This is a genomic window from Mycobacterium sp. 852002-50816_SCH5313054-b (assembly GCF_001667185.1).
GTDB lineage: Bacteria > Actinomycetota > Actinomycetes > Mycobacteriales > Mycobacteriaceae > Mycobacterium.
Window position 1 is genome coordinate 56,421 of sequence record NZ_LZIC01000044.1, and the last position, 54,476, is coordinate 110,896.

The window sequence follows — 54,476 nt, forward strand, 5'->3', positions numbered from 1 at the left end:
GGAGTCCGGGCCCTTTGGCGGCGAGGTGCCGATCACCGGCGTCCTCGGCGACCAGCACGCGGCGATGGTCGGCCAGGTGTGCCTGGCCGAGGGGGAGGCCAAAAACACCTACGGCACCGGCAATTTCCTGCTGCTCAACACCGGCGAGACGATCGTGCGGTCCGACAACGGGCTGTTGACCACCCTCTGCTATCAGTTCGGCGACGCCAAACCCGTTTACGCGCTTGAGGGTTCGATAGCGGTCACGGGCTCGGCGGTGCAGTGGTTGCGCGATCAGCTGGGCATCATCAGCGGTGCGGCACAGAGCGAGTCGCTGGCCCGTCAGGTCCCCGACAACGGTGGCGTGTATTTCGTCCCGGCATTTTCCGGTTTGTTCGCCCCGTATTGGCGATCCGACGCACGCGGCGCGATCGTGGGGCTGTCGCGGTTCAACACCAACGCGCACCTGGCCCGCGCGACGCTGGAGGCGATCTGCTATCAGAGCCGCGATGTGGTGGACGCGATGCAGGCGGATTCCGGTGTGCGCCTTGAGGTGCTGAAGGTCGACGGTGGCATCACGGGCAACGACTTGTGCATGCAGATCCAGGCCGATGTGCTGGGTGTGGACGTGGTGCGGCCGGTGGTCGCCGAGACCACCGCGCTCGGTGCCGCCTACGCGGCGGGGCTGGCCGTCGGGTTCTGGGCGGACCCGTCCGATCTGCGGGCCAACTGGCAAGAGGACAAGCGCTGGACGCCGACGTGGGACGACGACCAGCGCGCCGCGGGGTATGCGGGCTGGCGGAAGGCGGTGCAGCGGACCCTGGATTGGGTCGACGTGTCCTAGCGTCGCTACCGCGAGCGCGCGTGTTTGTACGACGACACGCCGTGTCGGCTGTACATCTGCGCGCGCTCGCGGAGGGACCGGGTTAGTCCTCGCCGAGGATGCCGTACACCTCGCGGCGGGCATTGTTGAGGATTTCAACGATGCGCTGCTGCTGCTCGGCGGTGGCGGTATGCGCGGATTGCGCGACCGCGCCGAACAACTGGCCGATCGCGGCCCGCAGGTTGACCTGGCCGGGATCGGCGCCTTCGGCGATCTCGTCCCACGGTGGGGTCTCGATCTTTTCGGCCGCCGCGCGTCCCTCGTCGGTCAGCGTGAAAAGCTTTTTGCTGCCGCCGGTTTCGGTGGCGCTGACGAGGCCTTCGTCGTCCAGCAGCTGCAGCGTCGGGTACACCGACCCGGGGCTGGGCCGCCAGATTCCGTTGCTGCGCTCGGCGATCTGCTGAATCATTTCGTAGCCATGCATCGGCCGCTCGGCCAGCAGGGCCAAGATGGCCGCTCGCACGTCACCGCGGCGTCCACGGCCGCGGCCGCCACGACGCGACCCGCGCCGGCCACCCGCGCCGAAGCCGAATCCCGGGCCGAAGCCCGGCCCGAATCCGGGGCCGAAGCCCGGCCCGAAACCGGGGCCGAAGCGGTCGCCGCTGTGGTCGCGGAGGTGTTCGCGGAATTCCCGCCGGGCCTGGCGCCTGGCGTCGTGCAGGGCGCGCCGGTCCACCGGGCCGGGGCCGAATCCGAAACCGGGCCGCCCGGCGAACGGTCCCTCGGGGGGAGTGAATGGGTTACTCATGTTGGTAGTCCTTACGTTTTGGGGAAGGCACAGGTCGTGCGCTTCGGAGTATCACGATATATCGTAAACTAACGCGATGCAACAAGATATTCCGAGGAGAGCGTGGAAGACGCCGCACCGGCCACCTGAACTGCGGAAACACATAGCGACGACGCCGCGACGGCGCGGTTTGCCTCCCGCGGACTGCGGGTAGGAACTGAGGGATGGACGCTAACAACAACCTGACCGTCGGCAGCGGAACCCGGGGCGTCGCCGAGCCCACGCCGGGCGACGGCGGCCGCGGCCGCAACGCGCGGCCTTGGGTCAACTGGGGGTTGGCGCTGGCGATGGTGCCCGCCGCGGCCATCGTGATGCTCTTCGCGCTCGGCGCGGTGATGAGCACCGACGGGTGTAGTGAGCGCACGTGCCCGAACCTGGGCCGCGGCGGCATCGATTTCGGCGTCGCGTTCTACGGCGCGCCCGTCGTGGCCTTCGTCGTCATCGTGATCTCGTTCTTCACCGCCAAGCGCCGCGGGGGGATCGCGGTTCCGCTCGCCGGCTGGGCGCTTCTGGTCCTCGACGTCGCCCTGATGGCGGCGGCCGTCTCCGGCTAGGGCTAGACCGGCGGGGCGAAGTCACCCGGCTGCGGCTCCGGCGCGGCCGGGCCAGGCTGCGACCAGGGCGCGCCCGTTGGTGGTGCCGCCGGCCAGCCGGGCGGAGCCTGCTGCGGCCAGGGCGCCGCGGCGGGCATCGCGGGGCGAAGCCGCGCCAGCTCGCGGCGGTGTCGCTCGGCGAGCACCGCGGCCAGCACTAGCTCCGGCGGGGCGCCGGGCGGCGGCGGCGGGGCGATGCGCGACACGACGTCACCGGCGATTCGGTACGCCATCTGCTGGCGTAGGTGGCGGTCGAGTTGCGGTGCGCGGGAGAGGAATTGGCGCGCGACCTCGGCCTGACCGGGATCCAGGCCGGACAGCTGCAGCGAGGACGCCCACCATGCCAGTGACGGTGGCATCACGGGCGGCGGGTCGGAGCGCGGCCCGCGTTCGCTGATCACGACGGTGCCGGCAAAGACGTCGCCGATGCGTTTGGCCTTCGGCGACAACAGGCTGCAGATGACGGCGGGACTTCCCGCGAGCATCCAAATTTCGACCACGGAAGCGAGCGCGCGAAACAGCGCCTGTCGGAAGCGTTCTGGGCCGCCGTCGTCGGACACCACGCGCAGCCCCATCACGATCTTGCCGACCGATCGCCCCCGCGTGGCGGTTTCGAACAGCAGCGGATACCCGACGATCACCAGGACCGTGAAGATGAGCAGGATGGCGGCGCTCAGCGCGCTGTCGAACTGGGTGAGGGTGGCCGCCCACAACATCAGGCCCAACACGTAGCCGACGAAGATCACCGAGATATCGATCAGCGCGCCCACCGCCCGCACCGGCAGCTGGGCGATCTGCACATCGAGCACCACGGCGTCCCCGGTGACCACCTCCGACATAACACCGAACGGTACAGGGCGATTAGGCTGCGCAGGGTGGACGTCGACGCATTCGTGCTGACCCATCGCGGAACGTGGGACCGGCTGGACCAATTGGTCAAAAGACGCCGATCCCTGACCGGCGCCGAGGTCGACGAAATCGTCGAGCTCTACCAGCGGGTCTCCACGCATCTGTCGATGCTGCGGTCGGCGTCCTCCGACTCGCTGCTGATCGGTCGGCTCTCCAGCCTCATCGCGCGGGCCCGGTCGGTGGTGACCGGCGCCCACGCGCCGCTGAGCAGTACGTTCGTCCGCTTCTGGACGGTGTCGTTTCCGGTCGTCGCGTACCGCACCTGGCGGTGGTGGGTGGGCACCGCGGTGGCGTTTTTCGCCGTCGTGGCGGTCATCGCGATCTGGGTGGCCGTCAATCCGGAGGTGCAGGCCGCGCTCGGAACGCCAAGTGACATAGACGAATTGGTCAACCACGATGTGGCGTCGTATTACAGCGATCACCCCGCCGCGGCGTTCGCCCTGCAGGTCTGGATCAACAACTCCTGGGTCTCCGCCCAGTGCATCGCCATGTCGGTCGTGTTGGGGCTGCCGATCCCGATCATCCTGTTCAACAACGCCGCCAACCTGGGCCTGATCGCGGGGCTGATGTTCCAGGCCGGCAAGGGCGGCATCCTGCTGGGGCTGCTTGCCCCGCACGGGCTGCTGGAGCTCACGGCGGTATTCCTGGCCGGGGCGACGGGGATGCGACTGGGGTGGTCGGTGATTTCGCCCGGGGACCGGCCGCGTGGGCAGGTGCTCGCCGAGCAGGGCCGCGGAGTCGTCTCGGTCGCCGTCGGGCTGGTGGCCGTGCTGTTGGTCTCGGGATTGATCGAAGCTCTGGTGACGCCGTCCCCGCTGCCGACGTTCGTCCGGGTGGGCATCGGAGTCATCGCCGAGGTGGCGTTCCTGTCCTACATCGTGTACTTCGGCCGCCGCGCGATGAAGGCCGGCGAGACCGGCGATGTCGAAGATGCGCCCGACGTCGTCCCGACCGGCTAGGCAGCTCGGCTCGAAAGCTAAAGCCGGCCAGTGGCTTTCATCGCCAGGTAGTGGTCGGCGAGGGCGGGCGCGATCTCGGCGGGAGGCGCGTCGACGACTTCCACCCCGCTGTGGCGCAGCCGGGTGGCGATCGCGCGCCGGTCGTTGCGGGAGCGTTCAGCGGCCGCCGCGTCGTAGACCGCCGCCGCGTCCGAGCGCCCCGCCGCCAGCTGGTCGACGCGGGGGTCGCCGACGGCGGCGATCATCACGTGGTGTTTGGCCGACAGCTGGGGCAGCACCGGCACCAGCCCCTCGTCCAGCGCGGTTGCGTTGAGGTCCGTCAGCAGCACCACGAGCGAACGGCGCCTGGTGCGCCGCAGCACGGCGGCAACCATTGCACGCCAATCGGGTTCGATCAGCGCCGGTTGCAGCGGGGCCATCGCCTCGACCAGCTGGGCGAGCAGCTCGGTGCGCGACGCGCCGAACACGGCGGCGCGGCTCACCCGGTCGTGGGCGAGGAAGTCGACGTGGTCGCCGGCCCGCGACGCGAGCGCGGCCAGCAGCAGCGCGGCGTCCATCGACCAGTCCAGCCGGGGCCAGCCCGCCGGATCGGCGGCCGTCGGGTCGACGCCGACGCGCCCCGCCGCCGTGCGCCCGGTGTCGAGCACGATCACCACGCGCCGGTCGCGTTCGGGCCGCCACGTGCGGACGACGACGTCGGCGCGGCGCGCGGTCGCGCGCCAGTCGATCGAGCGCACGTCGTCGCCGACGACATACTCACGCAGCGAATCGAATTCGGTGCCCTGCCCGCGTATCAGCGTCGGCAGGAGGCCGTCGATCTCGCGCAGCTTGGCCAGCCGCGACGGCAGGTGCTTGCGCGACAGGAACGGCGGCAGCACCCGGACCTGGCCGGGCGCCGACTGCGAACCCTGCCGGCCGGCCAGCCCCAGCGGTCCGACGGACCGGGCGGTGACGAGCGCCGCCCGCTGATCGCCGCGACGAACCGGTCGCAGCCGCGTCTGCACGCGCTGGTGTTCCCCGGCGGGGATGCTGACGGCATGACTGCGCGGTTCGGCGCGCGCGCTGGGCGGCCAGGCGTCGCGGACCTGACCGCGGAACCGGCGGCGGCCGTCGTTGTGAATCACCAGGTCCATGTCCACCTGCTGCGCGAGCCGCGCCGAACAGTCCGGCGACCGGGCATAGCGCAGCCCGCGGGGGCTGGCCGCCAGCGCCGCGTCGGTGATCACCACGGCACAAAGGACGAGCAGCAGGACGACGAAAGCCCTTGCGGGCCAGGGTGCCGCCGCGATGGGCAGGACGCAGATCAGCGCCACCAGCCCGGTGCGTCCGGTCAGGACCACTAGCGGGGCACCGGAACCGACGCCAGGATTCCATCGAGCACGCCGTCGGGCGTGGCCCCTTCGAGCTCGGCCTCCGGGCGCAACATCACCCGGTGCCGCAGCGTCGGGCGGGCCATGGCCTTCACGTCGTCGGGGGTGACGTAGTTGCGGCCGGACAGCCACGCCCAGGAGCGGGCGGTGGCCAACACCGCGGTCGCTCCGCGAGGCGACACCCCCAGCTGCAGCGCGGGGGAGGAGCGGGTGGCGCCGACGATGTCGACGATGTAGCCCAGCACCTCGTCAGCGACCAGAACCTGTTGCACCGCTTGGCGTCCGGCGGCGAGCTCGGCGGCCCCAGCCACCGGCTTGATCGCCGACAGGTCGCGGGGGTCGAAGCCGTGCGCGTGCCGGGCCAGGATGGCGATCTCCGCGTCGCGCGCCGGCAGCGTCACGTTCAGCTTGAGCAGAAAGCGGTCCAGTTGGGCTTCGGGCAGCTGATAGGTGCCCTCGTATTCGATCGGGTTCTGCGTCGCGGCGACGATGAACGGGTCGGGCAGCGGCCTGGCTTCACCTTCCACGCTGACCTGACGCTCCTCCATGGCCTCGAGCAGCGCGGCCTGCGTTTTGGGCGGGGTGCGGTTGATCTCGTCGGCCAGCAGCAGGTTGGTGAACACCGGGCCCCGCCGGAATTCGAACTCGGCGGTGCGGGTGTCGTACACCAGCGAACCCGTCACATCGCCCGGCATCAGGTCGGGGGTGAACTGCACCCGCTTGAACTCGAGCTGCAGTGCGGCCGCCAGCGACCGCACCAGCAGCGTCTTCGCCACTCCCGGAACGCCTTCCAGCAGCACGTGGCCGCGACACAGCAGCGCGATCACCAGCCCGCTGACCACTCCCTCCTGCCCGACGACGGCCTTGGCGAGCTCGGCTCGCAACGCGAGCAGCGCCTCGCGCGCCGAATCGGTAGCGGGCGTCTGGGTGGTAGATGGTTGCGTCACGTGTGTGTGACCTGCCTTTCGATGTCGTCGAGCGCGCGGGCAAGGTGTAACAGGTCCTGGTCGGTGGCCGGGGGTGGCCCGAACAAGTGGTAGGAGACGAATCCCGGGTCGGTGCCGCCGCGTTGGGCCACGGTCGCCACCACCGCCGGTGCCGGCGCGCCCGGGCCGAGGCCCAGGCGGGGAAGCAGCCGCTGCACGGTCGCGGTGCGTAAGGCGGCGGCGGCGCGATCGCGGGCCCGCCGCGACCGGTAGAGCCGGCCGCGACCCTCGACGGTCTCCGAAGCCCGAACCACGACGGGCAACTGCTCGGCCACCAGCGGCCCTGGCCGGCGGCCCTTCCACAGGGCGACCAGCAGCACGACCAGGCACAGCTGCCACACGATCCAGGTGACATTCTCCGGGATCAGATCGAAAACCGATGACGGCGCGGATGTTTCGCCCTCGATGCGGTGGGGCGCGTACCAGACGAGGCGGGGCCGGTCGCCCGCGAGGTTCATCGCCAGCGCGGCGTTGCCCGCCTGCAACAGGCCCCCATTGGTCATGAAGTCGGTGTTGCCGACGGCCGTGACGGTACGCCCGTCGTCCCGATAGCGGATCAGCACCCCGTCGTAACAACTGGTCACGGCGCGGGCGTCGGCGGCCTGGTAGGTGTCGCTCGGCCCGAAGCGAGCGGTCCCGGCGCGAATAGCCTCGCGCAGAGTGCAATTCGGGTTGCTGTCAAAGGAGATGCTCCCGACCGATTTCCGCACGCCCGGCATCAGCGCTTCGCGGGTGCGCGCCGTCGGTTCCACCAGCAGCAGATCGCCGGGAACCCCCGCCAACCGGTCCAGCATCGTGGCGTCGGTGAGGAACTGGCTCTGCGCCACCAGGATCTGTGTGCCGGGCCGCGCCGCGCGTTCGACGTCGCCGATGGTGTCGGCGACCACGACCTCGACGCCGCCGTCGCGCAGCAGCGTCACCAGCCCGCGCGCCCCGTCGGGCAAGGTCGATTCCGGGTCCATCCGGTCGCCGGGCCGCGGTGCGGTCAGGTAGGCGCCGAGGCCGGCGATGGCGGCGAGCGCCAGGATGGTGAGAACCGCCCAAGCCCACGGCCCCCAGCGCCGTGCGGCCCCGGCTGCCGGACGCGCCGCGACGGTGGCCGTCACCGGACCTGCGCCCATGCTTCGGTCGCGGCGGACCGGCCCGCCATCGGCGGTGTGGCCGGTGCGCGTGATTGCAGGTGGTCGTCGAGGCCGGCGATCATCCGGTAGGCGGCCTCGGTGCCGGGCCGCTCACCATACGTCACATCGTTGAATGCCGTTGCTGCCTGGGACAATTCGTCGGCCAGGTGGGGAAGCGCAGCGCCGGCGTCCCGGGCCAGCTCGTTGGCGGTGCGGCCCGGAGCCGCTTCCAGGACGCCGGTCTCCTCGAGCTGGCGCGCGACGGCGCGCAGCCGGTGCCGAATCGCCGCAGACCAATTCCCCTCTGCGGCATAGCTTTCGGCGGTAGCGCGATGCTGGGCCGCGGTGAGTTGGGCGGCCTCGAACAGCAGGTAATCGCCGCCACGGTTGGTGCGTATGGTGCGCCTTGCGATGTGGATGCCGACCACCACCGCGACCGCCAGCAGGATGAGGAGGATGGTGGTGGTGAACCATCCGCCCGGTATCTTCGCGGTCTTTTCGAGCAGCCGGTACAGCATTTCGTTGACCCACTCGGCGAATTGTCGGGCCGCGGAACCCTTGGAGTAGATCGGCTTGTTCAGCTCGAGTTGTGCGGCCTGATGGGCGGCATCGCGGTCGATGTCGATGGAAGGCACGGTCAGTGAGTCCTCAAACCGGCCGGGTCAGCCACAGGTTGTCGGTGGACTCGACCGCGTAGGGCCCGCCGGCGGCGCCGCTCTGCAGCACCAGGTCGAACGCCTCGGCCCGCATCCGGCGGTCGGTGTAGAGCAGCACGATGACACCGGCGTTGAACGGCGCGGTGATGATCTGGCCGATCGCCGTCCCGACGGCGCCGATCGCGGTGCCCAGCAGCAGCCCTCCCGTGGACGGGCTCATGGTGGCGAGCAGGATCTGGCCGCCGATGGCGAAGGGCGCCGCAACGGCGTTGCCGATGAAGGACGCCACGATGAAGGTCAGGGTCCGGATCCCCAACACCCGCCAGAAGCCGCCACGGACCAGCGCGAACGATCGGGCGACCGCCTCGAAGACGGGCAGCCGCTCCAGGACGATCAGCACGGGCGCGAACAGCACCACGGTGTACAGGTAGACCAGCAACGCGATCACCACAAGCACCAGCGGCAGGCCCAGCAGCAACGCGGGCGCCGGCCCGCCGGCCACGGCCAACAGCGCGATGGCAACCGTCACCAGCCCGAAAAGAACCGCCACCACGGCGGCTTCCAGCAGCGCCAGCCCGAGCAACGGCACCAGCCGCCCCCGGATCTTGATCCAGGTTTCACCGATGGTGATCGGCGATCCGAACACCGCCCGGCCCACGATGACGGTGAGCATGCCGGACAGCAGCATGCCGCCGAGCCACGTGACCAGCATCCCGGCGGCCATCGACGCCATCCAGGCGCCCACGATGCCGCCGCTCAGCTCGTTGGAGCGCGCGATCGTGATCCTGCCGTAGGCGGCCAACGGGCCGAACGTCGCCGCCAGCGAGATCAGTTGCATGAGCACGACCACCATCGCGGTCAGTCCCAGCGTCGCCCGCGGGTTGGCTCGGACGTAGCCGACCGCGCCGTTGAAGATGTCGCTGAGCGTCAGGGGGCGCAACGGGATGATCCCGGGTTTGATCGCCCCGGGAACCAACTGCGGCTGACCGTAAGGCGCCCCGTAACCGTAAGGCGCCCCGTAACCGTAAGGCGCCCCGTAACCGGGCGGTGGGCCGTAGCCGGGCGGTGGGCCGTAGCCGGGCGGCGGGCCGTAGCCGGGCGGCGGGCCGTACCCCGGAGGGGGGCCGTACCCGGGAACAACCGGATAACCGGGCGGCGGCGCGTTCACCGTGTGCTGAGGCCTTCGAGGCCTTCGCAGCCACCTTCGCAACCGGGCCAGTCGTTCGTCATGGGCTCCATCCTGTCGGCGGTCCGGGCATTTCACAATCTTGACCGGTGCCCCGGCGCGTAGCGTCTCAGGCATGGCGGAACTGAAATCCCGGCTGCGGGCCGACCTCACCCAGGCGATGAAGGCCCAGGACAAGTTGCGAACCGCGACCCTGCGCATGCTGCTGGCCGCGATCCAGACCGAGGAGGTCTCGGGCAAGCAGGCGCGCGAGCTTTCCGACGACGACGTCATCAAGGTGCTGGCCAGGGAATCGCGGAAGCGTGGGGAGGCCGCCGAGATCTACACCCAAAACGGTCGCGGTGAGCTCGCCGCCAACGAGCACGCCGAGGCGCGGGTCATCGACGAGTACCTGCCCACGCCGCTCACCGAGGCCGAACTGGCCGACGTCGCCGACACCGCGATCGCGCAGGTCGCCGAGGAGATCGGGGAGCGGCCGGGCATGAAGCAGATGGGCTTGGTGATGAAGGCGGCCACCGCGATCGCGGCCGGCAAGGCCGACGGCGCGCGGCTGTCGGCGGCGGTGAAAGAGCGACTGTAGGCCACTGCGTCGGGACCCATTCCCCCCGCAACGCCTTTCGCGCCGATCAAACGACCGTCCGGGTGCCGTCTCCGCCGCGCCTCGTGGCGTGTTGCGCGTCGAGTTGCTCCAGCAATGGCACCGCGACGCGCCTTGTGGTGCCCAGCGCGCGGCGCGCCTCGCTCACGGTGAACGGTTGGGGCAGCGTGGCGAGGACCCTCGCCGCTCGGTCCAGCGCGTCGGGTCCCAGCACGACACCGTCGGCGATCCGGGTCAGCCGCCCGGCGCGCACCGCCGCGGCCAGCTCGCGGGGGCCGAGCTTCAGGTCGGCCAGTTCGTCGGCCTCCGGCGCGCGGAAGGGCTCGGCGGCCAGCCACTCCTCGATCGCGCGCACGGCCTTGTCGACGCGGGGCGGCAGGCTCGCGCCGGGTGCGCGGACCAACCCGTCGACCACCTCGACGCCGGTGCCGGCGATCAGCGGCGCCAAGAGCTCGGCTGCGGGGAGCCCGGCTCGCTGGCGCAGCGCCTCCAGCGGCATTCCCGCCGCGATGTCGTGCTCGTCCGCCCAGCGCCGCACGGCCGCGGTCGCGCAGTCGCGGCGGTCGGCCCACCACCGCGGGTCCACCACCCAGTCGCCCACCCGAAGGCCGCAAAGCGGCAGGCCCATCGCGCGCAGTTCGCCCGCCCGCGCGCAGTCGGGCGTGCGGGCGCGGCCGGTCGCCAGTTCGGCGGCGCGGTCGCGGGCCGCGCCCCGGCGGCGCAACCCCGGCGGCCGCACGTCGAGTACTTCGACGCCGGCCGCGATCCGGTGCTCCCCGGAATCGCGCAGCAGCCCGACATCGGAAACCCGCAACGGCAGCGGCCTCGCCAGCCGCAGCCGCGCCGCGGCCTCGCCCAGCTGACGCACCTGCACCGGTACCGCGGCGGACCCGATGTGCAGGACGAGCTGCCGGTGCAAAGCGTCCGGCGATCGCAGCCCGACGTCGATCTCCGCGGTGTCCAGCCAAACGCCCGGCGTCCGAACGGTATCCCCGCGATCGATCTGGTGGCGGTCCACGCCGCGCAGGTTGAGCGCGACCCTGGAAACCGGGCCCACCGCGTCGGCAGCGCGGCCCAGCGACTGCAGCCCGCGGACGGTGACGCGCCGCCCGGCCAGCTCCAGCTCGTCGCCCACCCGCACCGTGCCTGCGGCCAGCGTGCCGGTCACCACCGTGCCCGCGCCCCGGACGGTGAAGCGGCGGTCGACCCACAGCCGCACGTCGGCGCCGGGGTCCGGGGTGGGCAGCCGGTCGGTCAGCGCCAGCAGTTCGGCCCGCACCCGATCCAGGTCGGTGCCGATCACGACGGGCGCGTCGCCCAGCGACGTGGCGGCCAACCGCTCGGACACCTGCGCGACGGCCGGGCCGGGATCGGCGAGGTCGGCCTTGCTGATCACCACCAGGCCGTGGCGCACCCCGAGCGCGCCCAGCGCCGCCAGGTGCTCTTCGGACTGTGGCATCCAGCCCTCGGTGGCTGCCACCACGAACACGACGGCCGGGACGGCACCCACCCCGGCCAGCATGTTGGCCACGAACCGCTCGTGGCCCGGCACGTCGACGAATGCCAGCTGACGTCCGCCGAACTCGGTCCAGGCAAAGCCCAGGTCGATGGTCAGGCCCCGGCGCTGTTCCTCGGCCAGCCGGTCCGGCCACATGCCGGTGAGCCGGTGCAGCAGGGTCGACTTGCCGTGGTCGACGTGCCCCGCGGTGGCTAGGACGAACATGCCAGCACCGCGGCCGCCAGCAGCGCGTCGTCCTCCGGCGCCACGGTGCGCAGGTCCAGCAGGCACCGGCCGGCCTCGATGCGACCGACCACCGGTGGGCTGCCGGCCCGCAACGCGGCGGCGTACGACTCGGGCAGGCTCACGGCGGCGCTGGGCAGCTCGACGCCCGGCGCCCCGCCGCCGCCGACGGCCGCAACGCACTCCACCGCCAGTGCGCCGGGCAACCGAGCGGCAAGCGACTCGGCGCGCGCCCGCAGCCGCGCGACGTCCGCGGCCAGCGCCTGGTGCACCGGCGTCGGGGGGCCCGTCAGGGTCGCCTCCAGCGCGGCGAGGGTGAGCTTGTCGACGCGCAGGGCGCGCGCCGACGGGTGCCGGCGCAGCCGCTCGATGAGCCCGGCGTCGCCGAACAGCAGGCCGGCCTGCGGGCCGCCCAGCAGTTTGTCGCCGCTCGCGGTGACCAGGTCCGCGCCATCGGCCAGCATCGACGCCGCGTCCGGCTCGTCGGGCAGCGCGGGATGCGGGGTCAGCAACCCGGAGCCGATGTCGACCACTAGGGGTACGTCATGTTCGCCCAAGAGGCCCGCCAGCTCGCCGACGCTCACCGCCGAGGTGAACCCGGCGACGTGGAAGTTCGACGGGTGCACCTTCAGCACGAAACCGGTCTCCGGCCCGATCGCGTCGGTGTAGTCGCGCGGGCTGGTGCGGTTGGTGGTGCCGACCTCGCGCAGCCGCGATCCGGTGGCCGCCAGCAGCTCGGGGATGCGGAACCCGTCGCCGATTTCGACGAACTCGCCGCGGCTGAGCACGATCTCCTTGCCCGGCGCGAGCGTGACGGCGGCGAGCAGCAGCGCGGCGGCGTTGTTGTTGACGACGTGCACGCCCCCCGCGCCGGGCACCGCCCGGGCCAGGGCGGCCAGCGCGCCGCGACCCCGGCGCGCGCGCCGGCCGGTCGCGAGGTCGAACTCGACGTCCGTGGTGCCCGCCGCGGCGACCACCGCGTCCACGGCGGCCCGCGACAGCGGCGCCCGGCCCAGGTTGGTGTGCACCACCACCCCGGTGGCATTGAGGACGGGCCGCAGGCTGGATGCCGTGGGCGGCAGCGCGGCGACCGCGCATTCGGCGACGCGCTCGGGCTCGATCTCGCCGGCCCGCGCCCGCTGCTGGGCGTCGGCGATCACCGCCTTCACCAGCGCGCGGCCCAACACCCGCTCGGCCTGGGCGAGGCGCGGATCGGCGAGCAGTGTGTCGGTGCCGGGCACCCGCCGGCGCGGGTCGCTCATGTCGGGCTCGAAGGAGTATGGCGGAGGCGGACGGGAATCGAACCCGCCAGCGGCAGCGTCTGCCGTTCGACGGTTTTGAAGACCGCGCCGATCACCAGACCGGACACGCCTCCTCGGACCATGCGGACAATTATGTATCCGTGGCCTACCGACTGACTCAGTACGCCCACGGCGGCGGCTGCGCGTGCAAGATCCCCCCCGGGGAGCTGGAGGACGTCGTCCGCGGGTTGGGGGCGAGCGTCCCGCGCGACCCGCTCGGCGAATTGCTGGTCGGGCTGGACCACGGCGACGACGCGGCCGTGGTGCGCCTCGAAAACGGCACGGCGCTGATCGCGACGACGGACTTCTTCACCCCGGTTGTCGACGACGCCTACGACTGGGGGCGCATCGCGGCCGCCAACGCGCTGTCCGACGTGTACGCCATGGGCGGGCGACCGGTGGTGGCGGTGAACTTGCTGGGCTGGCCGCGCGACGTGCTGCCGTTCGAGCTGGCGGCCGAGACGCTGCGCGGCGGGCTGGACGTGTGCGGCCTGGCCGGCTGCCACCTCGCCGGTGGGCACAGCGTCGACGACCCCGAGCCCAAGTACGGACTGGCCGTCACCGGGGTCGCGGACCCGAACCGGTTGTTGCGCAACGACTCCGGCAAGCCCGGCATCCCGCTGTCGCTGACCAAGCCGTTGGGGATCGGTGTGCTCAACAGCAGGCACAAGGCCACCGGCGAGCGCTTCGAGCAGGCGATCGAGGCGATGACCACGCTCAACGCCGCCGCGGCCGCCGCGGCACTGGCCGCCGGTGCCGAATGTGCCACGGACATCACCGGATTCGGTCTGCTCGGTCACCTGCACAAGCTGGCGCGGGCCAGCGGCGTCACGGCGATCGTCGACGCGACGGCCGTTCCCTACCTGGAGGGCGCGCGGGAGGCGCTGGCGGCGGGCTACGTCAGCGGCGGCACGCGGCGCAACCTCGACTGGGTGGCGCCGCACGTCGACCTGTCGGGGGTCGGCGAGGACGAGGCCCTGTTGCTCGCCGACGCGCAGACCTCGGGCGGGCTGCTGATCGCCGGCGAGATCCCGGGCGCGTCCGTCATCGGTGAGCTGGTGCCGCGCGGCGAGCACACCATTGTGGTCCGCTGAGCGAGCGGGGTTTCGACGCCGCGCACTAGGGTAAAAGCCATGGCTATGCGCAAGCTATTCCTGGAGTGGCCGGTCCTGCGTCAGCTGCGTTCGGCGGACAAGCTCGGCCGCGGGTCGGCGGTGACCTCGAAGCACACCCGCGCCGTCACGCCGCGCACGACGACGGCCGACCGCGTGGTGCAGAGCATCTGTCCCTATTGCGCGGTCGGTTGCGGGCAGCGCGTGTACGTCAAGGACGATCGGGTGGTCCAGATCGAGGGCGACCCAGACTCGCCGATCTCGCGAGGCCGCTTGTGCCCCAAGGGCGCTGCCAGCGAACAGCTGGTGAACTCGCCGGGCCGGCAGCTGCACGTGCTGTACCGCGCGCCGCGCGCTACCGAATGGCAGCCCCTCGAGCTGGACACCGCGATGGACATGATCGCCGACCGCTTCGTCGAGTCCCGCCGCCACACCTGGCAGGACATCGACAAGAAGGGCAACCTGTTGCGCCGCACCATGGGCATCGCGGCGCTCGGCGGTGCGACCCTGGACAACGAAGAGAACTACCTCATCAAAAAGCTCTTCACCGCCGCGGGCGCCATCCAGATCGAGAACCAAGCTCGCATTTGACACTCCGCCACGGTTCCCGGTCTGGGAGCCTCGTTCGGGCGCGGTGGCGCCACCCAAACGCTGCAAGACATGGCCAACGCCGACTGCATCGTCATCCAGGGCTCCAACATGGCCGAGTGCCACCCGGTCGGTTTCCAGTGGGTCGAGGAGGCCCGGTCGCGCGGCGCCCGGGTGATCCACGTCGACCCGCGCTTCACCCGGACCTCGGCGGTGTCGGACAAGCACATCCCGATCCGGGCCGGCTCCGACGTGGTCCTGCTCGGCGCGCTGATCAACCACGTCCTCACCAACGACCTGTGGTTCAAGGAATATGTCGTCGCCTACACGAACGCCGCGACGCTGATCAACGAAAAGTTCAGGGACACCGAGGATCTGGGTGGCCTGTTCTCCGGGTTCGACCCCGAAACCGGGCAGTATGACACCTCGACGTGGGCGTATGACGAGCAGGGCAACGGCCAGATCGAGTCCCCGGGTGGCGGCCACACGCACGGCGCCACCGCCGCGCAGAGCGCCGCGGGTGACGAGCAGGGCAGCGGCGGTCCACCGCTTCAGCATGCGCGGGTCAAGCGCGACGAAACCCTGCAGCACCCGCGGACCGTATTCCAGATCCTCAAGCGCCACTACGCCCGCTACACCCCGGAGATGGTCACCGACGTCTGCGGCATCAGCCGCGCGGATTTCGATTACCTGGCCCGCTCCATCGTGGAGAACTCCGGACGCGAGCGCACCACCTGCTTCGCCTATGCCGTCGGGTGGACGCAGCACACCCTGGGGGCCCAATTCATCCGCACCGCAACCATTTTGCAGCTGCTGCTGGGCAACGTGGGCCGCCCGGGCGGCGGCATCATGGCGCTGCGCGGCCACGCGACCATCCAGGGTTCCACCGACATTCCGACCTTGTTCAACCTGCTGCCCGGCTACCTCCCGATGCCCAAGGCGGGCATGCACGACACCCTGGCCGACTACCTCGACGCGGTCGGGTCGAAGAAGCAGAAGGGCTTCTGGGCCAACGCCGACGCCTACACCGTCAGCCTGCTCAAGGCGTGGTGGGGCGACGCGGCCGTCAAGGACAACGACTGGGCCTACGACTACCTGCCGCGGCTCTCGGGCCCGCACGGCACCTACCAGACCGTGATGGGCATGCTGGCCGACGAGGTGGAGGGTTACTTCCTGCTCGGCCAGAACCCCGCGGTCGGTTCGGCGCACGGCCGCTTGCAGCGCCTCGGCATGTCCCACCTCAAGTGGCTGGTGGTCCGCGACCTCAACCTCATCGAGTCGGCCACCTGGTGGAAGGACGGGCCGGAGATCGCGTCGGGCGAACTGCAAACCGAGGAGATCGAGACCGAGGTGTTCTTCCTGCCGGCGGCCAGCCACGTGGAGAAGGCGGGCTCCTTCACCCAGACCCAGCGGCTGGTGCAGTGGCGGCACAAGGCCGTCGAGCCGCCGGGCCACTGCCAGAGCGAACTGCAGTTCTTTCACGAGCTCGGCAAGCGGATCCGGCAGCGGCTGGCCGGCTCCACCGACGGGCGTGACCGGCCGCTGCTGGACCTGACGTGGGACTACCCCACCGACGAGCACGGCGAGCCGGACGGGGAAGCCGTGCTGGCCGAGATCAACGGATATCAGGTCGGCGAACGCGAGCCGCTTTCGTCCTACACCGAGCTGCGCACCGACGGGTCGACAGCCGCCGGATGCTGGATCTACACCGGGGTGTACGCGAACGCCACCAACCAGGCCGCGCGCCGCGTCCCACACGGCGGTGAGTCGCCGAGCCAGCAGGAGTGGGGCTGGGCGTGGCCGGCCGACCGGCGGATCCTCTACAACCGTGCCTCCGCCGACCCGGACGGCAAGCCCTGGAGCGAGCGCAAGCGGTACGTCTGGTGGGACTCGGACCGGCAACGCTGGGTCGGATACGACGTGCCCGACTTCGTGGCCGACCGGGCGCCGGGCAGCCGGCCCGATCCCGACCTCGGCGGCCCCGACGCCCTGGCCGGCGACGACCCGTTCATCATGCAGGCCGATGGCAAGGGTTGGCTGTTCGCGCCGAAGGGCGTGGTCGACGGGCCGCTGCCCACGCACTACGAACCGCAAGAATCACCCGTCGCGAACCCGCTGTATCGCCAACAGCGCAACCCGGCACGAATCATCTTCCCGCGCAAGGATAATCTGAGCGCCCCCAGCGCCGGGGAGCCCGGGGCCGATGTCTATCCGTACGTGTTCACCACCTACCGGCTCACCGAGCATCACACCGCCGGCGGGATGAGCCGGTGGCTGCCCTACCTGTCGGAGCTGCAACCGGAGATGTTCTGCGAGGTGTCCCCGGAGCTGGCCGCCGAGCGCGGCCTCGAGCCCTACGGGTGGGCCACCATCGTCTCGCCCCGCGCGGCGATCGAAGCCCGGGTGCTGGTCACCAAACGCGTTGCGCCGCTGGTCATCAACGGCCACACGGTGCATCAGATCGGGTTGCCCTACCACTGGGGCGTGGGCAGTGACGCGGTGGTCAGCGGCGACGCGGCCAACGACCTGCTCGGCGTGACGCTGGACCCCAACGTCCAGATCCAGGAGTCCAAGGCCGGGTCGTGCGACATCCGCCCGGGGCGCCGGCCGCGGGGCGCGGAACTGCTGCGCCTGATCGCCGAATACCAATCCCGCGCCGGCGCCACCACCGAAACCGGGAACGCACGAGTCAGCGACGGCGTAGGGGAAGGGGGAACCGATGGGTCAGCTGAGCGGGCCGACCGACCCGACGAGTGACGCCGGTTGGTCAGAGCCCAAGCCGCGCAAGGGATTCTTCACCGACACCTCGATCTGCATCGGCTGCAAGGCGTGCGAGGTGGCGTGCAAGGAATGGAACCGCAACCCGCAGGACGGCGAGCTCGAACTGCTGGGCTCCTCCTACGACAACACCGGCTCGCTGGGCGCGAGCACGTGGCGGCATGTTGCCTTCATCGAGCAGGGCCGCGACCGCATCCAGGAGGCGCGCGAATCCGGGCGTGCCCTCATCGAGTTGGGGATGCCCCCGATCCCCGGGGCCGCGCGGCGCCCGGACATCACGCCCCCGGGCACCCCGGAGTTCCGCTGGCTGATGTCGTCGGACGTGTGCAAGCACTGCACGCACGCCGGCTGCCTCGACGTCTGCCCGACGGGGGCATTGTTCCGCACCGAGTTCGGCACCGTCGTCGTGCAGGATGACGTCTGCAACGGCTGCGGCACCTGCGTGGCCGGGTGCCCGTTCGGTGTGGTCGAGCGCCGCAACGACGGCACCTACACCACGCCGGCGCAACGGCCCGGCCGCCCGGCCGAGCAGCCCGTCAGCGGAGTGGCCCAGAAGTGCACCCTCTGCTACGACCGCCTGGTCGAGGACCAGATACCGGCGTGCGCCAAGACGTGCCCCACGACCTCGATCAAGTTCGGCGAACTCGACGACCTGGTGGTCACGGCCCGCGAACGGGTCGCCCAGCTGCACGCGCAGGGGCTCACCGAGGCACGGCTCTACGGCGCCAACGAGCACGACGGCGTCGGCGGCACCGGGTCGATCTTTTTGCTGCTCGACGAACCGGAGGTCTACGGCCTGCCGCCCGATCCGCGGGTGTGCACGGCGGACCTGATGACCATGTTCAAGCGCGCCGGCGTGGCCGCGGCCGGCATGGTCGGTGCGGCCGTCTGGGCTTTCTGGAGGGGCCGGTGAGCACTTCGGAGTTCGACAGCTTCCGTCCGCCGGAGCCCGAGGGCGGCAAGCGCCGCAAGGGTCGGCGCGCGAGCCGTCGGGGTGGCGGGGACGGTTCCCGCGAGATGCCCATGGTCCCCGACGCCGAGTTCACCTCCTATTACGGACGGCCGGTGGTCAAGCCCGCGCCCTGGGGACACGAGGTGGCGGCGTATCTGTTCCTGGGCGGGGTCGCCGGTGGGTCCGGTCTGCTGGCGGCCGGTGCCCAGCTCACCGGGCGAAACACACTGCGGCGCAACACAAGGCTGTCCGCTCTGATCGCGGTGATGGTGGGCGCCGCCGCGCTGGTCAAGGATCTGGGCCGGCCCGAGCGGTTCGTCTACATGCTGCGCACGGTCAAACTGACCTCGCCGATGAGCATCGGTTCGTGGATTCTCAGCCTCTTCAGTGCCGGCATCGGGATTGCGGCGGTCGCCGAGGTCGACCGGATGACCGGCGAGCGAATCCCGTTGGGGCCATTGCGGCCCGTGCTGCGCGCCGTGGAGGGACCAGCGGGATTGGAGGCCGCCGTGTTCGCGGCACCGCTGGCGGTCTACACCGCGGTGCTGCTCACCGACACCGCGACCCCGACCTGGAACGCCGCTTACAAAGACCTGCCGTTCGTGTTCGTCAGTTCGGCGAGCCTGGCCGCATCGGGGCTGGCGATGATCACCACCCCGGTTTCCGAGGCCGGCCCCGCCCGCACGCTGGCCGTCATCGGTGCGATCGGTGACCTGATCTCCGCCCGGTTCACCGAGTACCGGATGGACCCGGTGACCAGGGAACCGCTGCACCGGGGGCGGCCCGGCCGGCTGCTGTCGTGGAGCGAACGGCTCGCCGCCGCAGGCGGTTTGGGCGCCCTGCTCGGCGGGCGACACCGCGGTGTCGCCGCCGTGTCCGGCCTGACGTTGCTGGCGGCGTCGGCGATGCTGAGGTTCGGTTTCTTCGAGGCGGGCCTGGAGTCGGCCCGCGACCCCCGCTACACGATCGAGCCGCAGAAGCGCAGGCTGGCGGCCCGCCGGGCGGCCGGGGTCAGCGGGGACTCCATTACCACCGCGGACTGATCCAACTCCACCCTGGAATCGCCGCGAGCGTAACCACACTGCGATTTTTGGTCGTATTTCTCGCACTGCGGTTACGCTCGCGGGTTAAGCCGCCCTCGCGCGGTTTGCGCCCCGTGGACCGGGGTACGTATAGGGCATGACGAATTTTGGCTACACTCTGATGACTGAGCAGAGTGGACCCAAAGACCTTGTGCGCCACGCTGTCTCGGCGGAAGAGCGCGGCTTCGACTTCGAGGTCTGCAGCGACCACTTCTCGCCCTGGCTGACGTCGCAGGGGCATGCGCCCAACGCCTGGGCGGTGCTGGGTGCGGTGGCGCACGCCACCGAGCGGGTCGACCTGTACACCTACGTGACCTGCCCGACGATGCGATATCACCCCGCGATCGTCGCCCAGCAGGCCGCCACCGTGCAGATCCTGTCCGACGGCCGGTTCACCCTCGGCCTGGGCAGCGGGGAGAACCTCAATGAACACGTGGTCGGCAGGGGTTGGCCGACCGTCGAGCGCCGGCAGGACATGCTGCGGGAAGCCATCAAGATCATCCGCGAGCTGTTCGGCGGCCAGCTGGTGAACTGGCGCGGCGAGTACTTCCAGGTGGATTCGGCTCGGCTGTGGGACGTGCCGGACGTTCCGGTCGCCATCGGGGTGGCGATGTCCGGGGCGAAGGGCGTCGACAAGTTCGCCAAGCTGGCCGAACACCTGATCGCCGTGGAGCCCGACGGGGAACTCGTCCGCGAGTGGCACGCCGCTCGCCAGGCCGCGAACCTCGCCGGAGGCGGGCGGGTGGTCGGCCAGATTCCGGTGTCCTGGGATCCCGACCGCGATGCCGCCGTCAAGCGCGCGCACGACCAGTTCCGCTGGTTCGGCGGCGGCTGGAAGGTCAACGCCGACCTGCCCACCCCGGCGGGTTTCGCGGGCGCGACTCAATTCGTGCGGCCCGAGGACGTCGCCGATTCCATCCCGTGCGGCCCCGACTTGGACGCGATCGTCGACGCCGTCCGGCCGTACTGGGAGGCGGGGTTCACCGACATCGCGCTCGTCCAGATCGGGGGCGAGACGCAGGACCTTTTCCTCGCCGAAGCCGCGCAGCCTTTGCTCGATGCGCTACGCGACGCGTCCGGTTGATGACAAGTTTGGGCCGTTCCTGCAGGGGTATCCGACTGCCATCGTGGGCATCGGGCTACCACCGGCAGTTTGACGTACCAACAGAGTCTTAGGGCCCGGACGGGCGGATGGCCTGCAAATGCGCTGCACAGCAGCCGTCTTGAGCCAGCCCGTGTTCGGCGCGGCAAGGGAGTCGACGATGAATGATCAATCCGGCAACACCACAGTGCCATTGGTGAAGGTACTGGCCGGTGCCAGCTTCGGGCTGGGTCTCGCCGAGTTGGTGGCCCCCAGGAAGGTTGCTGCTGTCGCGGGCGTGGACGACGCGCGCATGTCCCGCCGGGTCATCCGCGCGCTGGGGGCGCGTGAATGCGGCCATGGAGCCGCGCTGTTGGGCGGTTCCGACAAGCTCGTCTGGACGCGGGTGGCGGGCGACATCTTGGACGTGACGCTGCTGTTGGCCGGGGTGGCCGCCCGCGGCCGCGGTCGCCGGCGCCAGGGTGCCATTGCCGCCGCCGTCCTCGGCGGCATCGGCGCGGTGGACCTCTACGCGGCATTGCGCGCCTCACGCGATGGCGGCGCCCGGCACGCCAACGGCGCGCGTCACCGGACCCTGCGCGCCGCGGTCACCGTCCGGCGATCGCCCGAGGACGTTTACCAGTTCTGGCGCGACCTGGAGAACCTGCCCAGCTTCATGCATCACCTGCGGTCGGTCACCTCCCGCGCCGACGGTAGTTCCCACTGGGTCGCCAACGCGCCGGTCGGCCGGCCGGTGCAATGGGACGCTCAGCTCACCGAAGACCAGCCCAACAGGCGGATCGCCTGGCAGTCCCTGCCCGGCTCGGCGATCCAGCACGGGGGCAGCGTCGAATTCACGCCCGCGAGCGACGGCGACGGGACCGAGGTTCGTGTCCGGATCGGCTACCAGATGCCGGGCGGTGTCGTCGGCAAGGCCGCCGCGACCCTGTTCGGCGAGTCGCCCGACCAACAGGTCAACGACGACCTCCGGCGTTTCAAGCAAATCCTGGAGACGGGCCAGGTGTTGCGGTCGGACGGCTCCCCGGAAGGCACCGCCGCGGCCCGCCAGCTGCATCAGCAGCCCGCCCAGCCGAACGGGCACATCAGCAAAGGAGCCACGGTATGAGAGCCACCGTCTGGGCGGGACGCAACAGCGTTGAGGTGCAATCGGTTCCGGACCCGAAGATCCTGAACGATCGCGACGCCATCGTCCGCGTCACCTCCACGGCGATCTGCGGTTCGGACCTGCACCTCTACGACGGCTACATCCCGACCGTCAAGCGCGGGGACGTGCTGGGCCACGAGTTCATGGGCGAGGTCGTCGAGGTCGGCAAGGCGGTGAACAACCTCGCCGTCGGCGACCGGGTGGTGGTGCCGTTCCCGATCGCGTGCGGGGCGTGCTCGGCCTGCGAACGCGACCTGTACTCGCTGTGCGAGAACTCCAACCCGAACGCCGGCATCGCGGAGAAGTTCTTGGGCCACTCCCCGGCGGGACTGTTCGGCTATTCGCACATGCTCGGTGGATTCGCCGGTGGCCAAGCCGAATACGCGCGCGTGCCGTTCGCCGACGTGGGGCCGCTCAAGGTAGACGAGGACCTCACCGACGATCAGGTGTTGTTCTTGTCGGACATCTTGCCGACCGGATACATGGGTGCGGAGATGTGCGACATCCAACCGGGCCAGATCGTCGCGGTTTGGGGAGCCGGGCCGGTCGGGCTGTTCGCGATCATGAGCGCGTTCTTGCTTGGGGCCGCCAAAGTCATTGCCATCGACCGGGTGCCGTATCGTCTGGCGTTGGCCGAAAAGATCGGTGCGACACCGGTCAACTTCTCCGAAACGCCGGTACTCGCAGAGCTTCAGGACATCACCGCCGGGCGGGGGCCGGACCACTGCATCGACGCGGCCGGCATGGAGGCACGCAACGGGTCCCCGCCGGTGGACGCCTACGATCGCGTCAAGCAGGCGATGCGCCTGGAAACCGAACGCCCGCACGCACTTCGGGAAGCGGCGATGAGCTGCCGCAACGGCGGCACCATCTCGGTCGTCGGGGTCTACGGCGGGCTGATGGACAAGTTTCCCATCGGCGCGATCATGAATCGGTCGCTCACCATCAAGACCGGCCAATGCCACGTGCAGCGCTACATGCGCCCGCTGCTGGAGCGGATCCGCCGCGGTGAGATCGACCCAACCGTGATCATCACCCACCATCTGGGCCTCGACGAGGCGCCGCACGGCTACGAGATCTTCAAAAACAAGCAGGACGGCTGCACCAAAGTCGTCCTCCATCCGTGAAGGAGGTACGGCGATGTCAAATGAGTTGCAAGGGACGAAAGTTGCGATCCTGGCGGCAGACGGCGTGGAGAAGGTAGAGCTCGAGCAGCCGCGCGCGGCCGTCGAAGAGGCCGGCGGCAGGGTCGAGGTGCTGTCGCTGAAGGCCGGCGAAATCCAGGCGCGCAACCACGATCTCGAGCCGGCGGGGACTTTCGCGGTCGACCGCGCGGTGTCGGACGCGTCGGTGGACGAGTTCGACGGCCTCGTGCTCCCGGGCGGCACGGTGAACCCGGACAAGCTGCGCGTCGACAAGGCCGCGGTCTCGTTCGTGCGTGACTTCGTCGTCTCCGGAAAGCCCGTCGCCGCGATCTGTCACGGGCCGTGGACGCTGGTGGAGGCGGGTGTGGCCGTGGGTCGGACGCTGACGTCCTACCCCAGCATCCGCACCGACCTGCGCAACGCGGGCGCGCATGTGGTCGACGAAGAGGTTGCGGTCGACGGCAATTTGATCACCAGTCGCTCACCGTCGGACCTCCCGGCGTTTTGCGAGACGCTCATCAAGCAACTCGCCAACACCGCAGCGAAGCCAAGTATCTAGACCGTTTTAACCCACCAGTTTGCGGGCATTACACAGGCCAGAGCCGTGATTGCCGCGGCGATCTTCAACGGCTGACCGAAAGGCCCACATTGACCACCACCTATCCAGAGCCCGCCATTTCGGTTGCGCACAACGTGTATCAGCCGCAAGAAGATTCCCGGTTGCTGGTCGACGCGATGCACCATTCCGCGCTGATTCCGGGACGACGGGTGCTCGATCTTTGCACGGGAAGCGGATTCGTCGCGATCGCCGCGGCCGAAATGGGTTGTGCCAGCGTCACGGCGTTCGACATCTGCCCGCACGCGGTGCGTTGCTGCGGGGACAATGCAGCGCTGGCGGGCGTCGAGGTGGATGTCCGTGAGGGATCGTTGCTGGACGCGGTCGACCGCGCGCCGTTCGACGTGGTGGTGGCCAATCCGCCTTATGTCCCAACCCCTCCCGGCGATGACTCCGGATCGATCTGCGCCGGCGCCGGCCCGTCGCTGGCCTGGAACGCCGGCGCCGACGGGCGCCTGATCTTGGATCCGTTGTGCGAGGTGGTGCCTAAGCTGCTGTGCGACGGTGGGTCGCTGCTGCTGGTGCACTCCGCGATCGCCGGGGTCAAGCAATCGCTGGATCGCCTGAAGTGGGCGGGTATGGAGGGTGAAGTCATTGCCTCCAAGTGGATCCCGTTCGGCCCCGTCATGTCGGCGCGGGCGCAGTGGTTGGAGGACACCGGCCGGATCCCCCGCGGCCGCCGTGAGGAGGAACTCGTCGTGATCCGGGCGGACAAGCCATGACGACCACGCGGGTACAGGTGGTCAAGGGCGGACCCGTGTTGGTGTCCGGACCGGTGCGCATCGAGATGCCCGACGGCAACGTTGTCGAGTCCGACCGGTTCATGGTGGCGATCTGCACCTGTCGGCGCAGCGACGCGTATCCGTTGTGCGACACGAGCCATCGGCGCTGCCGTGGCACCGGGAAACGGTCAGGACCGAACGGCTCCCGTACGACTATGGCCAATCCAGAGGCCGTCGCAACGACGTCTGACCCCGCTGCCACGACTCCATAAGCTGGTCCGCCAAGCGGTTTTCGACCGCGGCGTGCGCCCGAATTCCGAAGACGACATCGGCGTCCAGATGCGGTTCCCGGGCGACGAGATCGCCGACGACGTCGATGCGCACCACCTGTTCGTGCACCGCGTCGGCTTCTACGTGCTCGCTGTAGAACCCGATGCACGCCGTCGGCGCCCCCATGCGCTGCAGGGCCTGCACCATCCGTCGGGATCCCGGCGGCGAGGTGATCTCCGTCGAGGCGAAGTGCCCGACCGCGGCGCCCCGCAGCGAGCGGTGCAGCCCGAACAGTGACATTAGGTTGACCACCGCCAACGACTCGGCGGGGACGGCGTCGAGGTAGCCGAGGTACGTCGAATCCAGCTCGGCGGCCACCAACAGGTCGGCAAAGAGTTGCTGGTGCAGCCGCGGCCCCCGACCGGCGCCGTATTCGTCGAACTCGACGGCCACGAACGCGGCCTTGGCGGTCCCCATCAGCCGCGGAATCGCGAACGCGTGCGGATCGCCCTCTTTCAGGTGATACAGCGACCGGTGTGCGAAGTACTCACGCATCTGCTCCCAGGTTCCCGTGTCGCGCAGGTAATACGACGGCCCGGTGCCGTCGGTGGGCTCGATGGAGATCTCCTCCATCTCGGCCGCTGCCGTGCGCCCGGGCTCGGTGGGGCCGACATCGCGTCGCACGCCGGCCAAAAACACGCGTTCCAGTTCGGCGCGCAACTGCAGCAGCGCGGGGTTCCACTCCCAGGCGGGGTCGACGCCCGCGAAACCCCGGTAATGCAGCTCGTAGCACATGCACAGCGCCAGCTGGAGATCCAGGCCATAGGGATCAGAGTCCCGGACGGACGCACCGATGCGTGTGAGGTGGTCGTGTGAGGGCGGCCCGACCAGCGCATGCCGGACGGCGGTCGACAGCGGTCCGTGTGCCGCCGGCAGGGCGGGTTCCACCGGGATTGATGTGCGGGTCACGCCGGTGACTACCCGTGAATCGGGCCAGGCAAACGGTGGCCCGTCACCGCCCCGCTTCGGGAACGCGGAAGGTGATGTCGACGGTGGTGCCCGTGGGGCTGCTCTGGAGTTCCAGCGCCTCACTGAGCGCGCGCATCAACACCAGCCCGCGCCCGCCTTGTCCGGGGTCGGCGGTCGGTGTTTTCCAGGAACCGTCGTCGATGATCCTGGTTCGGACCCGGCCGGCGGCGACTTCGGCTTCGAGCAGCATGGTCCCGATGCGGTGCCCGCGGTAGGCATGCTCGACGCAGTTGGTGCACGCCTCGTTGACGACCAGCACGATGTCGGCCGTCACCGCTTCCGGGACATTGGCGGTGCGCAGCCAGGCGGCCAGGCGATGCCGGACGTTGGCCAATTGCCCGGCAAAGGCCTCGCTTTCGATCCGGAGCTGGGTCGGCAGATGCCGATAGATCACCATCGCGACGTCGTCGTCATACCCCGGCGCCGGGGCCAGCGCACCGACCACCGCCTCCGGGACTTCTTCCAGTGGAAGCTTGGCGGTGCCGAGCAAAACATCTGCGGCGCGGGCGATTCCGATGTCGATCGACTCGTGTTTGCGCTCGACCAGCCCGTCCGTGTATAGCATCAGTGTGGAGCCGGGTGGTAGCGCCCGGGAGGCCTGCGGTCGCGGCTCCTGCCGGCGCACAGCGAGCGGCACCGACGCGGCATCGGTCAACACGGTGGTGCTCGCTGGCGGCGGGCCCGCGATCATCGCGGGCATGTGGCCGGCGTTGCTGTATTCCAGCACACCCGTCTCGGTGTCCAGGATCGCCAGAAAAACCGTGGTGCAGTAGGCATTCGGGATGAGCGAGGCCGCCAAGTCGAGTTGCTCGAGCAACAGCGCCGGCTGGGCGCCGTTGATCAACAGCGCGCGGGCCGAGCTGCGCAGCTGGCCCATGGTCGCGGCCGCCGGCAGGCCTCGTCCGACGCAGTCGCCGACGACGATGCCGATGCGGTTGTCGCCGATGGGCAGCACGTCGTACCAGTCGCCCCCGATCTCCAACGGCGGCACCGCGGGTTCGTAGCACACCGCGAAGCCGGGAGGGGTCTGCACCGTCGGCAGCATGGCGCGCTGCAGGGTCAGCGACGTTTCGCGGGCACTCTCGAATTGGCGCACGTGCTGCATGGCCAGGCTGAGATGGCCGATGAGGACCGTGACCAGCAGCCGATCCTCCGCGCTGACCCAGCGCGGGGAACGAAGCTCCAGCCACAGCGCGAGGTCTCCGGTGTTGGACAGCACCGCGACCAATCCCTGTGCCTTGCCTGGATTGTCGGGCCGATCGACGGTCTTGGCGGTCAGCGGCAGCTGGTTTCGAGCGTCCTGGAAAGTGCTGCGCAGCCAGGGATCTATTCCGCGCCAGGATGTTTCGGACGGGTCACCCGCCACTTGGACCTCCGGTTCGCCGCCGCCGCTGGGCCACGAGACGGCGATCACGCGTTGGACGTCGATCGCCGCCCTACACTCGTCGAGTGTGATCGACAGCAACTCGGCCACGCTCTTGGCGACCGCCACGGCCGTGGCCAGCCGCAGGACCGCGCTCTCCCGTGCGGCAAATGCGCGCTCCGCGGTGACGTCTCGGATCGTTCCCACGTAGACGTCTCGATCGCTGCCCGCCTCCGTGACCGCGTTGATGCTGACCATCACCCAGGCCAGGTGGCCATCCCGATGCCGGATCGGGGTTTCGTACTCGGCGCTGCCGTTGCTGCGGACCAGGGATTGTTGTTCGCGGGCGGTCTTCTTGTCGACCAGCCACGGGTGGGGCCACCGGTAGGGCAGGCCCGCCGCGGGATAGCCCAGGATCTCGATGAGGGCGCTGTTCATCTCGACCACGGAGCCTTCGTTGTCGGCGACGAAGAAGCCCTCCTGCAGCGAATTCACCAGGGCGGTGCGGAATTTGTCGCGATCGGCCAGGCCCTCGGCGCGGGCCCGCTCCCGCGCGTAGAGCTTGGTGCCGTCGAGGAATCCCCGGGTTGCCACGTCGAGCGGCGCCAACGTCTGCAACAGGAACTCCAGAGCGACGGGCGCGGCGATGCGCGCGTCGTCGACCAAGTCGAAGACCAGTTGGACATGGTGCTCGATGATTTCGAGCATGCTGACTTGCTCTTGTAGCGCGCGGCGTCCGAGCTCATGGCCCACGGCCAGGCTGTCCTCGTCGCGCGCGTCGAGGTAGGCGCGCAGGGCGGCGGCGTATTTGGCGTGAAAGTCGTGGTTGGCGCTCATGTTGAGGTCCCCCGGTGACGCGCGGTCAGCACCATGGCATCGTCGGTTTCCTTGGCGTGCTTACCGAGAAGTTCTTCGGCGATAACCACGGCGTGAGCTGCAAAGTCGATGTGCTCCAAATAGTCTTCGGCGATGCCGTCGGTGCTGATCACCAACAGGTCGCCCGGGCGGATCGAAAGCGACTGGGCGGGACGGATTTCCGGTATGCGGTAGCCGACGATCCCCGCGGTGAGGCGCGCGCTGGACCGGACCGCGGTGCCGGTCGGGGCCTTGGCCACGAGATCGGCGGTGACGTTGCCGACCCCGGTCCACGTCAGCGTGTTCGTCGCAAAGTCCACTCGCGCCAAGGTCATTGCGACGCCCCGGGTCCCGCCCAGGATGCGATGGCAGAGCTGGACCAGGACCTCGAGCCGCTCGGAACTTGCGCGCTTGACCGCGTCGACGGCGCGCAGCGCGGCGGCCGCCGCTTCGGGGCCATGACCAAGCCCGTCCACCAAGCCGAACAGGGCGGCCTGGCCGCCCAGATCGACCGCGATGCCCTGGTCGCCGGACATGAACTCGCTGGGCATCGGGCGACCCGCCCTTGCCCATTCGATCGGCCCGAAGCGGCCGTTCTCATGCACGGGCGGGCACCCACTTCCACATCTCGATGACGGTCCCGTGGCCCAGCGTCGAATCGATGACCAACCGGTCCATCAGCCGCCGCGCGCCGGGCAAGCCCAGCCCCAGTCCGCGACCGGTCGAATACCCATCCTCCAGCGCTCGCTCGATGTCGGCGATGCCGGGCCCGTCGTCCTCGGCGCGCACCACCAGGGCCTTGCGGCCGTCCCGGTCGGTCACCCAGAGATGAACGGTGCCCCGGCCCGCGTAGCTGGTGATGTTGCGCGCGACTTCGGAGATTGCCGTGGCGACCATGGTGACGTCGGTCAGCGAGAAGCCGAGGTCGAGGGCGAGCTCATGCCCGGCTCTGCGGGCGGCGACGATGTCGTCGGAGTTTTTGATGTCGACGACAACGTCAGCCGCCACCATCGCGCCCGATCGTCGATTTCCCCAGTCCCAGTTGCCGGTTCAGCAGGGCGAGGCCCTCCTCGAGGTCCAGCGCGGTGTTCATGTCGTCGAACGCCAGCCCGAGTTGGACCATCGCGAAGGCAACCTCCGGCTGCAGGCCCACGATGACGGTGTCCGCACCGCGCAGCCGGGTCATGTGCGCGATGGTTCGCAGCGACCGCGCGGCGAACGAGTCCATCACGTCGATGGCGGTGACGTCGACGATGATGCCCTGCGCGCGAAACCTGCTGACCCGCTCCATGAGGTCGAGCCGCAGCCGTTCGGTCTCGGAGTCGGTCAGGGCGGACTGCACCGTTGCGATCAGGATCGCGCCCTGTTTCAGGATGGGGACTGGCATGGGGTGCTCGGGCTAATGGTGTCTACGTGGTCTCGCCGGTGCGGGTGACTTCGTAGCCGAGCAGGCGCTCAGCTTCTTCGATACCGCCCTGCAGGTCGCCGACGGCGTTCATCTTGGACAGGTCCAGCCCGATCGTCACCAGCGTCAGCGCGATTTCCGAGGACAGGCCGGTGATAATCACGCTCGCACCCATCAGGCCCGATGCGTCGACGGTCTGCACCAGGTGGTTGGCCACCGTGGAGTCGATCGTGGGCACACCGGTGATGTCGATGACGACGACCTTCGCACGGTTGGCCCGGATGGCTCTCAGCAGCTGTTCGGTGACCTGGCGGGCGCGCTGACTGTCCAGCACGCCGATGATCGGCAAGATCAGCAGCTGCTCGCGCACCTGCAGCACTGGAGTCGACAGCTCGCGGATCGCTTCCTGCTGCTGGCGGATGATGCGCTCGCGTTCCTGCACGAAGCTGACGCCCACCGTGTTGGCGATGCGGTTGGCCGCCGGCTCGTACGCGTCGAGCACGCGATTGAGCATCTCGAAGTCGGTCTGGTACTTCTCGAACAGCGAGCGGGCCAGCACGTCGCGCAGCAGCAAGACGATGCCGAGCACCTCGTCTGTCTCCACGCCCCGGGGGATGATGCGTTCCGACAGGTCGCGCGCGTAGGCCTGGAGGGCCTCGACGCTACCGGTCTCGAGCACCTCGACGTAGTTGTCGTAGACGGCGGTGGCCTCGGAGAAGAGCTCCTCGGGGGTCATCGCGGTGAGCAATTGCGCCTCGGTGATCCTGCGGGCCCATTCCTCCCGCAAGACGGTGCGGTTCTGGCGCAGGTGCTGGACCAGCTGGGGCAGCAGGCCCTCGCTGACCGTCTGCGCGGCGGTGGTGGTGCTCGCGAAATCCGACGACGAATCTGACATCTGGCCTCCCGTTGCCCCGTCGCGCTCAGCAGTGCCTATGGGGAGACTAGTCTGGGTTATCGCGCCGCAAGTGTCGAGGGCATATTCTTCTCGCAGTTCGCACGGCAGGTTACGCTTGCACCACACTTACGCCCGGGACAAAGGATCGCCATTGTCAGCTCCTGATTCGATTACTACGCTGGTTACCGACCACGATGGTGTGTCAGTGGTCAGCGTCAGCGGCGAAATCGATCTGGTCACCGCCCCGGCGCTCGAACAAGCCATCGGCGCGGTGCTCGCGGACGGCCCGACGGCACTGGTCATCGACCTTTCCGCGGTCGAGTTCCTCGGCTCGGTGGGCTTGAAGATCCTTGCGGCGACCTACGAAAAGCTCGGTAAATCCACCGAGTTCGGTGTGATCGCGCGGGGACCGGCGACCAGGAGACCGATACACCTGACCGGTCTGGACAAAACCTTTCCGCTGTACCCGACGCTGGACGACGCGTTGACCGCCGTCCGGGACGGCAACCTCAACCGCTGAAGATCAGGCGGCCGCGAGCCTTTCCTGTTGCTTCGCGGCCGCTGCTGCGAGGATCACCACCATGGACGTCGATCACCCCGAGGACGACCAGCAGTGGGATCGCCATGAGCGCGGCGAGACGGAAATTGAACGGCTGGACCGCAATTGGACCAGCCTGCTGCAGGAGCTGCGCGTGGTGCAGACCGGGGTCCAGCTCCTCACCGGCTTCCTGTTGACGCTGCCGTTCCAGCAGCGCTTCAGCGTCCTGAACGACCAGATGCGGTTCGTATACCTGGGGACGGTCGCCTGTTCGGTGGGTGCCACGGTGCTGCTGGTCGCCCCGGTCGGCATTCACCGGCTGCTGTTCCGGCGGCACCGCCTGCAAGTCCTGGTGTCGGCCGCACACCGGTGCGCCTACGCCGGGCTGGCCCTGCTCGGCACGGCCCTGACGGGTGTGACGGTGATCGTTTTCGCCTCGGTGGCCGGAAACCGGGCGGCGTTGATAGCGGGAGTCTGTGCGCTGGCGCTGTTTACGTTCTTTTGGTGGGTATTGCCGCTACTGCTTCGAACCCGCGGTATGTAGCTCGGCGATGCGGGTGAACCCCAAATGATCGAGGAGGTCCTGCGGATCCGCAAAAATCGGTGACGCGCCCGCCGCCTCCAATTCGGCGCTGGAGATGCCGCCGCTCAACACCCCGATGCACGGCAATCCCGCGGCCCCCGCGGCCTGCGCGTCCCACACGGCGTCGCCGACGAACACCGCGTGGTCGGCGTCCACGCCGGCCCGGTCCAGCGCGACCTGCACGATGCCGGGCTCGGGTTTGGCGGTGTCGACATCCTGCGACGACGTCGTTTCGGCGATGACGTCGTCGCAGTCGAGCGCTTTGAGCAGCGCCTTGAGTTCGTCGTCGGGGGCCGAGCTGGCCAGCACTACTTGCAGTCCGAGGCCGGCGACGTGCCGCAGCACCTCGCGGGCGCCGGGCAGCGGTGCCAACAGGGGTAGGAGGTCGCGGTAGTACCGGCTGTGGCCATCGCTGAGCCGCTCCTGCACATCGTCCGGCGCGTCACCGGACAGGGTCCGCACCAACTTGGAGCCGTCCATGCCGATGCAACGGTGAATCTTCCACGCGGCGACCGGCATTTTTTCATCGTCGAAGGCGCGCTGCCAGGCATAGACGTGCAGATAGTTGGAATCGACCAGAGTTCCGTCGACGTCGAACAGGACGGCGGGGGTGCCCCGGCCGGGCTTCGCGGTTGTCATGTGCGCGGCATACCCGCGCCGGGGCGGGTCGACACCGGCGGATTTGGCCCCGTCGGTCGACGGGTGGGCGACCATGAGACCGCAGCCGACGGCCGAATCCCGAAATCGTTGAACTGTCGTACCGCGCGAATCGTTTTGATACACAAGATCTCTTACGAGGAGTGAAGTTGAATACCCACAACAGAGACCCGGTTTGATCACGCACGTACGTCCCGTCAGCACGCCGGCGAAACGTTCATCTACGGGCCCCACGCCCCTGGTGTGGCCGGGGCGGCGGCCGCCGTCGTCGCTCTGGTAATCGGCTTGTGCGCCTTCGGTACTCAGCACCTGGCGGCCGGTTCGACCGCGGTAATCGTGGCCGCACTGCTGGGTACCGTGGCGGCGGTCTGGATGCTGCGTAGCCACCGTGAGGTCCGCGCCGCCGAGCTGCGTTGGCACGCCGGGAATTCCGACAGACCCGCGCCCCCGCCGGCCAGCTGACCGGCGGCGAGCCAAGAGGTTTAATTTTCGGCCTGACCGGGTAAAACGTCGGAATGCTCGACACGTCTGACACGCTGCACGCCGGAATCGATTTCGGCGTCCCCGGCCGGGTGGCTGCGGCGCTGTGGGCGCTGGGCGTCCTGGCCGGCGTGCTGGCGCTGCTGACCGGGCACGCCGGGTTGGCCATCGCGGGGCTGGTATTGGCCGTCGCGGCGCCATGGGTGGGGCTGGCCTGGGTGTCGCATAGCCGCCGCCGGCCCGTCGGATCCGCGTGGGCCGCCGGTTCAGCGCCGCTGCTCAGCGGGCCGATCCGCCTGCGCAGCTGAACCAAGCGAGGCCGAAAGGCGTCTATTGTCATGCCCGCAAATTTTTTGGCCTGGATTAGGTGTGGCGTACGCGCGATTGGGGTATCGACTGAGCCACGGGTAAGTACAGGCAAGTGCGGCAACCCGTTGTTCAGCAGGAAGGAACGCCCATGGCGACCGCAAGCGATTATGACGCACGCCGCGTAGCCGATGTCGAGACCCAGGACCCGTCCGCGCTCCGCGAGCTGGCCACTCTGCCCGCCTCGTCCACCACGGTTGTCGACGAGGACCCCAACGACGTGCTCTTCTTCGAGTTGCCGGGTGCGGACCTGTCGAGTGAAGAGCTGTCGGTAACGGTGATTCCCCAGCGGGCCGACGAGTTCACTTGCTCGAGCTGCTTTTTAGTGCAACACCGCAGCCGGATGCGCAAGTCGGGCTCGGGACTTCCGGTCTGCGCCGACTGCGCCTGACACCGGGGCCGGGGCCGGGGACCGGCCACGCACCTTGACCAACCCGAGGCACCGTGTTTCTGTCGTCAACGTGGCAGCCTCCGCGATCCGTCCGGACGGTAAGCCGGATGCCTTGAGCCCGCCGCCGGGCCTGCCCGCTCCGCGCGCGCTTCGCTCGGCTTTCGCCGCTGTGTACGCGGTCGCCTACCTCGTCGGCGGCGAGCGCCGGATGCTGCGACTGATCCGTCGATACGGGCCGATCATGACGATGCCCATTCTGAGCCTGGGCAATGTCGCGATCGTGTCCGACCCGGAACTGGTCAAGCAGGTGTTCACCGCGCCGGCGGACGTGCTGCTCGGCGGCGAGGGTGTGGGTCCGGCGGCGGCAATCTACGGGTCGGGATCGATGTTCGTGCAGGAGGAGCCCGAACATCTGCGGCGGCGGAAACTGCTGACGCCCCCGCTGCATGGCGCCGCGCTGAGCAGTTACGTGCCGATCATGGAGAACTGCGCCCGCGCGGCGTTGCACGGCTGGCCCGTCGAGCGCCCGTTCGAGATGCTGAAGGCGGCGCGGGCGCTGACCCTGGACGTGATCGTCAGGGTGATCTTCGGAGTCGACGATCCCGACGAGGTTCGGCGACTGGGGCGGCCCTTCGAGGGTCTCCTGAACCTCGGTGTCTCAGAGCAATTGACCCTCCGCTATGCGCTGCGCCATCTCGGTGCGTTGCGGGTATGGCCGCGGCGCGCACGAGCCAACCGGGAGATCGACGACGTCGTCATGCCGCTCATCGCGCGGCGGCGAAACGACCCGCACCTCGGCGAGCAGCTCGACATCCTCGCGTTGCTGATGTGCGCCCGCGGCGAAGATGGAGAGCGGTTGTCCGACAGCGAGATTCGCGACGACCTGATCACCCTGATGCTGGCGGGGCACGAAACCACCGCTACCACGCTGGCGTGGGTCTTCGACCTGCTGTTGCATCACCCCGAGGCGCTACGACGCGTGCAAGCCGAAGCGCTGAGTGGGGAGGAGGCTTTCACCACCGCGGTGATCCACGAGACGCTGCGGGTCCGGCCGCCCGCCCCGTTCACGGCTCGCGTTGCCGCGCAACCGTTTCCGGTCGGCGGCTACCTCGTCGCCGCCGGCACGCGCATCGTTGTTCACATCATCGCGATCAACCGCAACCCGGCCACGTACGAGCACCCGAACGAGTTCCGGCCGGAGCGGTTCCTGGGCAGCCGGCCCGAAACCTATGCGTGGGTGCCGTTCGGCGGTGGGGTGAAACGCTGTCTGGGTGCGGCGTTCTCGCTGCGGGAGTTGATCACCGTGCTGCACACGCTGCTGCGCGAGGGAGAGTTCAGCGCCGTCGACGACGAGCCCGAGAGGATCGTGCGGCGCTCCATCATGCTGGCGCCGCGCTACGGCACCCGGGTGCGGCTGCGCCCGATCCAGGCGGGCACGCGCTAGCGGTGCGCCGTCCCCTTTTGCGCCTGCGCCGGATTGTCGCACCCATCCGCTAGGTTCATCGGCGAGTCCGTGCCGTCACCGTGAGGGGTCATGGAGAAGATACTCGGGTCCTTTCTGCTGCTGGGGTTCGCTTTCCCTTGGTTTTTCACCCAGCGCGCGACCGGCAGCGTGGTCGCGGGGTTCTCGGCGGGACTGGGCGGCCTGGTCTTGACGGTGGTCGCGCTGCTGTGGCTCGGTGTGCAGCGGGACCATTACCGGGCCGAGCGGCAGCGGCGGCGCGACCTGCGGTACGCGATGTCGGATCTCGCGGCCGTCGATGACATATCGGGGGTCGAGTTCGAAGGCTTTGTCGCGGCGCAGCTTCGGACCGTCGGGTGGGGCGTCACGCACACCGCCAGCACCGGTGATTACGGCGTGGACCTGGTCGCCCAGAAACAGGGCACGCGCATGGCGGTCCAGTGCAAGCGCCAGGCGAAGGCGGTCGGTGTGGCCGCCGTCCAACAGGTCGTCTCCGGCGCGCGGCAGCACGGCTGCAACCGGGCGGTCGTGGTGACCAACCAGGCGTTCACCAAGGCGGCTCGCCAATTGGCGACCACCCACCGTTGCCGCCTGGTCGGGCGCGAGCAACTGCACATCTGGGTCCGGGTCGAGCAGCCTAGCCGCGGCGCCCGCTGAACTGCGCGCGTCCGCGCAGTGGTGGGCACGATTCCCGCCGATCCCCGCAGCACCGACCATTCCCATGCTCTCCTTGTTGGGCTTAGATTCAAGGCCCAGCGCAAGCAGAACACTGAGCTAGGGGAAGGACAAGATGCTTACTACGAGCGTGGCCGAGGCCATGGAATTGTCTGACACCTGCAGATCGGAACAATTGCCATGGAGCATCATCGCGACATCAGGGCCAAATTCTACGCTGGCCACCGTTCTTGCCGGATTTATGATGTCAGTGATGGCCATCCTACTTGGCAGAGAAGGACCAGGAGAATTACGTGATGCCAAGATTGCCCATACGCTGGCATTATTTGGATCGGGCGTCCTTATACTTGGACTTGATGCTTTTCTATTCGGGAACATAAACGCGCTAGCGGGACCGAAGGGCGGATGCGCAATTGCCTGGACCGAGGCCATGCCAGCGACAAGTATGCTGATGGTCGGGTCGTGCCTGATGGTTGCCGGCCTTGCATGGGTTTTGGCGCAGTATTTCGTGTCGCGGGGTATCTGGAGCGCAGGGTCCGACGGGAAACTCGATGCGCCCACTAAATGGAAACTTCGCCTTCCCGGAATCCTTACTGGAGCCGTAATTGTCACGACCGCACCACTGGTCGTCTTAACAGTTCTTATGTACATCAACTTTATGAACTTATATTTCGATCACGATATATCCTTGCTTTCGTTCCGGATCGCTTTGTTAACTATCTTGGGCGCCTATGTGATCGCAATATCATGTATTATCACGCATAAGACTCGGCTATTGATACGGTATGTCGAGGAGAAGATGTCTGAACGCGCGGAACGGGCGCGACAACCGTTAGAAGACGAAGAACCGCTGAAACTCAACTCAGATCTTCCTGCGCTCGCGTGGACCTTGATCTCTGCGGTCGTGCTGGCGGTCGTCGGCGCGTTGTTCGCGGGTTTGGTGGGTGAGCATGGGCCGTTCGTTCACGCAAACAAAGCACCGGGCGAGTGTTGGATCTACGTTGGCGTCGCGCTGGCAGTGGTCCCGATCGCCATCCCAATCGCGATTGCCCTAGCCGTACCATCGGCGCCGGAAAGCTGGACGCCGACTCGCCAGGGTCCGTTGCAGGCTACTGCAGGCAAGCTGCGGGCCGGGACCCAGCAACGCCCCTAGCCGCAATCGCTCTCAGCAGCCCTGACCTGCTATCAGGCTCTTTGAGTCGGGGTGGCGGGATTCGAACCCACGGCCTCTTCGTCCCGAACTCTACGTACTGGGCGTTTGGAGCGGTTGACCACGTTGGGTGGGCTGAGAATTCGCATGTCAGAGCGTTGGGACAGTTGCTCGGTGACGAGCGTTATCGGAGCTACTGCGGACGCACTGCGGACGGGCAACCGCATATGTCAAAGAGCTGGTCCGCGGCTTGGGAAGTCGATTCCTGGCGTCCGTCCGCGTACCACGCCGTACGCCCGGCAGTCGCCTCAGTCGGGTACGACCGATCCGCCGGGGTATGTCCACCGTCGAGTGTTCGATTGTCGAGTTTTACACCCACCCCTTATGGCCCTGGGCCTGGGCCGCTAGTCGGCTCCCAGCCGGAGGTCGCACAGCGTCTTGAGCAGATCATTTCGGTGGGCTGCGAGATCAAGGCACTGACGACGATCCGAACATCGTTTACCCGGTCGACGGAGTGGTGATCCGGGCGACGGATGAGCGCGCCGAGATCGGAACATCATCCCGCGCATGGCCAACGCAACGTCGTTCCCCACGGTCATGTCTCTGATCGGCGAGCCGCCGGGGTTCGGCACGCGGACGGTCACCCGCCGCAAGGAGATCGCCAAGGCGTTGAACGACCTAAGGGCGCACTTCTTGCTGCGCCCGCCGCCGCGCGATTCAGCCTAACCGTTCAACGTCAAGGGCGGCATCATCTACACGGTGGTGTCGCCCTTGACCATCCGGAATCAGGCCCCAGTCTGAGGCTCAGAGATCACGAGCCGCATGCCTTCTGGAGGCTCGCTGCGTGCGATGGCGCCTCGAAACAGCATTTCAACCAGGGTCCGCGCCTCCTTCTCTAGGCCGGGAAGGTCACTAGGCGATAGGTATCCGTCGTGAACCAGCTTGCTCCGCTTGTTGTATACGTCCTTGGCTCTGCTTCTCAGATCAGCCAATCCGTCCTCGCTGAGACCGGGAATGTCAGCGAACAAGTCGCCTATCTGGGCACCTATTGACTTATTTCTTAGCGAATTGAGCTGCCCGCCAAGGGAATCCAGGCTTCGCTGCACGCTGGATGCTTTGCCATGCTTCGCTTTCTCCTCATTGAGTTCGGCAGTCCAACGATCAATGAGGTCCAGAGCGGCTTGATCTTTAGGCGATGCTACAGCCAAGGCTTCCATCGCGATGACCAACAGAATGATCCGAACGCGCGGCTGCCGTTCGTTGAAATGTGCCGCGTAGAGCTCCAGGGCAGTGCGGAACTTCTCGGTATTTATGGGTCCGGCGAGAACGCTTGCGACTTCGGTTAGCAGTCGTCCCAGTGCGTCCACCGTCAGCTCCTGACGGTCTTCGACAGCGATCCTGCGGATGAACTTCACGCCGGCTTTGCCATCATCCATCAGTTTCCTGATCTGGAAAGGTAGTGCAGGGGTCAGGAAGTCGCGGAGATGGATGTTCAACAACGCCATGATTTCGTAGGCGGTATCACGCAGAGCTTCTTCAAGGGCTGTCGGAAGCGAGTCCCCGTCAAACTCAAAGTCCAGGATGATGTCCAACTCACCTCGCCTCGCGTGGCGTGGCGCGGAGGGCAACACCGGGACGGCATCCTCCGGAGCCTTGAGGAAGGTATCGCCCGCGCGGTGCAAACCATGCAGCAGCTCGTCAGGCAGCTCCGGACCACGGTCGGTCGGTTCGACGACGAACCTCGCGGCATGTGATCTCGGTGGGTAGATATCTATGACCACGTCCACCCGCAACGGGGAGTCAGCTCCGTAATTGACTGGCACACCCCAAAGTTGCGCCGCGAACGGTTCTGGCCACACGTGCCACGTTTGGCACCGAAGGATCGCGTCCCACTTGACGGTAGTCACAAGTGCAAGGTAGTACTCCGAGACCCCGTTCCCGTGCCACTAGACGCAGGAGCGCAGCCTGAATGCCCGAGCACAAGGGCGGCTGCAGCGATCACTGCCGCACGTTGCATGGTGCCCCGGTAACGGTTGATTGACGCAAATGTTGCAGGCGGCATCAGTCTAAGCACGCTGGAATGTCTGCAGTTGTGGAATGCGGCAATATTGCTCGCGAGACGGTCACTGCGGTGCAAGGCTGAGGATGAGGAGGTGGCGATGGCACGCCGTAGTTCGATTTTTTCTGCATACGCGCAGATGCAACGCGAAGCCGCGCGAGCACAAGCCGCTCAAGTACGGGCCCAGGCCGCTGCGCAACGCGAAGCCGCCCGTGCCCATGCGGCCTACGTGCGGGCTCAGGCGGCAGACGAGAAGGAACGCAAGCGCCTCTACGTCGAGAGCCGGGTGGCCGAGGTAGCGGCCATGAACGCCGACCTCGAAATGACGATAGAAGCGCTGCAGGGGCTTCTCGCGGCTTCACTGAAGGCCGGTGATGTTGTCAGCTTCTCGTCGCTGAAGAAGCCCGCGTCGAAACCGCCATGGAAACACGCCCACCTTGAGCGGGCCGAACTCGCGCCAGTGCCCGAAACATTCATGCCGGCCCCTCTTACTGGCCTGGGCAAGCTATTTGGTAAGGCCAAACATGAGCAGGCAGTAGCCGAAGGGCAAGCGAGGTACGGGCAAGCGGTGAAGGAACATCGCAGTCGTGAGGCGCAACGAGCCACCGCCCTGGCGAAGGCCCAGGCTGAGTGGCAGGCTGCCGCGGCACAACTCAACGAAGAGGCTAGGAAGCAGCATTTGCACGTAGACGCTTTCGAAGCTGACTACCTCTGCGGTGAGCTTGACGCGGTGGTGTCTTACTGTTCCATGGTGCTAGAGGCATCCGCTTACCCAGACGGGTTCCCGCAGAGATTCAAGTTCGCTTACGTTCCAGAGTCCCGGCAGGCCGTCGCGGAGTACGAGCTGCCAACAGTCGATGTGGTGCCGACAGCCAAGGCGTACAGATACGTCAGACAATCTGACTCGATCACTGAAGCCGCCCGGCCCCTTTCCCAGGTCAAAGCACTGTACGCATCGGTCGTCGCGCAGGTAGCGATCCGGACGATGCACGAGTTGCTGGAGTCGGATAACGCCGGGCACATCGACGTCGTCGTCTTCAACGGCGTTGTTGACACGACAGATCCGCGTACCGGACAGCCAATCCGGCCATGCCTAATCACTGTCCGGACGACCCGAGACACCTTCACCGGGATCAACCTCAAGCAGATTGACCCCGCTGCTTGCCTCAAATACCTGAACGCCGGAATCTCGAGGAGCCCCACGGAGTTGGTGCCCGTGCGTCCCGTGCTGGAGTTCTCAATGGTGGACCCACGATTCATCACCGAAACCGATACCCTTGGCGCTCTGGACGACCGGCCCAACCTCATGGAACTCACACCGCAACAGTTTGAGTCGCTCATCCAGAACCTGTTCGACAAGATTGGGCTAGACACGAGGCAGACAAGAGCGTCCAGGGACGGCGGCGTCGACTGCGTCGCCTACAACAACGATCCCATCTTGGGCGGCAAAGTCGTTATTCAAGCAAAGCGTTACAAACACACCGTCGGCGTCTCTGCCGTCCGCGACCTCTTCGGGACACTCCAGAACGAGGGCGCATCGAAGGGCATACTCGTCACGACAAGCGGATACGGCAAAGCATCTTATGAGTTCGCCGAGGGCAAGCCGATCGAGTTGTTCGACGGCGCAAACCTCTTGTACCTCCTCGAAACCCATACGGGCATCAAAGCTCGGATCGAGCCGCCAGACGACTGGCAAGATCCGGTACCCGACTCAGGTGAGCCACCGACCTACGCGAGTTATGACCGCTCGCAGCGCGACGAACACGTTGCGTTGTCTGCAAACCCAACGGTTGTGCAGCTAGATGAAGCGGACACAGCCTCTCCGTCAATGGAACCCGCTTCCGGGGACTCGACGAAAGTACAAGCGGGGAAGTCCTCGAAAGTCAGATGTCACAAATGCCAACATGTGCAGGTGGTCCCGCTGAACCAGTCGACATTCGTGTGCGAGGAATGTGGCACAAAGCTCAAACGTAGAACACCAGTTGAGCGCAGTTAGCGGACCAGCCACGGGCGCTGTCGGCGGCGTGGTCGGTGCGCCGGAGGACAAACTAATCGTGATCGTCTGCCAGGATGCGGTAAACGGTGGCTCGGCTGACGCCGAGCGCGGAGGCAATCGTGGTGGCCGGTTCCCCCTGCGTGTGCATCCTTCGGGCCAACGCTGCTTTTGATTCATCGAGTACCTTTGGCCGCCCAATTGATTGACCCCGTACGCGGCGCGCCTCACGTGCCGCTGACCGACGTTCAGGGCCCAACTCCAACTCAAGTTCGGCCAGACTCGCAAGTACGCCTGCAATCATCCGACCCGTTGCGTTCGTCGTATCGATGCCTTCCCGCAGTGAGCGAAGCACGATTCCCCGCTCCCCCAATTCGCGGATCGTCGTCATGACCTCAGCAGCGTTGCGGCCCAAGCGGTCGATGCCGACGACAACAATGGCGTCGCCTTCGCGTGCATAGTCCAGCAGCGAAGCAAGACCGGGCCGCTGCTCACGGGTAGAAGTGCCACAGAGCATGTCGCTGTAGATGCGGCTGGTATCGACACCTGCCGCCGTGAGCGCATCGACCTGTTGGTCGAGGGACTGATGCAGGGTGCTGACGCGGGCGTATCCGAGTTGAGCACCCGCGGTGGTCGTTGCGGTAGCCATGCCTCAAGCTTGTCTCAAAAGTCTCAGAAACACAAGTATTGCGACATGGTTTTTGAGTCAACTTTTGAGACAGCATGACCTGGCACTTTCTGAGAGGCAACTGATCACGGCATCGGCGTCTCAATACTTTAGTTCTGAGACACGCTGTAATCGTGGTGGCCCTACGGGAAACCGGCACGGCAAGCAGCTCGTCGTGCGGCGCTACATGAAAAGTTATGCGTACCGCCACGGATCAGATATTCTTGCCGTCGGGTGTCACGACTCGCCTAAATCGATACGGACGTTCGGTAGCCGGAGGGTCCAGATGGCCAGGCAATTTCTGCTAAACGCCGACCGTCATCAACTTCGTCCCGTTCTAAAGAGAGTCAGGCTCCTTCATGAGGCTTACAAACGCGGCGTTGGCACCGACGCTAGCGCCCGAGCACTGAACGATCTCAGCAGCCTCCTGAACCACCGGGCTGTAACGCCAATTCTTGATACACTGTTGGCCACCGCCAACCCCGACATTGCATTGCTAAGCGGTCAACGACAGATACGGCACGACGAGCTGCAAGCCGAAGCGTATCTGGCCGAACTTTTTGGGTTCTCGCCGAGGCAAGTACGAAGGCATATCAATCGGGTCTGCGCTAGTGGTGTCGACTTCCCAGCACTTGCTCAAATGCGGCTACAGACGACCGGCGACCTGGACGGACTTATCAATCGCTGTCATAGTCATCTTCAAGATGTTGCTGGCGCCACGTCCTCAGGTTGGTGGGAATCGCGTCAACGCAACCAAAAGCTGAAACAGGACGTGGACGATGCAATCTTCGGTATCGGCGCGGTAGTCGCGAACGCGCTTCAAACAGGATACTTTCGTCTCTCTTATTCTGTTGCGGTAGCAACATTTCGAAGGTTGGTTATGCCTGATGAGTAAATCTGTAGGACCCTACGGCACGGCGCCAATACCCGGAGATCCAGACGATCTTCCGCCAGTCCGCGTTTTTCCGTGGCGTCTGAAAAGCTTTATCCGAGGGGCCACCTGGCGCGTGTCGACAGGACTGTTAGCGCTGGCTGTCCTCGGGCTGCTGCTATTGTCCGTAACTTTTTTCCCCTATCTGCTTGTGCCGGCTCCGGCTCAATCGGAGTTAAGCAAGCTATCAACCGCAGACCGGATAAAAGCACAGAATGACCTCGCCACGACACGGAACTCCGTGCGAACTACGCTGGTGCAAGCCATCGGAGGAGCCCTGGTTCTAGTTACGGGCTCGATCGCGTGGGCCCAGGTGCAAACGGCTAGGCGTGGGCAGATTACGGACCGCCTAACAAAATCAGTAGATCAACTCGGTAGTGACAAACAAGAAGTACGCATCGGCGGCATCTATGCACTCAATCAAGTGGCGGAAACCCCACAATACACAAGAGCAGCGGCTGAGGTGTTATTAGCGTATCTTAAGTCTCAAGGAGCTTCAGCGGTCGACGATCCACCATCCGAACCAACCCAATTGAGTGCGCTCCGGATAGACATGCAAGCCGTAATCCGAATTTTAGTAGACGAAAATTTATGGAGCCGCGCTGAAGCCGGACGGCTCGATTTATCAGCAATCCAAATTGCGTATGCACCTTTGCGTGGAGCAACGCTGAGCGGAACAATTATGGCCAATGCGAGGCTACCTTATGCAGACCTTCAGGGAGCTGAACTAATGCAAACTAGTATGCCGAGCGCGAACCTTGATCACGCTAACCTCAATGAAGCTGAGCTTTCGGGTTCGGATATCACGGGAGCAAGCTTCGCTCTTGCGTTTATAAGGGACGCTAAGCTCTGCACTGTTCAAGCGAGAGATACCGTCTTTATAGGGGCCGATTTGAGCGGATCGACTTTAAGCGGCGACTTCAGAAACGCGAACTTTTCAGAAGCTCACTTGAATGGCGTGGATATGCGAGGTGCTGATCTTCGGAATGCTATTTTCACTAATGCGAATCTCGCGGGCGCCGACTTCTCAGGCGCAGACCTGGGGGAGGCCATTTTGATTGGAGTTACCATAGATGGCGTGATAGTGGATTCAGAAACAAACTTGAGCAATATCGTGACCGACGAGCGGGTACGGGCTGAGCTAATCGAAAAATCCCATTTGCCGCCACCTTCCGCAAAGCGCGGCTGGACCTAGCGAAACGTAGTCCTCTGGCCGCAGCCAGAGCATGACCACGGAGAGGGAGATTCTCAATCACATGTTGCCGGCGGGCACCGGCGCAAGATCCGAGGAGAGATTCGCGACTCTATCCAGTAAGGGTCGTAACACCAGCTACGTCGCGGCGCACGTTTGGTGCGAGATTTGAGAAGTCAAGAACGTTGTTTTGCGACAGTGCTACGGAGTCCGTGTGCTCTGACACGGTGACCATGGCCAGCCCTGCTGCTTTGCCGCAGAGGCCGAAGGCGCCGATATGTTGATCGTGGCATGCATCCGCTTAATCGAATCGACTGGTGGGCTGCCTGCCTTAGATCCAACGCGAGGAGTGCGGTCCGGCGAGATGATCGACGTTGACATCGAGAAGAACCTGGGTACCTATCTTGGCGACCGGCAACCGCTGGGGAGGTACGCCTCCTTCGACTACTGCTTCAACTACTTCCAGTCCCACCAGGAGGAGGACCGCCTGGACGACCTCCTCAACGGGGACGCCCTCCTGATGTCCTGCCTCCATCTCGGTTTCTACCTAGCCAGTTGGGGGATGCTGCGCGGTAAAGCCGAGTTGCTCAAGCGAAGCGTCCGAGCATACGTGCCCGTAGTCGAGGCGCTGGCAGGCGCGCCAGCGCACCTTTGGACCCTCGATGTCGATAGATACGACAAGACGACCATCGAGGAAATGCGCGCGTTCGGCAAGCAGCTTCGTGCCACCCTTCACGATCGGGCCTCTGATGTCCTCGTGACCAAGGTTCTCCTCGGAACGATGGGCTGCGTGCCGGCGTTTGACCGGTACTTCAACAAGGGTTTCGGTTGCTCGACGTTCGGACCTAAAGCACTCCAGAGGATCGGCCAGTTCTACCGAGAACATGCCGACGCGATCGAGGCCGGCCGGAAGAGGACGCTGAACTTTGAGACGGGCCAGCCTACGGAGCGGCGATACACTCAGGCAAAGGTCATCGACATGATCTTTTTCGTCGAGGGCGCGCGCTGATGATGTCGATCGACCCCCGCGTTCCCAAGCCCGCCAAACGGATATCCCATGAGCGCCCACTTCTCGTGCTCCTCCGAGACGCGGTGGCCGACCTGGGCGTGGACTGCGTCACCGGCCACGCTGGCAGCAACCGGTTCGGCATCGACGGGTGGAGACTCTCAAGACCCCAGCAGTTCCAGTTCGGCGACCTCCGGATCGAGCTTCCGACAACGACCGTTCTGGTCGAGACCGAAAGCGGCGGAGGTGTCACCAATCTCGTCAAGTACTGGCCCCTGCTGCGCTCCCGAACGTCGGACAAGCGACTCGTCCTCATCCACCTCTACATGCTCGATAGCGACGGCGATTACAGCGCACATCGGAAGCTGTGGTCCTTCCTCGTGGACCAGATGGAGATCGACCTGAAGTCGATTGGCATTAGTCGGCCAGACCAGTGGGACGCTCGCATCTTTACATACCGCAGAGGCGACCCACCGGATGATGTGACGGCATTCCTTCGGATGACGATCGCAGCAGGGTCGGCGTAGTCAGTCACCGCAAAGATTGTTCGGGTCGACCCGCTGGGTCCGGCAGCGCAGATGCACGTTTGATGCGGCATTCGAGCAGTCAAGAACATTGCATATGAGACATGAGCTCTAGCGGGCTAGGACCGCACTACGACGAAGATCGGCTTGCGATGCTTCTGCTTCTTATTGATCTTGCACACATTCGCGTCCTGGAGGATCGTTAGCACGGCCTTGTGGGCCTCGTCGTATGGAAGCTCGAACTCGGCTCGTTCCCAATTTGACAGGTAGCTGTATTCGCCGCCGAGTTCGTTCAGCACATCCACAATGTCGTTCGCGTCGGGAGCCGTTGTCTGAAGCAATCGGACTGTGAGTTCCGGGTTTTTGGCTGTCATCGCGATCCGGCGGATCTGTTCCACCGGTAAGGCGGTGTTGGTCTCGATAGCGAATTCCGAGGCAGCAACTAATGCGTCGCGGTCATCTGCGGGAACGTAGTCCGCCAGGGCCGCGATCACGTGCTGACCGAGCCTGCTGCCTGTCTCGGCTGTCGTGAGCAGGGAGGCAATCATCCCATCGACCAAGTCCGGAGTTATGAAACTCTCGATGTTGCGTGAGGCGACGATGGCGGGCTCGACGGAGGCCCACCCGGCAGCGCGCAGGTGGGCGAACGTGGTTGCATCGTCGGCCACCAGTTCGTGTTCGATGAGCAGTGCGAAAAGATCGCTATCCTCTGGCGTGATTTGAGCGGCCGGTAGTGGACCGTCAAGCCCCAAGCTCCTGACGAGCTGCACTCGGTCTTCGGGGGAGGGGATGCCGCCGCGGGCGTTAAGGACTGCAATGGCCGTGGCTGCCTTGTCCGGCGTCTCGGTCTCCTCTGCGTCGTCGGTGTCGTTGTCGATGGAGCCGGCGCTGACGAGTAGCTGGCCGAGATTCTCGTCGATGGCTCCAATCTCGGCCCGATACGCCTCGACGTTGGTCAGCGATCCACGGAACATATCGGCCGCGGCGAGATCCGGCCAGGTCGAACTAGGAGCATCAGTTACCTTCCGCAGGGCGGCATCCGGCGATGCGGTCGCGGTGATTCGTTTGACGGTCTCTTCGGCCCCTACGGCTACATTTAGCGCGGCGACGAGAGTCCGAGAGGTCTGCACCGAGTAGTCGGTGTCGTCATCGGCTTCGATCGCGTCAAGGTAGACGTTGAGGTTGGTCAAGCAGTACCGGTAGACCGCGTCATTGTCGCGAGCCTGGTCCAGCGTTACCTCGCCACTGATTCCGAGCGCTGTACGCAGGTTGGCAGCGGTTAGCTCGTACAGCTCGTTAGCGACGAGGAGGCGCTGCAGCTCGTGGTCAACCTGGCCGAGGCTCGGCAGGCGAATCCCTGCACGTTGGAGAATCCTTACCAGCGTGTCGAGCTCGGACCTGGAATGCGGCGCGGTGAAGGCCGACATCTCCTCGTAGTGCTCTGTCACGAAGTCGGTGAATTCGGACCCAAAATCGTAGGTGCCGTCTGGGTCGGCCGACAGCAGCGCAGCGTCAACTAAGGAGGCGCGCGCGTCTGCGGGCACGCCTTCGTCAGCGCTGAGGTACGTGAACACTTGCTGCCACCCACGGTGGCCCATCCGTGCTGCCAGGCGGGCGCGCTCTCCGTTCGCAGTAAAAAAGGCCGCCAAGAATTCTCTCGCCTGGGTTCCGAACTTGGTCGTCACATGTTTCACAACCTCGTCGGCTCGCTTCGGGTCTTGAACGAGAAGGTAATCGAGCACCTGGACGTTGTAGGCGCTGATGGTATGAGTGAAGTCTTCGTCCGTCTCGGCCAGTAGATTCGCGATCGCTGCAGGACCGGAGAAGCGGTAGTTGATGTCAATGCTGTTGGTCTGCACGGTCTGGACGATGAACGTGGCCACGTCGACTCCAGTGAAGTCGCCGTAGAACTGCGTGGCGTACAGGGTGAAATTCTGGTCGACGTATCCGTGCTTGACGAGATCGCGCGCTAGCTCCGATCTGAGGGTTTCGTCGACGAACTCTGCGAACGTTACATTCTTGACTGCGTCGGTCTGGCCATTTGCGTTGGCCGACACCGCGAGAGGCACCGTCTCGTCGTCGGTGAGATCCTGGAAGTTGGCGCCGCGCAGGAAGTCGATCTGACGGTCGAGCCGCTCAAGCTGCCGTTCGACCGCTTCGGCGCATCTCTCTGCCCATCGATCCTTCAGGGCTTCCGGAAATAGGCCCTCGAGGTGCGCCTGTGACAGCACGATGAGCTGATTCTGATTCGCCTGCACGGTAATGGAGCGCGCTTCGACGACCGCATCCCAGAATGCTGGTTCAGTAACTCGCTGTTCGTTGTGCCGCTCAGAGTTCACTACGAACCCCAACTGCATGCCAGTCCAGTTGTTGCGATCACGTTCGGCATGCCCCAGAGCTACTAGCCGCCCGCCGAGCTTATTCGCCAACGGGAAGATCGCAGGGGGAGGCGCGTTTCTCGTTAGCAGGTCACGCTTCTCGTGCTCGCATTTGGCGACCGCCGCCGCGACAAGCCTGCGGTGGAAGTCGTACACGCGATCGAGATCGCTGGCGCGGCGTGAGATGTCCTCGAAGTCTTCTAGATGGAAATTCTTGTAGGCAACCAGTGCGAACAGTTGGTTGGCCGACAACTCGGGCGCAACCTTGTCGGACTTGAGCAGTCGTGCAGCGAAGACCAAGTATTCGTTGCGGATGTTGATTAATAGCCGCATGTCGGTGACGTGCTTGGCGACGAGCTCGACTAGAGAGCGATCGATATCGGTGATCTGTGCGTCGCGGAGAAGACGGTGGAGATGCTCGCGAGCGCTGCGGTGCGAGATGAAAGGCACGACCGGGATAACTAATTCGAAAAACTTGGTTCGGTTTGCTCGGATATTTTCGGCGTGAGCTGCGTCGCTGGCCGCCCGCTCCGCAGTTTCCTCGCCGATCTTCTCAAAGAGGCTGTCGCGCATCGCGTAGATGAATCGCAGCGGATTGTTGTGTCTGTCGATCTTGTCGAGTCGCTTTGGGGTGTTGTTGAGTAGCGTATTGAGCTCACGCAGCGCCTGAAATATCTGCGGGTCGTTGTAGCGGTCCAAGTCCTCGAAGATGACGAAATCCTTCGGCTCCTGGTCGAAAAAATAGACAACTTCGTCCAGGTATTCATCGAAGTAAGTGTTCGTTGGAGCCGACAACGAGAACGTCGCGCCCGCTGCCGATATCTCTGAGACTACGACTCGGTTGTGGGTGATTGTCCTCAGCACTGCCAACGCCACGCAGAGTAACGCGGCCACAACCGTCCAAACCATTATTCGCTGCAACGTCGAATGATCGGCGATGCCCGCGATGTGCGAGGGAAGACGCCCAAGGAGCAACAATAGGGCCAAGAGACCACCAACTGCTAGTAATGCCTCGACTAGCGCCCGCCACCACGGCAGCGGGGTTCGCCGACGAAACCGCGAATGCCGGAGGGTGCGGGATCGGGCGCTGTAGACAAGCTGTTTGAGCACCTCCTTCTGGATTCTGTTAGTCAAACTCACGCCCTGCGTGTCCGGCGCAAGAGTTGAAATGGCTAGCCGCAGCGTCGAGCTGTTGTGGTGCTCTTGGAACTTGTCTAACACGCAGGACTTGCCCGCCCCGTAGCGTCCGCTTAGGGCGATGTTGCGGTTTCTAGGGTCGCCGATCGCGATTTCCAACTGATCAAGATAGGTCTTGTGTTGAGTCTCGTCGTATTGCGGCGCAAGCGATTTCAGCGCCTGTGAGTCCGAGGACGCTCTTTGTGACGGTTCCCGCCGTCGACACCTGTGAAGAACACCGGACCAGTTCCAACGCGGTCTCGGTAACGACATCAAGCCTCCACTGAGCTAGGGCAAGGGCGCTAGTAACCCAGGCTGTTGACACGATGGATATGGTAGATCGGCCAGCCGACACCCCCCACGAGTTACACACAAAGTAACTGCTCGCCCACTGGGAACCCCTCACCCACCGCTGGAATCGGCTTCGATGTTGAACATTGGATGGGGTGGGTCGAAATCCCCAGAACGTGACCGCCTTATCGACCCCTCGGGGCGCATGCTTGCCAGTGCATGTTTTCGAAATTGTTGCTCCCATCACTCCCTGTACAACCCGGTTGAGTTGGCTATCGTGGCGAACCCGGTGGTCCTCTGCCGCGCCGGGTTAACCGGCTTTGCCGAGTTCGTCGGGTTCAGGACGGGAGATGCCGTACTGGTGCCAGACGAATTCGAATTGCGACCGCGCAAAGCCGCGATAGCTTCCTGGGCGAGACGAGGTTGCCTTACACGCCTGAACGATCATCCGGCCGAACCGCGTGTCAGTCAGTTGCTTGCCGAAAGGACTTCCTGCACCCCAATATTCGGGATTGCGATCGATCACTAGCTGCACCAACTCCCGAGTCGGCACAAAGATCGTATCGGTTGGCCACACGGCATACAGGTCTCTCAGCAAAACTACGCCTGGACGCTCCTCCTTTAGGCCGGCCTCACGCTCGGCGGCGTCCTGATGGAGACTTTGCTGGATAAGGCGGTCGGCGATGTCCGGCCAGCCGCCGCCCGCAACAACTGCGACGCGCTTGAGCGGTCGCCACTTCTCTTTGAACCGGCCGACGCATCCTTCGGGCATCTCGACCTTCATGCCCTTCACCTCTGACCGAACGCGGTCGGTCCACTCGGCAATGGCCTCACGTAGTGCTTTAGCCTCGTTCTCGATCTCCTCCCAATCTGAATCCTCCACGGTCCCATAAAGGTCGGGCATCAGCAGAACGCGGATGGACCGCTGCACCGTGTCGTCAGGTAGGCGTGGCGCGTTGCCAGCCATCGCCACGGGCGCGAAGGTCGGCATCTCCTGCACTTCCCACCCGTTATTCGCGGTCGGAAAGGACACGGCCCGTACACCACCGACGCGGTAGCCGGTATTGAGGATGGCGAGTAGGTCGTTGGTGAGGGGGCCGTCAGGCCGCAGGGTCCGGTCGACCTCATCGAGCAGAATGGTTCGCGTGTCGTGCTGCAGAACCCGCGTCAGGACTGCTGCAGACGCAAGCCCAGCCGCCTGGATGGGCGCGTAGCACAAGTGCTTCAGGTGTTCCAGGAGAGTCGTCTTGCCGCTGCCAGGCGCTAGCGAGTCAATCATCAAACGGGGACTGGTGTAGAGCTCGACCGCCAAGTGAGTGTGAACCGTCCACAGCGCCAAGATGTTCAAGTCGTCGGGGTCCGGCATAGCGACGAAGCGTCGGAACCAAGTGACGATTGTGTCGAGGAGTTCACTCGAGTCGGTCGGGGAGGGAGAAGCTGCCTGTTGCATCACGCGATACCCTCGCCGCGCTTGGTGGCCGATTCCTGTCGGGCAATCCATGCCAGCACATCCTCACGCCAGTAGCGAACTCGGCCGGCCAGCCGGAAGGAGGTTGGCCCGACGCCCGCTGACCGGTAGTACCGCAGAGTTCCTTCAGGAATTCCAAACTCAGTCTCGACATCCTTCGTCGACATGAGGTCCCTCTTGTTCGTGGTTGGCATCCGGGCACCTGTCCTTAAACGCTTGATTTTGAAGCCCTCAGGGGAGAGTAGTCGGACTACGCTTGTAACGCAAGCTTTTTCAGACTATCCTGCTAGGCAGGAGGTGGGCATGGGCGTGGATGGACGCCGCCTAGCGCGGGACATACGTGAGATGCATATGGCGGACCGTCGGCAAGAACACGAGTCCTGGGAGAAGACGTTCGGCGAAATGGTCCGCCAGTGGCGTCGCGCACGTAGCTGGTCGCAAGAGCAGGTTGCCGAACTGCTGCGCCTTGAAGGATTCGACATGCACCAAACCACCGTGGCCAAGATCGAGCGCGGCGCCCGACCCCTCCGCGTAGCCGAAGCGGCGGCAATCGCCTACATCTTCGACGTGCCTCCTCTGGCCATCTTCGAAAGCCGCCCCCCGGAGGGCTATCCAGACACCATAAAGGATCTACAGGTAGCCCTGGACAGACAAAAAGAGAGCGCCAAACGAGTAGCGCGGGACCTGGAAAACACTGCAAAGCAATATGCGGTCGAACTTGCCATGGTCCACGGGATCGCTTACGAAATGAACCAAAGTGCGGCCCAAGGACAAATGGAGCAGGCGAGTGACGCAGAGGCGTAACCGTCGAAGCGGTGTGGAGGACCGGTGGACGAAGACGGTCCGGGATGAGAAAGGCACAAAACATGCCGTCTCGAGCGCCAACTATGGCAAGGGAAAGCGGTGGCCTGCAAGGTATGTCGACAGCAACGGCCGCGAGGTCGCAAAGGGGTTCGGTCGAAAGGTAGATGCTCAGAAATGGCTTGACGAGGTCACGTCAACGATTGTCACCGGAACCTATATCGCACCCGGCGCCGGCAGCGTCACCGTAAGGGAGTTGTACAAGCAGTGGGTGGGGACGTTCGGCCACCTGAAGGCGACCACGAAGGCAGCGCGTGAATCTGCTTGGCTCACCCATGTCCGCGACGTTTGGGAAGTGACGCCGGTCTGCGAAGTTCAGACATCTGCCGTGCGGACATGGGTCAATGAGCTTGCCGCACAGGGTTCGTCGGCGCCGACCATCGAAACCGCGCTGGGTGTGCTGCGGATGATTCTCGGTCTCGCTGTGGAGGACCGGCGAATTGCGAGCAATCCGTGCAATGGGGTCAAAGCGCCGCGGCGTGAACACTCACAGCGTGCCTACTTAACGCATCAGCAGGTGGACGACCTGGCGGGCGCGTTGGCCCGTGATGGCCTGGTGGTCCGGTTCCTGGCCTACACCGGCCTGCGGTATGGGGAAATGGCGGCCCTAATTGTGGCTGACTTTGACATGCTGCGCAGGCGGGTACAGGTGCGCAGGTCAGTGACTGAGGTCAAGGGCAAGTTGGAATGGTCGACGCCGAAAAGCCACGAACGCCGGTCCGTCCCGTTCCCGCGATTCCTGACCGATGACCTCGCCCGGCGAATGGCCGGCAAGGGGCGCGACGACTTGGTGTTCGCCGCGCCGGGCGGCGGTGTTCTGAGGATCGCCACCTTCCGAACCCGTGTGTTCAACCCGGCCGTCGCAAAGCTGCGCGGCATCGACGAAGACGGCAAGCCGACGATCGACTGGCCGCGCCCCACGATGCACGACCTCCGTCACACCGCCGCCTCGTTGTCGATCAGTGCGGGCGCGAATGTCAAGGCCGTCCAGACGATGCTGGGACACAAGTCGGCGGCGCTGACTCTGGACACCTATGCAGACCTGTTCCCGGATGACCTAGAGGCCGTCGCGGACGCTTTGGACGCCGCAGTGCTGGCGCTGCGTGAATCTACTGCGGACGCGCTGCGGACGGACGCGCAAGCGAGTTCCTAATGCCGAGGAGCACTGACCGTGTCGCTGCTGGTCAGGCCATTGATATACGAGTCGGGGTGGCGGGATTCGAACCCACGGCCTCTTCGTCCCGAACGAAGCGCGCTACCAAGCTGCGCCACACCCCGCTTGAAGCCACGACAGCGTATCGCACCGGCCCGCCGGCTGACCAAACCGCAGGCTGCCGGGCTAGCTCCACGCGCAGGTGCGCTCGAATTCGACCAACGCCTCGGCCGGGCCGGTCGGGTCGAGCCCCTGCGCGGCGACCCACTCGTCGCTGAAATAGGTGTCGGCGTAGCGGTCGCCGCTGTCGGCGAGCAGGGTGACCACCGACCCGCTGCGGCCCTGCGCGACCATCTCGGCGAGCAGCCCGAAGCAGCCCCACAGGTTGGTGCCGGTCGACGGCCCCACCCGCCGCCCCAGCACGGCGCTGACGTGGCGGGCCGCGGCGATCGACGCCGCGTCGGGGACCGCGACCATCCGGTCGACCACGCCGGGCAGAAACGACGGCTCCACCCGAGGCCGGCCGATGCCCTCGATCCGCGAGGACGCCGGCATCACGACGTCGTAGCGCTGCTCGGAGTAGGCGGGGAAGAACGCGGAGTTCTCCGGGTCGACGACGCACAGCCGCGTCGCGTGCCGCCGGTAGCGGAGGTAGCGGCCGATCGTCGCGCTGGTCCCGCCGGTGCCCGCGCCGACGACGATCCATTCCGGGATGGGGTATCGCTCCTCGCCCATCTGCTCGAAGATCGACTCGGCGATGTTGTTGTTGCCGCGCCAGTCGGTGGCGCGCTCGGCGTTGGTGAACTGATCGAGGTAGTGCCCACCGGTGTCGCGGGCGACCCGCTCGGCCTCGGCATACACCTTGCTCGAATCCGTGACGAAATGGCAACGGCCGCCTTGTGATTCAATCAGCGCCACCTTGGCCGCGCTCGTCGACGCCGGCATCACGGCGACGAACGGCAGCCCCAGCAGGGCCGCGAAGTAGGCCTCCGACACCGCCGTCGACCCCGAGGACGCCTCGACGACCGTGGTGCCCTCGCCGATCCACCCGTTGCACAGCGCATACAGGAACAGCGAGCGCGCCAACCGGTGCTTGAGGCTGCCGGTGATGTGCGTGCTCTCGTCCTTGAGGTACAGCGCGATGTCGACGCCGGTGTCCCAGGCCGAAGGCAGCGGGTAGCGCAGCAGGTGGGTGTCGGCGCTACGGCGGGCGTCGGCCTGGATCAGCCGGATCGCGTGGTCCGTCCAGTCTCGTGGCAGGGTGCGGACCGCGATCCGGGCCCGATCGCTCACCGCACCGAAGCGGTTGGCTGCGAACGGCTCAGGTCGCTTCTGGCATCGCGGTCGCCCATCGGGGCGGCGATCAGCGTCAGCAGCGTCGCCTCGGGCCGGCAGCAGAATCGCACCGGCGCGAACGGCGAGGTTCCGATGCCGGCGGACACGTGCAACTGCATATTGGCGCCCCACCGCGACGGCCCCTTGGCGCGGGAGCGGTCCAGGCCACTGTTGGTCACCAGGGCGCCGTAGAACGGCAGGCAGAGCTGCCCGCCGTGGGTGTGCCCCGCCATCACCAACTGGTAGCCGTCGGCGGCGAAGCGGTCCAGCACCCGCGGCTCCGGGGAATGGGTCAGCCCCAGCCGCAGGTTCGCGGCGGGGCTGGCCGGGCCGGCGATCGTGTCGTAGCGATCCCGGTCGATGTGCGGGTCGTCGACACCCGCGGCGGCGATGTGCAGGCCGGCCACCTCGAATTCGCGGCGGGTGTGGGTGAGGTCGAGCCAGCCGCGCTCGGTGAACGCCGCCCGCAGGTCCTGCCAGGGCAGCGGCTCGCCACGGACCCGATGCGACGGGTTGGTGAGGTAGTTCAGCGGGTTCTTCAGCCGCGGTCCGAAGTAGTCGTTGCTGCCGAAGACGAACACGCCCGGCCGCGACAGCAGGTCGCCGAGGGTCTGCACCACCGCGGGCACCGCCTTGGGGTGGGCCAGGTTGTCGCCCGTGTTGACCACCAGGTCGGGTTCCCAGGCGGCCAGCTCGCGCAGCCAGGCCTGTTTGCGGCGCTGGTTTGGCAGCATGTGGAGGTCGCTGAGGTGCAGCACCCGAAGCGGTGTGGACCCCGGCGACAGGACGGGCATGGTGATCTCGCGCAGCACGAACGCGTTGCGCTCGACGAAAGCCGCATAACCGATGCCGGCCAGGGTCGAGCCGAGCGCTACCGCGCCGGTGCGCATCAGGACGGGCATAACTTCAGCCATCCGGACAGCCTCCTGCCGGTTGGCTTCTGGCCGCGTATCGCTTGCGCCACGCGCCCGCGCGCCTAGGGGGGGGGGGGGCGGGTGGGGCAAGCTATACGC

53 protein-coding genes and 2 tRNA genes (1 of these 55 only partly in view) are annotated in these 54,476 nt (G+C 66.4%); 30 read left to right on the top strand and 25 right to left on the bottom strand.

Annotation, left to right across the window (positions count from 1 at the left end):
- Positions 1-823, top strand: the 3' portion of a protein-coding gene (glpK, locus tag A5787_RS08970) for a glycerol kinase GlpK (RefSeq protein ID WP_231993909.1). 644 nt of this gene lie to the left of the window's left edge; 823 of the gene's 1,467 nt are visible here — the last part of the coding sequence; its start codon lies beyond the left edge, outside the window; its stop codon occupies positions 821-823.
- A gap of 82 nt (positions 824-905) precedes the next feature.
- On the opposite strand, the gene A5787_RS08975 is transcribed toward glpK, so the two are convergent.
- Entirely contained in the window at positions 906-1,610 is a 705-nt protein-coding gene (locus tag A5787_RS08975) for a PadR family transcriptional regulator (protein ID WP_066964828.1), read from the bottom strand.
- A gap of 203 nt (positions 1,611-1,813) precedes the next feature.
- Here A5787_RS08975 and A5787_RS08980 point away from each other — a divergent pair, with 203 nt between their 5' ends.
- Positions 1,814-2,203, top strand: a complete 390-nt coding sequence (locus tag A5787_RS08980) for a hypothetical protein (protein ID WP_066964832.1) — start codon at positions 1,814-1,816, stop codon at positions 2,201-2,203.
- 2 nt (positions 2,204-2,205) lie between these two features.
- Here A5787_RS08980 and A5787_RS08985 read toward each other — a convergent pair whose 3' ends face one another.
- Positions 2,206-3,081, bottom strand: a complete 876-nt coding sequence (locus A5787_RS08985; protein ID WP_066964835.1) for an RDD family protein — start codon at positions 3,079-3,081, stop codon at positions 2,206-2,208.
- Between the two features lie 36 nt (positions 3,082-3,117).
- Here A5787_RS08985 and A5787_RS08990 point away from each other — a divergent pair, with 36 nt between their 5' ends.
- Positions 3,118-4,110, top strand: coding sequence for a stage II sporulation protein M (locus A5787_RS08990; RefSeq protein ID WP_066964838.1), 993 nt, complete (start codon positions 3,118-3,120; stop codon positions 4,108-4,110).
- A 17-nt stretch (positions 4,111-4,127) separates the two neighbouring features.
- Here A5787_RS08990 and A5787_RS08995 read toward each other — a convergent pair whose 3' ends face one another.
- Genes A5787_RS08995 through A5787_RS09015 form a run of 5 tightly spaced genes read right to left on the bottom strand, consistent with a single transcriptional unit; the run spans position 4,128 to position 9,546 of the window.
- Positions 4,128-5,450, bottom strand: a complete 1,323-nt coding sequence (locus A5787_RS08995; RefSeq protein ID WP_066964841.1) for a DUF58 domain-containing protein — start codon at positions 5,448-5,450, stop codon at positions 4,128-4,130.
- Entirely contained in the window at positions 5,450-6,427 is a 978-nt protein-coding gene (locus tag A5787_RS09000; RefSeq protein ID WP_066964844.1) for a MoxR family ATPase, read from the bottom strand. The genes A5787_RS08995 and A5787_RS09000 overlap by 1 nt, the downstream gene beginning before the upstream one ends.
- Positions 6,424-7,587, bottom strand: coding sequence for a DUF4350 domain-containing protein (locus A5787_RS09005; protein WP_066964847.1), 1,164 nt, complete (start codon positions 7,585-7,587; stop codon positions 6,424-6,426). Before A5787_RS09005 ends, A5787_RS09000 begins: the two co-directional genes overlap by 4 nt.
- A complete protein-coding gene (locus A5787_RS09010) occupies positions 7,569-8,222 on the bottom strand; it encodes a DUF4129 domain-containing protein (RefSeq protein WP_066964849.1) in 654 nt (217 codons plus the stop codon). Before A5787_RS09010 ends, A5787_RS09005 begins: the two co-directional genes overlap by 19 nt.
- 13 nt (positions 8,223-8,235) lie before the next feature.
- Positions 8,236-9,546, bottom strand: a complete 1,311-nt coding sequence (locus tag A5787_RS09015; protein WP_156763837.1) for a hypothetical protein — start codon at positions 9,544-9,546, stop codon at positions 8,236-8,238.
- Between A5787_RS09015 and A5787_RS09020 the strand changes: the two genes are divergently transcribed.
- A complete protein-coding gene (locus tag A5787_RS09020) occupies positions 9,545-10,009 on the top strand; it encodes a GatB/YqeY domain-containing protein (RefSeq protein ID WP_066964854.1) in 465 nt (154 codons plus the stop codon). The genes A5787_RS09015 and A5787_RS09020 overlap by 2 nt on opposite strands.
- 46 nt (positions 10,010-10,055) lie before the next feature.
- On the opposite strand, the gene A5787_RS09025 is transcribed toward A5787_RS09020, so the two are convergent.
- From A5787_RS09025 to A5787_RS09035, 3 genes are all read right to left on the bottom strand, one after another.
- Positions 10,056-11,750 carry a selenocysteine-specific translation elongation factor gene (locus tag A5787_RS09025; protein ID WP_066964856.1) on the bottom strand — a complete coding sequence of 565 codons (1,695 nt, stop codon included), beginning with the start codon at positions 11,748-11,750 and terminating at the stop codon, positions 10,056-10,058.
- Positions 11,738-13,030, bottom strand: a complete 1,293-nt coding sequence (gene selA / locus A5787_RS09030) for an L-seryl-tRNA(Sec) selenium transferase (RefSeq protein ID WP_066964858.1) — start codon at positions 13,028-13,030, stop codon at positions 11,738-11,740. Before selA ends, A5787_RS09025 begins: the two co-directional genes overlap by 13 nt.
- An 18-nt stretch (positions 13,031-13,048) precedes the next feature.
- A tRNA-Sec gene (locus tag A5787_RS09035) sits at positions 13,049-13,143 on the bottom strand.
- Between the two features lie 27 nt (positions 13,144-13,170).
- Between A5787_RS09035 and selD the strand changes: the two genes are divergently transcribed.
- The 10 genes from selD to A5787_RS26500 all read left to right on the top strand — a co-directional run bounded on the left by selD (position 13,171) and on the right by A5787_RS26500 (position 24,582).
- Positions 13,171-14,163, top strand: coding sequence for a selenide, water dikinase SelD (gene selD, locus A5787_RS09040; RefSeq protein WP_066964967.1), 993 nt, complete (start codon positions 13,171-13,173; stop codon positions 14,161-14,163).
- Between the two features lie 39 nt (positions 14,164-14,202).
- Complete coding sequence (fdh, locus tag A5787_RS09050) at positions 14,203-17,526, top strand: formate dehydrogenase (RefSeq protein ID WP_231993901.1); 3,324 nt, start codon at positions 14,203-14,205, stop codon at positions 17,524-17,526.
- Positions 17,489-18,460, top strand: coding sequence for a 4Fe-4S dicluster domain-containing protein (locus A5787_RS09055; RefSeq protein ID WP_066964970.1), 972 nt, complete (start codon positions 17,489-17,491; stop codon positions 18,458-18,460). Before fdh ends, A5787_RS09055 begins: the two co-directional genes overlap by 38 nt.
- Entirely contained in the window at positions 18,457-19,542 is a 1,086-nt protein-coding gene (gene nrfD / locus A5787_RS09060) for an NrfD/PsrC family molybdoenzyme membrane anchor subunit (protein WP_066964871.1), read from the top strand. Before A5787_RS09055 ends, nrfD begins: the two co-directional genes overlap by 4 nt.
- Before the next feature lie 136 nt (positions 19,543-19,678).
- Entirely contained in the window at positions 19,679-20,665 is a 987-nt protein-coding gene (locus tag A5787_RS09065) for an LLM class F420-dependent oxidoreductase (RefSeq protein ID WP_066964874.1), read from the top strand.
- Positions 20,666-20,843: 178 nt separating this feature from the next.
- Positions 20,844-21,788 carry an SRPBCC family protein gene (locus A5787_RS09070; RefSeq protein WP_066964877.1) on the top strand — a complete coding sequence of 315 codons (945 nt, stop codon included), beginning with the start codon at positions 20,844-20,846 and terminating at the stop codon, positions 21,786-21,788.
- A complete protein-coding gene (locus tag A5787_RS09075) occupies positions 21,785-22,954 on the top strand; it encodes a zinc-dependent alcohol dehydrogenase (protein ID WP_066964882.1) in 1,170 nt (389 codons plus the stop codon). Before A5787_RS09070 ends, A5787_RS09075 begins: the two co-directional genes overlap by 4 nt.
- Positions 22,955-22,967: 13 nt before the next feature.
- On the top strand, positions 22,968-23,531 hold the full coding sequence (locus A5787_RS09080; protein ID WP_066964885.1) for a type 1 glutamine amidotransferase domain-containing protein: 564 nt from the start codon (positions 22,968-22,970) through the stop codon (positions 23,529-23,531).
- Positions 23,532-23,620: 89 nt separating this feature from the next.
- Complete coding sequence (locus tag A5787_RS09085; protein WP_066964888.1) at positions 23,621-24,310, top strand: HemK2/MTQ2 family protein methyltransferase; 690 nt, start codon at positions 23,621-23,623, stop codon at positions 24,308-24,310.
- The gene (locus A5787_RS26500; RefSeq protein WP_082977129.1) at positions 24,307-24,582 is read left to right on the top strand and encodes a CDGSH iron-sulfur domain-containing protein; all 276 of its coding nucleotides are present in this window, start codon (positions 24,307-24,309) and stop codon (positions 24,580-24,582) included. The genes A5787_RS09085 and A5787_RS26500 overlap by 4 nt, the downstream gene beginning before the upstream one ends.
- Here the strand turns inward: A5787_RS26500 and A5787_RS09090 are convergent.
- The 6 genes from A5787_RS09090 to A5787_RS09115 are packed head-to-tail and all read right to left on the bottom strand — an operon-like array spanning position 24,524 to position 30,127.
- The gene (locus A5787_RS09090) at positions 24,524-25,549 is read right to left on the bottom strand and encodes an iron-containing redox enzyme family protein (protein ID WP_066964891.1); all 1,026 of its coding nucleotides are present in this window, start codon (positions 25,547-25,549) and stop codon (positions 24,524-24,526) included. The two genes, A5787_RS26500 and A5787_RS09090, sit on opposite strands and share 59 nt — an antisense overlap.
- Before the next feature lie 43 nt (positions 25,550-25,592).
- Positions 25,593-27,809 carry a SpoIIE family protein phosphatase gene (locus A5787_RS09095; RefSeq protein ID WP_066964893.1) on the bottom strand — a complete coding sequence of 739 codons (2,217 nt, stop codon included), beginning with the start codon at positions 27,807-27,809 and terminating at the stop codon, positions 25,593-25,595.
- Positions 27,806-28,378 (bottom strand): SpoIIE family protein phosphatase, encoded by a 573-nt coding sequence (locus tag A5787_RS09100; protein WP_082977130.1) that lies wholly within the window; start codon positions 28,376-28,378, stop codon positions 27,806-27,808. The genes A5787_RS09095 and A5787_RS09100 overlap by 4 nt, the downstream gene beginning before the upstream one ends.
- Positions 28,379-28,424: 46 nt before the next feature.
- Positions 28,425-28,835: an ATP-binding protein gene (locus A5787_RS09105; RefSeq protein WP_066964973.1), complete on the bottom strand. Its 411-nt coding sequence runs from the start codon at positions 28,833-28,835 to the stop codon at positions 28,425-28,427.
- Positions 28,825-29,214 carry an STAS domain-containing protein gene (locus A5787_RS09110; RefSeq protein WP_066916656.1) on the bottom strand — a complete coding sequence of 130 codons (390 nt, stop codon included), beginning with the start codon at positions 29,212-29,214 and terminating at the stop codon, positions 28,825-28,827. Before A5787_RS09110 ends, A5787_RS09105 begins: the two co-directional genes overlap by 11 nt.
- Before the next feature lie 22 nt (positions 29,215-29,236).
- Positions 29,237-30,127, bottom strand: a complete 891-nt coding sequence (locus A5787_RS09115) for an STAS domain-containing protein (protein WP_066964899.1) — start codon at positions 30,125-30,127, stop codon at positions 29,237-29,239.
- Between the two features lie 151 nt (positions 30,128-30,278).
- Here A5787_RS09115 and A5787_RS09120 point away from each other — a divergent pair, with 151 nt between their 5' ends.
- Positions 30,279-30,647, top strand: coding sequence for an STAS domain-containing protein (locus tag A5787_RS09120; RefSeq protein WP_231993910.1), 369 nt, complete (start codon positions 30,279-30,281; stop codon positions 30,645-30,647).
- A gap of 61 nt (positions 30,648-30,708) precedes the next feature.
- Positions 30,709-31,209 carry a DUF6328 family protein gene (locus A5787_RS09125; protein ID WP_066964902.1) on the top strand — a complete coding sequence of 167 codons (501 nt, stop codon included), beginning with the start codon at positions 30,709-30,711 and terminating at the stop codon, positions 31,207-31,209.
- On the opposite strand, the gene A5787_RS09130 is transcribed toward A5787_RS09125, so the two are convergent.
- Positions 31,183-31,887 (bottom strand): HAD family hydrolase, encoded by a 705-nt coding sequence (locus tag A5787_RS09130; RefSeq protein ID WP_066964978.1) that lies wholly within the window; start codon positions 31,885-31,887, stop codon positions 31,183-31,185. The two genes, A5787_RS09125 and A5787_RS09130, sit on opposite strands and share 27 nt — an antisense overlap.
- Before the next feature lie 261 nt (positions 31,888-32,148).
- On the opposite strand from A5787_RS09130, the gene A5787_RS09135 reads away from it, so the two are divergent.
- The 7 genes from A5787_RS09135 to A5787_RS27280 all read left to right on the top strand — a co-directional run bounded on the left by A5787_RS09135 (position 32,149) and on the right by A5787_RS27280 (position 37,155).
- Positions 32,149-32,367, top strand: coding sequence for a hypothetical protein (locus tag A5787_RS09135; protein WP_231993902.1), 219 nt, complete (start codon positions 32,149-32,151; stop codon positions 32,365-32,367).
- Between the two features lie 53 nt (positions 32,368-32,420).
- Positions 32,421-32,693, top strand: coding sequence for a hypothetical protein (locus A5787_RS09140; protein WP_066964908.1), 273 nt, complete (start codon positions 32,421-32,423; stop codon positions 32,691-32,693).
- 149 nt (positions 32,694-32,842) lie between these two features.
- Entirely contained in the window at positions 32,843-33,142 is a 300-nt protein-coding gene (locus A5787_RS09145) for a DUF4193 domain-containing protein (RefSeq protein ID WP_066964981.1), read from the top strand.
- A 34-nt stretch (positions 33,143-33,176) separates the two neighbouring features.
- The gene (locus tag A5787_RS09150; RefSeq protein WP_156763838.1) at positions 33,177-34,586 is read left to right on the top strand and encodes a cytochrome P450; all 1,410 of its coding nucleotides are present in this window, start codon (positions 33,177-33,179) and stop codon (positions 34,584-34,586) included.
- A gap of 90 nt (positions 34,587-34,676) precedes the next feature.
- Positions 34,677-35,261 carry a restriction endonuclease gene (locus A5787_RS09155; RefSeq protein ID WP_066964911.1) on the top strand — a complete coding sequence of 195 codons (585 nt, stop codon included), beginning with the start codon at positions 34,677-34,679 and terminating at the stop codon, positions 35,259-35,261.
- A gap of 148 nt (positions 35,262-35,409) precedes the next feature.
- Positions 35,410-36,432 (top strand): hypothetical protein, encoded by a 1,023-nt coding sequence (locus A5787_RS27275; RefSeq protein ID WP_156763839.1) that lies wholly within the window; start codon positions 35,410-35,412, stop codon positions 36,430-36,432.
- Between the two features lie 564 nt (positions 36,433-36,996).
- Complete coding sequence (locus A5787_RS27280) at positions 36,997-37,155, top strand: hypothetical protein (protein ID WP_156763840.1); 159 nt, start codon at positions 36,997-36,999, stop codon at positions 37,153-37,155.
- A 59-nt stretch (positions 37,156-37,214) separates the two neighbouring features.
- Here the strand turns inward: A5787_RS27280 and A5787_RS09165 are convergent, their stop codons facing one another.
- The gene (locus tag A5787_RS09165) at positions 37,215-38,336 is read right to left on the bottom strand and encodes a HEPN domain-containing protein (RefSeq protein ID WP_156763841.1); all 1,122 of its coding nucleotides are present in this window, start codon (positions 38,334-38,336) and stop codon (positions 37,215-37,217) included.
- 252 nt (positions 38,337-38,588) lie between these two features.
- Between A5787_RS09165 and A5787_RS09170 the strand changes: the two genes are divergently transcribed.
- Positions 38,589-40,484 carry a restriction endonuclease gene (locus A5787_RS09170; RefSeq protein WP_231993911.1) on the top strand — a complete coding sequence of 632 codons (1,896 nt, stop codon included), beginning with the start codon at positions 38,589-38,591 and terminating at the stop codon, positions 40,482-40,484.
- A 52-nt stretch (positions 40,485-40,536) separates the two neighbouring features.
- Here the strand turns inward: A5787_RS09170 and A5787_RS09175 are convergent, their stop codons facing one another.
- A complete protein-coding gene (locus tag A5787_RS09175; protein ID WP_066964925.1) occupies positions 40,537-41,130 on the bottom strand; it encodes a recombinase family protein in 594 nt (197 codons plus the stop codon).
- Between the two features lie 304 nt (positions 41,131-41,434).
- On the opposite strand from A5787_RS09175, the gene A5787_RS27285 reads away from it, so the two are divergent.
- The 4 genes from A5787_RS27285 to A5787_RS09185 all read left to right on the top strand — a co-directional run bounded on the left by A5787_RS27285 (position 41,435) and on the right by A5787_RS09185 (position 44,804).
- The gene (locus tag A5787_RS27285; RefSeq protein WP_156763843.1) at positions 41,435-42,043 is read left to right on the top strand and encodes a hypothetical protein; all 609 of its coding nucleotides are present in this window, start codon (positions 41,435-41,437) and stop codon (positions 42,041-42,043) included.
- A complete protein-coding gene (locus tag A5787_RS26505) occupies positions 42,036-43,274 on the top strand; it encodes a pentapeptide repeat-containing protein (RefSeq protein WP_082977132.1) in 1,239 nt (412 codons plus the stop codon). The genes A5787_RS27285 and A5787_RS26505 overlap by 8 nt, the downstream gene beginning before the upstream one ends.
- Positions 43,275-43,635: 361 nt before the next feature.
- Positions 43,636-44,280: a hypothetical protein gene (locus tag A5787_RS09180; RefSeq protein ID WP_156763844.1), complete on the top strand. Its 645-nt coding sequence runs from the start codon at positions 43,636-43,638 to the stop codon at positions 44,278-44,280.
- Positions 44,280-44,804 carry a hypothetical protein gene (locus A5787_RS09185; RefSeq protein WP_066964929.1) on the top strand — a complete coding sequence of 175 codons (525 nt, stop codon included), beginning with the start codon at positions 44,280-44,282 and terminating at the stop codon, positions 44,802-44,804. The genes A5787_RS09180 and A5787_RS09185 overlap by 1 nt, the downstream gene beginning before the upstream one ends.
- Positions 44,805-44,920: 116 nt before the next feature.
- Here A5787_RS09185 and A5787_RS09190 read toward each other — a convergent pair whose 3' ends face one another.
- The 3 genes from A5787_RS09190 to A5787_RS28080 form a co-directional block, all read right to left on the bottom strand.
- Positions 44,921-48,475 carry a hypothetical protein gene (locus tag A5787_RS09190; RefSeq protein WP_156763845.1) on the bottom strand — a complete coding sequence of 1,185 codons (3,555 nt, stop codon included), beginning with the start codon at positions 48,473-48,475 and terminating at the stop codon, positions 44,921-44,923.
- 481 nt (positions 48,476-48,956) lie between these two features.
- Complete coding sequence (locus A5787_RS09195) at positions 48,957-50,012, bottom strand: DUF3631 domain-containing protein (protein ID WP_197506995.1); 1,056 nt, start codon at positions 50,010-50,012, stop codon at positions 48,957-48,959.
- A gap of 83 nt (positions 50,013-50,095) precedes the next feature.
- Positions 50,096-50,308, bottom strand: a complete 213-nt coding sequence (locus A5787_RS28080; protein ID WP_082977134.1) for a helix-turn-helix domain-containing protein — start codon at positions 50,306-50,308, stop codon at positions 50,096-50,098.
- Between the two features lie 109 nt (positions 50,309-50,417).
- Here A5787_RS28080 and A5787_RS09200 point away from each other — a divergent pair, with 109 nt between their 5' ends.
- Together A5787_RS09200 and A5787_RS09205 are read left to right on the top strand one after the other, a co-directional pair.
- Complete coding sequence (locus A5787_RS09200) at positions 50,418-50,918, top strand: helix-turn-helix domain-containing protein (RefSeq protein ID WP_197506996.1); 501 nt, start codon at positions 50,418-50,420, stop codon at positions 50,916-50,918.
- Between the two features lie 13 nt (positions 50,919-50,931).
- Positions 50,932-52,128, top strand: a complete 1,197-nt coding sequence (locus tag A5787_RS09205; protein ID WP_231993906.1) for a site-specific integrase — start codon at positions 50,932-50,934, stop codon at positions 52,126-52,128.
- Positions 52,129-52,179: 51 nt separating this feature from the next.
- Here A5787_RS09205 and A5787_RS09210 read toward each other — a convergent pair.
- The 3 genes from A5787_RS09210 to A5787_RS09220 form a co-directional block, all read right to left on the bottom strand.
- A tRNA-Pro gene (locus A5787_RS09210) sits at positions 52,180-52,253 on the bottom strand.
- A gap of 61 nt (positions 52,254-52,314) precedes the next feature.
- The gene (locus A5787_RS09215) at positions 52,315-53,421 is read right to left on the bottom strand and encodes a PLP-dependent cysteine synthase family protein (RefSeq protein ID WP_066964946.1); all 1,107 of its coding nucleotides are present in this window, start codon (positions 53,419-53,421) and stop codon (positions 52,315-52,317) included.
- On the bottom strand, positions 53,418-54,377 hold the full coding sequence (locus A5787_RS09220; RefSeq protein ID WP_066964949.1) for a metallophosphoesterase: 960 nt from the start codon (positions 54,375-54,377) through the stop codon (positions 53,418-53,420). The genes A5787_RS09215 and A5787_RS09220 overlap by 4 nt, the downstream gene beginning before the upstream one ends.
- Positions 54,378-54,476: the final 99 nt, after the last annotated feature.

Coding starts and splice junctions, on each gene's coding strand:
- A5787_RS08975 (WP_066964828.1), bottom strand. CDS start 1,610: ATGAGTAACCCATTCACTCCCCCCGAGGGACCGTTCGCCGGGCGGCCC.
- A5787_RS08980 (WP_066964832.1), top strand. CDS start 1,814: ATGGACGCTAACAACAACCTGACCGTCGGCAGCGGAACCCGGGGCGTC.
- A5787_RS08985 (WP_066964835.1), bottom strand. CDS start 3,081: ATGTCGGAGGTGGTCACCGGGGACGCCGTGGTGCTCGATGTGCAGATC.
- A5787_RS09005 (WP_066964847.1), bottom strand. CDS start 7,587: ATGGGCGCAGGTCCGGTGACGGCCACCGTCGCGGCGCGTCCGGCAGCC.
- A5787_RS09020 (WP_066964854.1), top strand. CDS start 9,545: ATGGCGGAACTGAAATCCCGGCTGCGGGCCGACCTCACCCAGGCGATG.
- A5787_RS09015 (WP_156763837.1), bottom strand. CDS start 9,546: ATGCCTGAGACGCTACGCGCCGGGGCACCGGTCAAGATTGTGAAATGC.
- A5787_RS09025 (WP_066964856.1), bottom strand. CDS start 11,750: ATGTTCGTCCTAGCCACCGCGGGGCACGTCGACCACGGCAAGTCGACC.
- selA (WP_066964858.1), bottom strand. CDS start 13,030: ATGAGCGACCCGCGCCGGCGGGTGCCCGGCACCGACACACTGCTCGCC.
- A5787_RS09055 (WP_066964970.1), top strand. CDS start 17,489: ATGGGTCAGCTGAGCGGGCCGACCGACCCGACGAGTGACGCCGGTTGG.
- A5787_RS09065 (WP_066964874.1), top strand. CDS start 19,679: ATGACGAATTTTGGCTACACTCTGATGACTGAGCAGAGTGGACCCAAA.
- A5787_RS09070 (WP_066964877.1), top strand. CDS start 20,844: ATGAATGATCAATCCGGCAACACCACAGTGCCATTGGTGAAGGTACTG.
- A5787_RS09075 (WP_066964882.1), top strand. CDS start 21,785: ATGAGAGCCACCGTCTGGGCGGGACGCAACAGCGTTGAGGTGCAATCG.
- A5787_RS09080 (WP_066964885.1), top strand. CDS start 22,968: ATGTCAAATGAGTTGCAAGGGACGAAAGTTGCGATCCTGGCGGCAGAC.
- A5787_RS26500 (WP_082977129.1), top strand. CDS start 24,307: ATGACGACCACGCGGGTACAGGTGGTCAAGGGCGGACCCGTGTTGGTG.
- A5787_RS09095 (WP_066964893.1), bottom strand. CDS start 27,809: ATGAGCGCCAACCACGACTTTCACGCCAAATACGCCGCCGCCCTGCGC.
- A5787_RS09100 (WP_082977130.1), bottom strand. CDS start 28,378: ATGCCCAGCGAGTTCATGTCCGGCGACCAGGGCATCGCGGTCGATCTG.
- A5787_RS09110 (WP_066916656.1), bottom strand. CDS start 29,214: ATGCCAGTCCCCATCCTGAAACAGGGCGCGATCCTGATCGCAACGGTG.
- A5787_RS09115 (WP_066964899.1), bottom strand. CDS start 30,127: ATGTCAGATTCGTCGTCGGATTTCGCGAGCACCACCACCGCCGCGCAG.
- A5787_RS09125 (WP_066964902.1), top strand. CDS start 30,709: ATGGACGTCGATCACCCCGAGGACGACCAGCAGTGGGATCGCCATGAG.
- A5787_RS09130 (WP_066964978.1), bottom strand. CDS start 31,887: ATGACAACCGCGAAGCCCGGCCGGGGCACCCCCGCCGTCCTGTTCGAC.
- A5787_RS09140 (WP_066964908.1), top strand. CDS start 32,421: ATGCTCGACACGTCTGACACGCTGCACGCCGGAATCGATTTCGGCGTC.
- A5787_RS09145 (WP_066964981.1), top strand. CDS start 32,843: ATGGCGACCGCAAGCGATTATGACGCACGCCGCGTAGCCGATGTCGAG.
- A5787_RS09155 (WP_066964911.1), top strand. CDS start 34,677: ATGGAGAAGATACTCGGGTCCTTTCTGCTGCTGGGGTTCGCTTTCCCT.
- A5787_RS27280 (WP_156763840.1), top strand. CDS start 36,997: ATGGCCAACGCAACGTCGTTCCCCACGGTCATGTCTCTGATCGGCGAG.
- A5787_RS09170 (WP_231993911.1), top strand. CDS start 38,589: ATGGCACGCCGTAGTTCGATTTTTTCTGCATACGCGCAGATGCAACGC.
- A5787_RS09175 (WP_066964925.1), bottom strand. CDS start 41,130: ATGGCTACCGCAACGACCACCGCGGGTGCTCAACTCGGATACGCCCGC.
- A5787_RS27285 (WP_156763843.1), top strand. CDS start 41,435: ATGGCCAGGCAATTTCTGCTAAACGCCGACCGTCATCAACTTCGTCCC.
- A5787_RS26505 (WP_082977132.1), top strand. CDS start 42,036: ATGAGTAAATCTGTAGGACCCTACGGCACGGCGCCAATACCCGGAGAT.
- A5787_RS09180 (WP_156763844.1), top strand. CDS start 43,636: ATGATCGACGTTGACATCGAGAAGAACCTGGGTACCTATCTTGGCGAC.
- A5787_RS09185 (WP_066964929.1), top strand. CDS start 44,280: ATGATGTCGATCGACCCCCGCGTTCCCAAGCCCGCCAAACGGATATCC.
- A5787_RS09195 (WP_197506995.1), bottom strand. CDS start 50,012: ATGCCGGACCCCGACGACTTGAACATCTTGGCGCTGTGGACGGTTCAC.
- A5787_RS28080 (WP_082977134.1), bottom strand. CDS start 50,308: ATGCCAACCACGAACAAGAGGGACCTCATGTCGACGAAGGATGTCGAG.
- A5787_RS09200 (WP_197506996.1), top strand. CDS start 50,418: ATGGGCGTGGATGGACGCCGCCTAGCGCGGGACATACGTGAGATGCAT.
- A5787_RS09220 (WP_066964949.1), bottom strand. CDS start 54,377: ATGGCTGAAGTTATGCCCGTCCTGATGCGCACCGGCGCGGTAGCGCTC.